Annotated in this window: 43 protein-coding genes; 7 read left to right on the top strand and 36 right to left on the bottom strand. The window is 48.2% G+C overall.

Annotated features, from left to right (window positions below):
- The coding region (locus tag BLW33_RS14240; protein WP_341456140.1) for a hypothetical protein at positions 1-183 on the top strand (183 nt) is incomplete at its 5' end.
- 200 nt (positions 184-383) lie between these two features.
- On the opposite strand, the gene glmM is transcribed toward BLW33_RS14240, so the two are convergent.
- From glmM to BLW33_RS10940, 3 genes are read right to left on the bottom strand one after another with little or no spacing between them, the layout of a single operon-like run.
- Complete coding sequence (gene glmM, locus BLW33_RS10930) at positions 384-1,721, bottom strand: phosphoglucosamine mutase (RefSeq protein ID WP_090308766.1); 1,338 nt, start codon at positions 1,719-1,721, stop codon at positions 384-386.
- A gap of 3 nt (positions 1,722-1,724) precedes the next feature.
- Positions 1,725-2,528, bottom strand: coding sequence for a type 1 glutamine amidotransferase (locus BLW33_RS10935; protein ID WP_090308769.1), 804 nt, complete (start codon positions 2,526-2,528; stop codon positions 1,725-1,727).
- Positions 2,528-3,880 (bottom strand): MurT ligase domain-containing protein, encoded by a 1,353-nt coding sequence (locus BLW33_RS10940; protein WP_090308771.1) that lies wholly within the window; start codon positions 3,878-3,880, stop codon positions 2,528-2,530. Before BLW33_RS10940 ends, BLW33_RS10935 begins: the two co-directional genes overlap by 1 nt.
- A gap of 196 nt (positions 3,881-4,076) precedes the next feature.
- Between BLW33_RS10940 and BLW33_RS10945 the strand changes: the two genes are divergently transcribed.
- Genes BLW33_RS10945 through BLW33_RS10955 form a run of 3 tightly spaced genes read left to right on the top strand, consistent with a single transcriptional unit; the run spans position 4,077 to position 7,521 of the window.
- Positions 4,077-5,750 carry a glutamine--tRNA ligase/YqeY domain fusion protein gene (locus tag BLW33_RS10945; RefSeq protein ID WP_090308774.1) on the top strand — a complete coding sequence of 558 codons (1,674 nt, stop codon included), beginning with the start codon at positions 4,077-4,079 and terminating at the stop codon, positions 5,748-5,750.
- Positions 5,751-5,783: 33 nt separating this feature from the next.
- Positions 5,784-7,082 (top strand): phenylacetate--CoA ligase family protein, encoded by a 1,299-nt coding sequence (locus tag BLW33_RS10950; protein WP_090308776.1) that lies wholly within the window; start codon positions 5,784-5,786, stop codon positions 7,080-7,082.
- A 10-nt stretch (positions 7,083-7,092) separates the two neighbouring features.
- A complete protein-coding gene (locus tag BLW33_RS10955) occupies positions 7,093-7,521 on the top strand; it encodes an ACT domain-containing protein (protein ID WP_090308779.1) in 429 nt (142 codons plus the stop codon).
- 96 nt (positions 7,522-7,617) lie between these two features.
- Here the strand turns inward: BLW33_RS10955 and ppdK are convergent, their stop codons facing one another.
- The 15 genes from ppdK to BLW33_RS11030 form a co-directional block, all read right to left on the bottom strand.
- Positions 7,618-10,239 carry a pyruvate, phosphate dikinase gene (gene ppdK, locus BLW33_RS10960; protein WP_090308782.1) on the bottom strand — a complete coding sequence of 874 codons (2,622 nt, stop codon included), beginning with the start codon at positions 10,237-10,239 and terminating at the stop codon, positions 7,618-7,620.
- Positions 10,240-10,312: 73 nt separating this feature from the next.
- Positions 10,313-10,951 carry a helix-turn-helix transcriptional regulator gene (locus BLW33_RS10965; protein WP_090308784.1) on the bottom strand — a complete coding sequence of 213 codons (639 nt, stop codon included), beginning with the start codon at positions 10,949-10,951 and terminating at the stop codon, positions 10,313-10,315.
- Positions 10,952-11,032: 81 nt separating this feature from the next.
- Positions 11,033-11,881 carry a histidinol-phosphatase gene (locus tag BLW33_RS10970; RefSeq protein WP_090308787.1) on the bottom strand — a complete coding sequence of 283 codons (849 nt, stop codon included), beginning with the start codon at positions 11,879-11,881 and terminating at the stop codon, positions 11,033-11,035.
- Between the two features lie 125 nt (positions 11,882-12,006).
- Positions 12,007-12,765, bottom strand: coding sequence for an amino acid ABC transporter ATP-binding protein (locus BLW33_RS10975; protein WP_090308863.1), 759 nt, complete (start codon positions 12,763-12,765; stop codon positions 12,007-12,009).
- A 9-nt stretch (positions 12,766-12,774) separates the two neighbouring features.
- Positions 12,775-13,440, bottom strand: coding sequence for an amino acid ABC transporter permease (locus BLW33_RS10980; RefSeq protein WP_090308789.1), 666 nt, complete (start codon positions 13,438-13,440; stop codon positions 12,775-12,777).
- A gap of 69 nt (positions 13,441-13,509) precedes the next feature.
- Positions 13,510-14,337 (bottom strand): substrate-binding periplasmic protein, encoded by an 828-nt coding sequence (locus tag BLW33_RS10985; protein WP_090308792.1) that lies wholly within the window; start codon positions 14,335-14,337, stop codon positions 13,510-13,512.
- A gap of 94 nt (positions 14,338-14,431) precedes the next feature.
- On the bottom strand, positions 14,432-15,607 hold the full coding sequence (locus BLW33_RS10990; RefSeq protein WP_090308795.1) for a TraB/GumN family protein: 1,176 nt from the start codon (positions 15,605-15,607) through the stop codon (positions 14,432-14,434).
- A 5-nt stretch (positions 15,608-15,612) separates the two neighbouring features.
- Positions 15,613-16,620 carry a LacI family DNA-binding transcriptional regulator gene (locus tag BLW33_RS10995; protein ID WP_090308797.1) on the bottom strand — a complete coding sequence of 336 codons (1,008 nt, stop codon included), beginning with the start codon at positions 16,618-16,620 and terminating at the stop codon, positions 15,613-15,615.
- 20 nt (positions 16,621-16,640) lie between these two features.
- Entirely contained in the window at positions 16,641-17,891 is a 1,251-nt protein-coding gene (locus BLW33_RS11000) for a pyridoxal phosphate-dependent aminotransferase (protein ID WP_090308799.1), read from the bottom strand.
- A gap of 12 nt (positions 17,892-17,903) precedes the next feature.
- A complete protein-coding gene (locus tag BLW33_RS11005) occupies positions 17,904-18,464 on the bottom strand; it encodes a Fe-S-containing hydro-lyase (RefSeq protein ID WP_410173278.1) in 561 nt (186 codons plus the stop codon).
- 9 nt (positions 18,465-18,473) lie between these two features.
- Positions 18,474-19,316 (bottom strand): fumarate hydratase, encoded by an 843-nt coding sequence (locus BLW33_RS11010; RefSeq protein ID WP_090308804.1) that lies wholly within the window; start codon positions 19,314-19,316, stop codon positions 18,474-18,476.
- Positions 19,285-20,394: a lysylphosphatidylglycerol synthase transmembrane domain-containing protein gene (locus BLW33_RS11015; RefSeq protein ID WP_090308807.1), complete on the bottom strand. Its 1,110-nt coding sequence runs from the start codon at positions 20,392-20,394 to the stop codon at positions 19,285-19,287. Before BLW33_RS11015 ends, BLW33_RS11010 begins: the two co-directional genes overlap by 32 nt.
- A 130-nt stretch (positions 20,395-20,524) precedes the next feature.
- On the bottom strand, positions 20,525-20,992 hold the full coding sequence (trmL, locus tag BLW33_RS11020; protein ID WP_207647830.1) for a tRNA (uridine(34)/cytosine(34)/5-carboxymethylaminomethyluridine(34)-2'-O)-methyltransferase TrmL: 468 nt from the start codon (positions 20,990-20,992) through the stop codon (positions 20,525-20,527).
- Between the two features lie 99 nt (positions 20,993-21,091).
- Complete coding sequence (locus BLW33_RS11025; protein ID WP_090308812.1) at positions 21,092-22,348, bottom strand: sensor histidine kinase; 1,257 nt, start codon at positions 22,346-22,348, stop codon at positions 21,092-21,094.
- A gap of 1 nt (position 22,349) precedes the next feature.
- Positions 22,350-23,018 (bottom strand): response regulator transcription factor, encoded by a 669-nt coding sequence (locus tag BLW33_RS11030; protein ID WP_090243003.1) that lies wholly within the window; start codon positions 23,016-23,018, stop codon positions 22,350-22,352.
- Positions 23,019-23,173: 155 nt separating this feature from the next.
- Between BLW33_RS11030 and BLW33_RS11035 the strand changes: the two genes are divergently transcribed.
- Both BLW33_RS11035 and BLW33_RS11040 read left to right on the top strand, forming a co-directional pair.
- The gene (locus tag BLW33_RS11035) at positions 23,174-23,851 is read left to right on the top strand and encodes a response regulator transcription factor (RefSeq protein WP_090308814.1); all 678 of its coding nucleotides are present in this window, start codon (positions 23,174-23,176) and stop codon (positions 23,849-23,851) included.
- Complete coding sequence (locus BLW33_RS11040; RefSeq protein WP_090308816.1) at positions 23,838-25,310, top strand: HAMP domain-containing sensor histidine kinase; 1,473 nt, start codon at positions 23,838-23,840, stop codon at positions 25,308-25,310. The genes BLW33_RS11035 and BLW33_RS11040 overlap by 14 nt, the downstream gene beginning before the upstream one ends.
- Here BLW33_RS11040 and BLW33_RS11045 read toward each other — a convergent pair.
- The 18 genes from BLW33_RS11045 to BLW33_RS11130 form a co-directional block, all read right to left on the bottom strand.
- Positions 25,307-26,989: a B12-binding domain-containing radical SAM protein gene (locus BLW33_RS11045; protein ID WP_090308819.1), complete on the bottom strand. Its 1,683-nt coding sequence runs from the start codon at positions 26,987-26,989 to the stop codon at positions 25,307-25,309. The genes BLW33_RS11040 and BLW33_RS11045 overlap by 4 nt on opposite strands.
- A 185-nt stretch (positions 26,990-27,174) precedes the next feature.
- On the bottom strand, positions 27,175-28,254 hold the full coding sequence (gene ychF, locus BLW33_RS11050; RefSeq protein ID WP_090308822.1) for a redox-regulated ATPase YchF: 1,080 nt from the start codon (positions 28,252-28,254) through the stop codon (positions 27,175-27,177).
- Positions 28,255-28,266: 12 nt separating this feature from the next.
- Complete coding sequence (gene rsfS, locus BLW33_RS11055; RefSeq protein WP_090308824.1) at positions 28,267-28,614, bottom strand: ribosome silencing factor; 348 nt, start codon at positions 28,612-28,614, stop codon at positions 28,267-28,269.
- Positions 28,615-28,627: 13 nt separating this feature from the next.
- Positions 28,628-29,209 (bottom strand): bis(5'-nucleosyl)-tetraphosphatase (symmetrical) YqeK, encoded by a 582-nt coding sequence (gene yqeK, locus BLW33_RS11060; RefSeq protein ID WP_090308827.1) that lies wholly within the window; start codon positions 29,207-29,209, stop codon positions 28,628-28,630.
- Positions 29,202-29,822, bottom strand: coding sequence for a nicotinate-nucleotide adenylyltransferase (gene nadD / locus BLW33_RS11065; protein WP_090308829.1), 621 nt, complete (start codon positions 29,820-29,822; stop codon positions 29,202-29,204). The genes yqeK and nadD overlap by 8 nt, the downstream gene beginning before the upstream one ends.
- Positions 29,823-29,838: 16 nt before the next feature.
- Positions 29,839-30,153 (bottom strand): YhbY family RNA-binding protein, encoded by a 315-nt coding sequence (locus tag BLW33_RS11070; protein ID WP_090308832.1) that lies wholly within the window; start codon positions 30,151-30,153, stop codon positions 29,839-29,841.
- Between the two features lie 20 nt (positions 30,154-30,173).
- On the bottom strand, positions 30,174-31,460 hold the full coding sequence (gene obgE / locus BLW33_RS11075; RefSeq protein WP_090308835.1) for a GTPase ObgE: 1,287 nt from the start codon (positions 31,458-31,460) through the stop codon (positions 30,174-30,176).
- Between the two features lie 76 nt (positions 31,461-31,536).
- A complete protein-coding gene (gene rpmA, locus BLW33_RS11080; RefSeq protein WP_090242982.1) occupies positions 31,537-31,824 on the bottom strand; it encodes a 50S ribosomal protein L27 in 288 nt (95 codons plus the stop codon).
- On the bottom strand, positions 31,817-32,167 hold the full coding sequence (locus BLW33_RS11085) for a ribosomal-processing cysteine protease Prp (RefSeq protein WP_090308837.1): 351 nt from the start codon (positions 32,165-32,167) through the stop codon (positions 31,817-31,819). Before BLW33_RS11085 ends, rpmA begins: the two co-directional genes overlap by 8 nt.
- Positions 32,167-32,475 (bottom strand): 50S ribosomal protein L21, encoded by a 309-nt coding sequence (gene rplU, locus BLW33_RS11090; protein ID WP_090242978.1) that lies wholly within the window; start codon positions 32,473-32,475, stop codon positions 32,167-32,169. The genes BLW33_RS11085 and rplU overlap by 1 nt, the downstream gene beginning before the upstream one ends.
- Positions 32,476-32,615: 140 nt before the next feature.
- Complete coding sequence (locus BLW33_RS11095) at positions 32,616-33,998, bottom strand: alanine/glycine:cation symporter family protein (RefSeq protein ID WP_176966707.1); 1,383 nt, start codon at positions 33,996-33,998, stop codon at positions 32,616-32,618.
- 123 nt (positions 33,999-34,121) lie between these two features.
- Positions 34,122-34,718, bottom strand: coding sequence for a thiamine phosphate synthase (locus BLW33_RS11100; protein WP_090308840.1), 597 nt, complete (start codon positions 34,716-34,718; stop codon positions 34,122-34,124).
- On the bottom strand, positions 34,705-35,889 hold the full coding sequence (gene thiH / locus BLW33_RS11105; RefSeq protein WP_338070053.1) for a 2-iminoacetate synthase ThiH: 1,185 nt from the start codon (positions 35,887-35,889) through the stop codon (positions 34,705-34,707). The genes BLW33_RS11100 and thiH overlap by 14 nt, the downstream gene beginning before the upstream one ends.
- A 25-nt stretch (positions 35,890-35,914) precedes the next feature.
- Positions 35,915-36,706: a thiazole synthase gene (locus BLW33_RS11110; protein WP_090308846.1), complete on the bottom strand. Its 792-nt coding sequence runs from the start codon at positions 36,704-36,706 to the stop codon at positions 35,915-35,917.
- Positions 36,707-36,726: 20 nt separating this feature from the next.
- Positions 36,727-37,365: a sulfur carrier protein ThiS adenylyltransferase ThiF gene (gene thiF / locus BLW33_RS11115; protein WP_090308849.1), complete on the bottom strand. Its 639-nt coding sequence runs from the start codon at positions 37,363-37,365 to the stop codon at positions 36,727-36,729.
- 1 nt (position 37,366) lies between these two features.
- Positions 37,367-37,564 (bottom strand): sulfur carrier protein ThiS, encoded by a 198-nt coding sequence (gene thiS / locus BLW33_RS11120; RefSeq protein ID WP_090308852.1) that lies wholly within the window; start codon positions 37,562-37,564, stop codon positions 37,367-37,369.
- A gap of 175 nt (positions 37,565-37,739) precedes the next feature.
- A complete protein-coding gene (gene eno / locus BLW33_RS11125) occupies positions 37,740-39,035 on the bottom strand; it encodes a phosphopyruvate hydratase (protein ID WP_090308855.1) in 1,296 nt (431 codons plus the stop codon).
- Positions 39,036-39,225: 190 nt separating this feature from the next.
- Positions 39,226-40,113, bottom strand: a complete 888-nt coding sequence (locus BLW33_RS11130; protein WP_090308857.1) for a DegV family protein — start codon at positions 40,111-40,113, stop codon at positions 39,226-39,228.
- Between the two features lie 523 nt (positions 40,114-40,636).
- Here BLW33_RS11130 and BLW33_RS11140 point away from each other — a divergent pair.
- Positions 40,637-40,878, top strand: a 242-nt coding sequence (locus BLW33_RS11140) for a transposase (RefSeq protein ID WP_143032628.1), incomplete at its 3' end; no start/stop codon positions are given.

Consider the following 40,878-nt stretch of genomic DNA (forward strand, 5'->3'; position numbering starts at 1 on the left):
AATGCCCTAAAAGTTTCAATCATACAGACAGCAGCTCCTATAAAGGAAAAAGTTCAATTCTGCTATTACCGATTAGCGAAAGGTATCTCTGGTATACTGTCGTATGCAAAAGAAGGTGTCAGGCTTTGGTTCAGAACAAAACGTCCTGCATACCGTCAACTTTGCTTTAAGCTGATCGCATAAATAGATAACATAATATTTCTCTTAAAGTCCGGTCCCCACGGGGCTTGTTTCGGTGACTCTATTCGAAGTATTGTCCTTTTATTTTTCAAAAAAAAGACAGATTGGTACTTTAGGAGAAGTTATATTTTTTAAAAATTACATTTTACGGAAACTCAAGCTAACCTTAAACTCTGGCTGAGACTTGGCCTGAATCGTTCTTGTTATACCAATCGTTCTTCGATAAGAGATGCTAAATTTCCAGCAATTTTTTCCAACTCCCGCTGATTGTTCCCTTCAATCATTACTCGGACTAATGGTTCGGTTCCCGAGGGACGAATGAGGACTCGACCTTGTCCTGCAAAATGGGATTCCACTTTTTGGATTTCATCTTGAATGACAGCATCACCGAGATAATCATGTTTTTTAGTATTTGCAACTTTGGCGTTCACTAAAACTTGGGGATACGATGTCATCAAAGCATTGAGCTCTGAAGCTTTTTGAGGGGAGTTTTTTATAATGGTTGCCAGGTATAGGGCCGTCAGCATTCCGTCACCGGTGGTATTGTGATCTAAGAGGATCACATGTCCAGATTGCTCACCACCAATATTGTAATCATTTGCCCGCATTTCTTCGAGGACATAACGGTCACCAACCTGGGTTTTAATACTTTTACATCCGACTTCCTTTAATGCAAGATCTAATCCAATATTGCTCATAACCGTTACAACGACGGTGTCCTTCTTTAGGCACCCTTGGGATTTCATGTGCCGGCCAATGAGATTTAAAATAGCATCGCCATCAATAATTTGTCCCTTTTCATCGACGGCCAGGCAGCGGTCGGCATCACCATCAAAGGCCAGACCCAGGTCAGCATCAGAGTCTGCCATCATTTCCTGGAGTGTCTTAAGACAGGTTGATCCACAGCCGCAGTTGATGTTTTGTCCATCGGGCTGGTCTCCAATAACGGACACCTGCGCACCAATACTCTCAAAGAAATCTTTGGCAATAGCTGCAGAAGCGCCGTTAGCACAGTCAAGCACCAGCTTAACTCCCGTTAAATCCTTGGAAATACCCTTCGTGATATGGTCAAAATAAATGGTTTCTGGGTGGTCGATGGTACTGACACTACCTTTAGCGGTTATGTCATCCAGGGCCGCGCATTCATTAATGAGTGCCTCAATTTGGTCTTCCAATGCATCTGGCAGCTTGTACCCCTGGGCATCAAAGAATTTGATGCCATTAAACTGATAAGGATTGTGGGATGCAGAGATGACAATACCCGCATCGGCACCGAGTTCCCGGGTGATAACGGCAATGGCTGGTGTAGGAATAACGCCGGCAAGCAAGACCTCGCCGCCCACTGAGGTAATTCCCTCCACAAGGGCCTGCTCCAGGGGCTTTCCGGATTCCCGGGTGTCCATCCCAATGACGATTTTAGGGTGATGGCTACCCTCGGCTAAGAGATAACTGCCATATCGTCCAAGGTTGTAGGCAAGATCAATGGTGAGTTCTTCTCCAAATACCCCTCTGACCCCATCTGTTCCAAATAATCGTGACATTTTCTATTCCTCCTCATTTTCAAACGCTCGATTTAACACCGGGCAATTACTTAAATTGGTCTGTTTTTCCTGGGTGAACCGCACCTTGGCCCGATATGATTTTTCCTCAATATCCATGTCTGGATGAAATGAAGGATCTAGTACGATGCCCTTCTTTTTTGCAATAATTTCCACAAAGGCCTGAGTTAACCATGGATTAAGGGCAAGAACAGGCCCCAGGGTGTTGGTAAAGACGGCATTGTCCACAAGGGCCCCTTCTAAGGTATTGCCGCCATGGTTTCCATATCCATAGTAAAGCTCTCCAAAGGCATCGACATCCTTACCCAGTAAAATGTCCATCATTTGAATTTGGCTGCCAAAAATAGGATGCTGACAGCCTTCTAAATTACAGGTAAAGTACAAGTCATCCCCATAGACGACGTCATTTTCAGATACCTCGATATTAATGATCTCCAGGCCTTCGATGGTGGTACCATCAGAGCGCAGAATAGACTTTCCCCATAACCCAATGCTGGTTCCAGTGACTAACATGGGATTGCTGAAATCGATGAAAGCTCGGAGTAAATCTTTTTTTGGCTTTAGGAATTCGATAATCTCGGAAAAGCTACTCATTTCCCCTGGTGGGCAGAAGATGAAATCATAATCCATAGGATTAAAGCCTACCGAATCAAAATTGATTTTATCGACCTGAACATCCATGCCTGCCAGCTGACACATTTTCTTTAAGGCAAGAACATTGCCGCGTTCGCCATGTAAATAAAGGGTATCTGGAAAGAGCCAGGCAATCCGTACTGCTTCTGCATTCATTATTTACCCTCCTGTATGATATGCTTCTTCATTTTCATAAAATCTTCCAGCCAGGTAATCAAATAAATATTATCCGTTTCAGCCTGGTCAATGGTATTGAAGATGGCTTGGACATCATTGGTATCTTCAATAAGAATGTTTTCCGGATTTACCCCTTCGTAGAGTAGTCGATTAGCGGTATCGTAGCAAACGGGGTTTGAGAAGCAGAAAAATCCTTCGACATCCGATTGAACCAGTGGTTTGAAATCACAGTCCCAGGCATAAAAGGTATTGGTATAGTTCGGCACAATATCCACTAATGGATATAACCCCAGACACACCAGCTTCCGACTAGAATCCGACGCGATGATATTCAAAGAGTTCTGAAGGGTTTCAGGATTTTCCTGCTTAATCCGAAGGTATTTAATGGTTTTTCCATGATACTCTAACACTTCGTACCGCCCGCCAACATTGACGAAGCTTGAGAAGGTCGATGCGATGTCTTCAGTGGGCAGTCCGGCAAAATGGGAAGCAATGGCCACCGCAGCGCTATAGTTATACAGCATGAAGGGAAGATCATAGGGCATGTTGAAGGCCTGTCCTTCCATCTCAAAGGTCTTAGCCGCAGTGTCAATCTTCTGCAGCAAATATCCCGGATCGTCATTGCTGGAAAAATGGCAATGGGAACAGGAGAATTTACCCACGCTGTCGGTATTATAGTACTCAAATTCTAATTTATGGTGGCAATGGGGGCAGGCAAAGGTTGGATAAGAGTCATCCTTCATAAAGGATTCATCATGCTTTTCCACTCCATAGTACACCACCTTATTGGACAAATCCTCAAAGGATTTTGACCGTGGTTCATCATTATTTAAATAGAGGGTCATATCGGAATTGATGAAGGAACGTAAAATACGATAGATAAAATCAGGATCTCCATTACGCTGAACTTGGTCTTTCTGTAAATTCGTGATAGCCAAGTGCTTAGCGGGGAGTTGGGCATAAATCTTTGGAAGATAGCGTTCGTCCGTTTCAAATACGAAATAATCCGCGGATATCTCCCCTTTCATATTGGATGCCTTGGCTAAGATGGTGGCAATCCCTGCAAGGAGGTTCGCCCCTTCCAGATTTGAAATCACGACATTTCCCTGTTCCGTTAGAATATGGCTCACCAGATTGGTTAAGCTCGATTTTCCATTGGTTCCCGTAATAAAAAGGACCTTATCCGGATCGATGCCTTTAAAATGAGAAACCATCTGGGGGTCAATCCGCAGTGCTTGTTCTCCAGACAAATTAGAACCTCTGCTTTTATCGACCAGATTAATCAACTTATTTATAAGCTTTGCATACCACAAAGCGAAGGTAAAGCGCATAGTGTGCCTCCTCAGTCAGCTTTTTTTACATACCGGGTTATTATATCCAATAGATATAACCAAGTCTACTTCATTAAGTAAATAATTCGTAAATAAAAATCGGTCCTTCTTTTTCTTCATTATACCGCAAGTCACACTGGGCAGCATCTGTTTTTTATGATATCATGAGAAGAGTTTATCAATGTAGGAGTAGATCATGGAAAAAAAGGAAAAAACAAATTTTATAATCAATGCCATTGAAGAGGATCTCCGAAATGATGTGTATGAAGATGCGCCCATTCATACGCGTTTTCCCCCGGAGCCCAATGGCTACTTGCATATTGGACATGCTAAGGCCGCACTTTTAAATTACCGCATTGCAAAGCGCTATAATGGTGAATTCAATCTTCGTTTTGATGATACGAACCCCATTAAAGAGGATATCGAATATGTGGATGCCATTAAAAAGGATTTAGAGTGGCTGGGGATTAATTGGGAAGACCGGATGTATTTTGCCTCTTCTTATTTCTCAAGAATGGCCGGCTATGCCGAAGAACTCATTGAAAAGGGCCTAGCCTATGTGGATGACCAGAGTGCCGATATCATTCGTGAAACCCGGGGAACACTGACAGAGCCTGGAGTAGAAAGTCCCTATCGCAACCGTTCTGTGGAAGAAAACCACGCCCTGTTCCAGGCCATGAAAAAGGGTGAGGTCAGCGAAGGCCAGAAGGTCCTCCGGGCCAAAATCGATATGGCCAGCCCCAATATGAACATGCGGGACCCCGTAATCTATCGGGTACTCCATACCACCCACCCCAATACCGGTGAGGAATGGTATGTGTACCCCATGTATGATTTCGCCCACCCGGTGGAGGATGCCATCGAAGGGATTACCCATTCCCTTTGTACCTTAGAGTTTGAAGATCATCGCCCCTTCTATAATTGGACCCTCGAGCATCTGGATGATTTTCAGGTAGCCCCGCCCCGCCAGATTGAATTTGCTAAACTAAACCTTACCCAAACCATCGTCGGGAAGCGCTATCTTAAGCAGCTAGTGGATAGTGGGATTGCCGATGGATGGGATGATCCGCGTCTGGCCACCATTTGCGGAATGCGCCGCCGGGGGTATACCCCGGAAGCCATCCAGGCTTTCTGTGAAGAAATCGGTGTGGCCAAGGCGAATTCAACGGTAGACTTCGCCATGCTGGAGCATTTCATCCGAGATGATTTGAAGCTGAAGGCCCCCCGTATGAATGCGGTTCTTGATCCCCTGAAGGTCACCATTACCAACTATCCAGAGGATACAATCGAATGGCTTGAAATCGAAACAAACCTAGATGTGCCAGAAATGGGAACCCATAAAATGCCCTTTGGTCGAGAAATTTACGTTGAACGCTCGGATTTCATGGAAGTTCCCGTTAAAAAATATTTCCGTTTATTCCCGGGCAACGAGGTTCGGCTCCGGGGAGCATACTTTATTACCTGCAACGAAGTGATTAAAGATGACAATGGTCAGGTCATTGAATTAAAATGTACCTATGACCCGGAAACCAAATCCGGCACCGGCTTTACCGGAAGAAAGGTTAAGGGGACCATCCACTGGGTTTCTGCTGTGGAGGGAAAAACCTGTGAAATCCACCAGTTTAAGCCCTTACTCGCGGAAGGGGTTTCCTTCTCCGCTGACGATTTTTTAGAAAAGATCGATCCCAATTCCCTGGAGATCATAACAGCCTGGGTGGAACCGGAAGTAATGAAAGCAGAGTCCTTTGATAAGGTACAATTTGTCAGAAATGGTTACTTTTCCGCGGACCCCAAATATTCAAAACCAGGCGCACCGGTGTTTAACCAGGTCGTGCCCTTAAAGAGCAGCTGGCGTCCCCCAAAGAATTAAGCAAGTGTTTCGTATAAAGGAGAGAGAATTAGAATGATTTGGTCATTAAAGGAAACGATGGATCGGGAACAGCTCCGAGAGCTGCAGTTTAAGCGTCTTAAAAAAACCATCAAGCACACCTATAAGAATGTTCCCTATTATCGCGATCTTTTTAAGGCAAACCGCATTAAGCCCGAGGATATTCGCAGCCTTGAGGACCTGCGCTTTCTGCCATTAACCACAAAGGAAGATTTGCGTAAAAACTATCCCTTTGGTATGTTTGCCGTACCCAAGGATAAAATCGTCCGATACCATGCGTCCTCAGGAACCACCGGGAATCCTACAGTGGTAGGCTATACCAAAAAAGATATGAAGATGTGGCGGGAGTGTATTGCCCGGCTGGTCACCATGGCTGGGGTAACCGCCAAGGATACCGCCCAGATTAGCTTTGGCTATGGCCTGTTCACCGGGGCCTTCGGGCTTCACCAGGGCCTTGAGAAGGTGGGCGCTGGCGTGGTTCCCATGTCCAGCGGGAATACCAAAAAGCAAATCAAAATCATGAAGGATTTTGAGGTTACCGCACTTATCGCTACCCCCTCTTACGCCCTGCATATGGCAGAGGTTGCCCAGGATATGGGTCTAAATCCCGCAAAAGACCTTAAACTGCGGGTTGGGCTTTTCGGCGGCGAAGGATCCACGGAAGCCATGCGGACCAAGCTCAATGAAGCCTGGGGTATCTTTGCCACTGAAAATTATGGGATGTCTGAGCTCATTGGACCGGGGGTGGCTGGTGAGTGCCAAATGCTCACGGGAATGCACCTCAATGAGGATCATTTTATTGCAGAAATTATCAACCCGGATACGGGTGAGGTTTTACCCGAAGGAGCCACTGGAGAATTAGTCATTACGCCAATTTCTAAGGAAGCCCTCCCCATCATCCGCTACCGGACCAAGGATATTAGCCGGATTGATACCACGCCCTGCAGCTGCGGACGGACCACCGCCCGAATTGCTAAAATTGGGGGGCGCACCGATGATATGCTCATCATCAGCGGCGTGAATGTCTTCCCCTCTCAGATTGAAGAGGTCCTCCTCTCCATTGATGGGATTGGGAGTAATTATCTCATCACCGTTTCTAAAAAAGGTTACCTGGACCGCATTGAAATTGATGTGGAAGTAATCGATGCCAGCCTGCTGGATTCCGTCACCCAGCTGGATGCCCTGTACTCCCGAATTAAAAATGCCCTGCACACCATTCTGGGGATTCACCCCACCATTCATCTGGTGGAGCCCAAAACCCTAGCCCGAAGTGAAGGGAAAGCCAAGCGTGTGGTTGATTTGAGAAATGAATAAGGAGAATACCATGCTAATTAAACAGATATCCGTTTTTATTGAAAACAAAAAAGGACATTTGGCAACGATCACCGGAGTGGTTTCCGGAGGTGGGGTCAATATCCGGGCGATTTCAGTTTTTGACAGCTCTGAATTTGGCATCCTCCGAATGGTGGTTGACGATCCCTATAAGGCCGTTGACCTCTTAAAAGAAGCGGGACATGTCACCCGGGTGGTGGATGTCCTCGCTGTGGAACCCGAGGATAAGCTCGGTGCCATGCATGAAATCTTTAGTGTTCTGGCCGATGCAAACATCAATGTCGAATATGTCTATTCCTTTGTGATGCGGGGACAGGGGGAAATGCCCCAAGTGATCATGAAGACCTCTGATCTTGAGCGTGCCGCATCGGTCTTAAAGGATGCGGGAGTCGTGGTGATTCCCAAGGAAATGCTCCAGTAGAAACTCTTGTTGAGAGTTCCCCTACCGCGCCACATCCCTTTGTCTTCAACCTAAAACCACCGCCCCGTTTCAGGGCGGTGGTTTCGTTTTTGCTTACTACTTACTTTCAATGGCGGCCTGGGCGGCAGCTAAACGGGCAATGGGCACTCTGAAGGGTGAACAGGAGACATAGCTGAGTCCCACATTGTGGAAAAACTTAACAGATTTGGGATCCCCGCCATGTTCGCCACAAACCCCACATTTTAAATCAGCTTTTGTCTTACGACCCAGCTCAACCCCCTTAGAAACCAGTTGGCCGACGCCTTCCTGATCGATGGAGGCAAAGGGATCGCCTGGGAGAATGCCTTTTTCCTTGTATTCAGGGATGAACTTCCCGGCATCATCACGACTGAAGCCAAAGGTCATTTGGGTGAGGTCATTGGTTCCAAAGCTAAAGAACTCAGCCTTTTCTGCAATCTGATCGGCAATTAAGGTGGCCCTTGGAATTTCCATCATGGTTCCGACCATATAGGTAATGTCACTCCCTTTTTCGGCCTTAACCTTTTCAGCGGTTTCCCGAATGATCCCTTCAACGTAGGACATTTCACCCAACATCCCAACGAGGGGAATCATGATTTCCGGTACGATGGTGATGCCCTCTCCCTGAGCGACCTCAATGGCCGCTTCCATGATGGCTCGGGTCTGCATTACGGCAATTTCCGGATAGGTCACGGCAAGACGACAGCCGCGGTGCCCCAGCATGGGGTTGAATTCTTTTAAGCCTTCAATATCCGCTTCCATTTCTTCAACGCTCATACCCATATCCTCAGCCAATGACTTAATATCTTCCGGCTCAGAGGGCAAAAATTCGTGAAGAGGTGGATCCAGGAGACGCACAGTAACCGGCAGCTCCTTCATGGCTTTATAAATCCCTATAAAGTCAGATTTTTGCATGGGCAGCAGCTCTTCAAGATATTTTTCCCGCTGCTCGACACTCTTGCTTAAAATCATGCGGCGCACACTGGGGATCCGGTCTTCATCAAAGAACATGTGCTCAGTACGACAAAGTCCGATACCTTCGGCTCCAAATTCGACGGCCTTTTCGGCATCTCTGGGGGTATCGGCATTGGTCCGAACCTTCATAGTTCTGAATTCATCGGCCCACTCCATAAGGGTTCCAAAGTTACCAGAAAGCTCGGGGTCCTGGGTCTTGATGGCACCACGGTACACCTTTCCGGTGCTTCCATTTAAGGAAATATAATCCCCTTCTTTAATATAGTCCGTACCGACCCGGAATTGTTTGTGTGCTTCATCGACTTTAACAAAGTCACAGCCAGCCACACAGCAGGTCCCCATTCCCCGGGCGACAACGGCAGCATGGGAGGTCATGCCACCACGGGCAGTTAAGATTCCTTTAGAGGCATACATCCCTTCAATATCCTCCGGTGAAGTTTCCTGACGGACAAGAATAACATCTTCCCCATTGTCCGCAGCAGCCTTGGCTTCTTCGGCGGTAAAATACACCCGTCCAGTGGCGGCCCCTGGTGATGCGGGCAGGCCCTCCGTCAGGACTTCAGCTTTCTTTTCTGCAGCTTCATCAAAGGTGGGATGGAGGAGTTGATCTAAGGCCTGAGGTTCGACACGGCTAACCGCTGTTTTCTTATCAATAAGGCCTTCGGTGACCATTTCAACGGCGCAGCGTACGGCGGCAGCAGCCGTTCGCTTCCCATTACGGGTTTGGAGCATATAGAGCTTGCCTTTTTCGATGGTGAACTCCATGTCCTGCATATCATGGTAGTGTTTTTCCAGTAATTCAGCGGTTTCTGCGAACTGGGTGTAAACCGTTGGCATGACGTTTTTAAGCTGATCGATGGAACGGGGTGTCCGGATCCCGGCGACGACATCTTCCCCCTGGGCGTTCACTAAGAATTCGCCAAAGAGATTCTTTTCTCCTGTGGCAGGGTCCCTTGTAAAGGCGACACCGGTACCCGAGTCATCCCCCATATTCCCAAAGACCATAGATTGGACGTTGACGGCGGTTCCGATATCGTGGGGAATGTCATTCATATCACGATAGACAAAAGCTCGGGGATTATTCCAGGAGCGGAACACAGCTTCCACTGCCATGTATAATTGGGCACTGGGGTCTTGGGGGAAGGGCTTCTCGGTTTCCGCCAAAACAATTTCCTTGTAGCGTTCAACAATTTCCTGAAGATTCTTAGTGGTGAGCTGGGTATCAATGGTGAATCCTTCCCGCTCTTTAATTTCATCTAAAACGGCTTCAAATTGATTCTTATCGATTTCCTGAACAACATCTCCAAACATTTGGATGAATCGACGATAGCTATCATAGGCAAATCGTTCATTTCCAGTATTTTGTGCGAGTCCCAAAACGGTTTGATCATTCAAACCCAGGTTCAAAATAGTATCCATCATCCCTGGCATGGAGACTCTAGCACCTGAACGCACGGAAACCAGTAATGGATTGGTTTCATCCCCAAACTTTTTCCCTGCAATTTCTTCAAGTTTCTGCATATGGGTATTGATTTGGCCAATCATTTCATAGGTTAGCTTATTCTCATTTAAGTACTCGATACAGGCTTCTGTCGTTACCGTGAACCCCTGTGGCACCGGTAGCCCAATACGTGTCATCTCGGCAAGATTTGCACCCTTGCCTCCCAGCAAATTGCGTTGTTCTGCATTACCTTCACTGAATAAATATACCCATTTCTTCGACATAATATTACCTCCTATGGATGTTCGAGAGAAACTTTATGATTTAGTAGGCGTGACTGCCTATTCAATCCAATGATTAATCATCTTCTTGCCCTAAATTGACAACATAACGTGTGATATTGGTTCGAGACACCTTGCCAATAAGCTGTAGCCGATTCCGACCTTTTTCATCCATTACTTTACGGACGATGGGTAGGGATTCCACCTCATATTTCATAGTTTTAACAGCAGCATCATACACCGTTTCATCCTCTTCAAGATATACAATATTTGGCATCCGCGTCATGATAATTGGAATGGGCAGGGACTCAATGTCCTTTCGTCCAATCATGCTTTTCATAAAATCTTTGCGGCTCACAATACCGGAGAGATATTCCCCATCTACGACGTAAATCGTTCCCGCATTTTTAGTAAACATGGTGATGATACCATCATAGATGGTTGTTTCCTCTGAAACCGTGGTAGGTTCCGACTGGATGTCCATGATATTAATGGTTTTAATGTAGCTGCCTGTCATATGCAGCAATGTTCTTCCGGTATATTGATAGCCAACCTTACGCTTTGCTTCCAAAATGCCGACCATGGTTAAAAGTTTTAAATCCGGGCGAATTGTGGCCCGATTTACCCCCAGTTCTTCAGCGATTTCGGTACTCTTCACTGGTTCATGTTTCTTCACAATGTCAATTATTCTATTTTGTCTTTTGGATAACTCCATCACAGCACCACCATTCGAGTGTCTTTTATAAGATAAAGTATAACACTATTATCTATTTTGTAAACCGTTATCAGGGATAAATTACGATAATATCTTGCCATTCCATTGAAAACCATCAAAAATACGATATTCATGAAAACCAATTTCTTTTAATAGTGCTTCGGTTTCCGGATATGCATAGCAAATCCCTTCAACCTGATGGCTATCCGCATTAATGGTAATGGGAATTCCCATTTTTAAAATTTCGATCAGCATTGGTATGGCCGGATACAGCATCCCTTTACCATAACGCATCATTCCCCCAGTATTGACTTCAACGATACAATCCGTCTTCTGAATCACTTTTAAGGCATCCATCCATGTTTCTCGGTACCATGAATCAGACTCATTAAAAAAGCGCCCATGGGCGTTGTTCTTTTTGATTAAGTCAAAGTGCCCGATGATGTCTGGTTTGTATTGTATTGCCATATCGGCGATTCCGCCGTAATAGTCTTTTACGAGTTTTTGGATATTGCCCCCATAGATCTTCTGAAGTCCTTGGGTAAAAATCTCCAGAGTATAATCAATGTCCGCACCAGTGCCATCGGAAAAACATCCCATGGTATGGATACTGCCAATAAAAAAATCCAATTTCGGCATTATTTCTTTGGCTAAATTTGAAACCCCTTTGGAATCGAGATAATAATCAATTTCCATTCCAGTAAAAATAGCCATGATACCCTCAAAGGCGTCTTGGGTGTTTTTAATCTCTAAAAGATAATTGGAGATGGCTTCGGTCGACATTGTCCAGTCGTTGGGATATTTAAGGGGAAGATGGCTGGTAAAACCAATACTTTTAAGCCCTGCCTTCTCAGCAGCTTGGGCCATTTCTAAAACGGATGCTTTACCATCGCAATATGTTGAATGAATATGATAATCTGATTGGATCATTTCTGTTCCCTCCTAAAGTATTGTAACATAAGGCTTTACGAAATCAAGCCTTTTTTTAAACTTAAAAAAATTTAAGTTTAAAAAAAGGTCCTTGCGCTGATTGGGCAAAGACCTTGGTGATTATTTTATAAAATTTTATTTAAAAAGCTTTTGGTCCGATCCTCTTTGGGATTTCCAAGGACTTCCTCTGGCGTTCCTTCTTCGCAAATCACCCCATCATCCATAAAGATAACTCGGTCTGCCACTTCCCGGGCAAAGCCAATTTCATGTGTGACGATTAGCATTGTCATCCCATCATTAGCCAGCTCCTTCATCGTGTTGAGTACTTCACCAACTAACTCTGGGTCCAGTGCGGATGTGGGCTCATCGAAAAGCATGATTTTAGGGTTCATGGCTAAGGCCCTCGCAATGGCCACACGTTGCTGCTGCCCTCCAGATAAACGGACGGGGTATTCATCCTTTTTATCGGCTAACCCAACCATATCCAGCAACTCCACAGCCCGTGCTTCAATTTCTTTTGCATCTTGTTTTCGAACAATACGAGGTGCAATGGTAATATTGTCGATGACGGTTAAATGTGGGAAAAGATTAAAGTTCTGAAAAACCATCCCTAAATCGCAGCAAAGATTCTGTAGCTTACTGGGATCAATATGTTCAATATCATGGTCATTTTTGCGTTTTTCCATGAGTTCATCTTCAATGTAGATTTCGCCATCTGAAATACGTTCCAGCCGATTCAGACAGCGCAACATTGTGCTTTTTCCAGATCCGCTGGGCCCAATGATACACACGACCTCCCCCTGGACAACTTCTAAATCGATGCCTTTGAGCACTTCCAAATCACCGAAGTGCTTTTTAATATTCTTTACTTTTACCATACTCATGACAATCACCTACCTTTTCTCATAAACGCCAAGCTTCTTTTCGATCTTATCAAAAATAACTTGCAGAATCGTTGTTAAGAAAAGATATATTACAGCTGCATAGACATAATATACCCAATTTCCCGTTGAACTCGCCATGGTCTTCACCGTTCTTAGAACATCAAATAATGCGATGGTGGAGACAAGGGATGTGTCCTTTAATAGCATGATGAGTTCATTCCCGACCGGTGCAACGAGCCGCTTATAGGTTTGGGGAATGATAATCCGCGTCATCGCCTGGCGATAGCTCATGCCAAGTGCTTTAGCAGCCTCCATCTGTCCGTGATCAATGGACTCTATGGCGGCTCGAATCATTTCCGCCAAATAAGCGGTTGAATTGAGTGAAAAAGTAATATATGCACAAATCATTGGATCAATTTCAAAGGTTAATCCCGTGATGTCTAAATATATGATCGGCACAGCATAAAAAATGATGAAAAGCTGTAACAGTAGCGGTGTCCCTCTGAAGAACCAGACATAAAACCAGGATAATCCGTTGGTAACTTTATTTTTAGAAATACGTCCCAGGGCAACAATCACTCCGAAGACTGCACCAAAAATAATGGCAACTAAGGCAATTTTCAATGTGACCAATGACCCATCAAAAATTGCCCACAATTGGGTCTCGTTTAACAAAATAATCGCTCCTTATTCAGTAATACAAGGAGCATGGTGAATCATACTCCTTGTCAGATTACTTTAATATTATTCTATGACATTCAGACTGGTATCGATGTCCTTCGTCATATCTTTCTTGAACCACTTCATTGAAATTTCTGTCATCTTTCCGTCGTCTTGAAGCTTTTTAATCGCATCATTTAAGGTCTTTGTGAAATCATCCTCTCCCTTACGAACGGTGATACCAATAGGCTCGTTGGTCAAGGTTGGCGAGGTCACAACAAAGGTTTCAGGATCGATGGCTGCGTAATACTCTGCAACGCCAATATCGGTGATAATATTATCGATCTGTTTTCCTTTTAAGGCAGAAAAGGCATCGAGCATCCCATCAAATTCCTTAATCTCGACATTAGTGCCCTTGTCCTCTTTTAATTTTTTAGCGGCAATATCCGCCGATGTTTCAATTTGAGCCCCTAAGGTTTTGCCGTCAAGGGCTTCAAAGCTGGTAATGGGTGTGGCATCTGTTCGTGATACAATGACGATACCGTTAGAGATATATGGATTGGTTTGATTAAATCCATTTTGACGCTCCGGTGTAATGCTGGTACTGGAAATAATGGCATCGTACTGGCTGGCGTTTAAGCCATTGAAGATTCCATCCCAGGCAACGGTGGTGAATTCCACTTCGACGCCTAATTCTTTAGAGAGTGCATTGGCAAAATCGATGTCGAAGCCCACTAAATTGTTTTGATCATCTCTGAACTCCATGGGTAAATAGGTGTCGTCCACTGCAATCGTCAGTTTCCCGTCAGCAATAGGATTCGCATTGGATTCTTTACTGGTCGAACCACATCCTGCGAATACCATGGCCGACAGTATGACAACCAGACCCAAGGCCATTATTTTCTTCTTCATTGGTTTCCTCCTAAATTAAATAAAGTTTAAGGGAATTATACCGCACGTTGTATACAATAACAAGTATATTTTTTCTATATCATGTTATAATATTTCAATTTAGAAAAGTGCCGAAAAAGACTTGAATGACATGCAGACTTCCAATGATATTTCCGAGGGCGCACCCCAAATTGGTTGTGATGACGACTAATAGAATCTTGGTTACCTTATTTTTCCAAAAGCCCTTTGGGGATGTTAGATCCGTTGCAAGGTGTTCAAAATCCTCCACCTTGGGTTTTCTCAAATGGGCTTCCATAAGCCCGGAAAACCACCCCGCTGCCAATACAGGGCTTAAGGCGGATATTGGGGCCACCACAATTGCCGTTAAGACGGTTAAGGGGTGTGGCAGGGAGATTAAGGCACCTAATCCTGCCCCGCCCATGGTCAGAACCAACCAATTGACGGTTTGGCTCCAGCCTGAATCCGGATTCACGGTAAAGGTCAAAATGACTAAGGCCACTAAAAGAAGGGGAATGCTCCACCCGATAATTTTTCCGGCCGCCGATTTTGGTGGGGTCTCTGATAATGAATTAATATTCACATCTGTCCCCATTTTCTCGCAAATGCCTGGAAGATGTGCGGCACCGACAACGGCAATGATTTTAGATCCCGGGGCATGGTCGATTTGATCGGCCAGGTATGCGTCCCGTTCATCCACTAAATAGGTTTTAACGCCATGGAAAGAATCCCCCAGTTCTGATAGTGCTGCAGTGAGCATATCCTCACCTTTAAGGGTTTCCAGATCTTCCTCGGTAATCTCTTCATTATCGATGATGCTCATCATAATGGTGACCATCAATTTGCATTTTTCCCACAGGCTGCAGCCCCGCCAAATCCGGATAAAAGTGGTTTGGATATCCCGGTCGGCTAAAACCAGTTCGGCATGGCAGTCCTTAGCTGATGCAATGGCCTGAAGCATTTCCTGACCAGATTGGATTCCAAATTGATCCGCCAGTTTTCTTTGATAGTTTGATAAAATGATATTTGCAAAAAGGAATCCTGCTTTCCCGGATTTGATGATCTTAACAATATCGGCATTTTTCCATTGATCTTTTTCTTCCAGGGCCTTATATCGCCCTGGATCGAGTTCAACACAAACCGAATCGGGCTGTTCCTCCTCAATAACCGCTTTAACTTCTGCCACACTGGATGGCGATACATGGGCGGTTCCCACAAGGATGATTTCTTTACCATCCCTGTGGAGACGCTGTATATTATTGCTCTCCCCCATGGAAATTAGCGACGGTCAGCCACAGATTTTCGGATTACCAGCTCGTAGGGAACATTCAGAGTTTTGGTTTCAGACTCTTCTTTTTCGCACATTTTGATGAGCATCCGAGTGGCCACTGCCCCAATATCGTACATGGGCTGTCCGATGGTGGTGATTTCTGGACGGGTCCATTCGGAAATCCAGAAATCATTGAAGCCACAAACACTGATTTCTTCTGGCACAGATTTCCCTTTATCCTCGGCTGCCCGAATGGCACCCAGGGCGATTTGGTCATTATAGCAAAATACATTGGTGAAGTCTTTACCAGAATCTAAGGCGTCTTCCATCATGTGGTAGCCCCCCAGTACACTAGCATTGCCATAAAAGACTAAGGATTCATCAAAGGGAATGCCGGAGTCGTCATAGGCACGTTTAATGCCCTCCATCCGCTTGACGTTGATATAACCTTCCTGGAACTCATCGCAGAACAGGGCATTTCTGGTGTGGCCCATTTCGATGCATTTTTTGGCCAGGTCATAGGCGGCGGTTTCGTTATCAATGAGCACCCCGGATAGCTTGCCGGATTCATCGGGGACACATCCCAGCACGATTTCTGAGGGCGCATCGATGAGTTCCTTGCGCATTTCTTCTGAAAGGTGCTTTCCAACGTAGATAATCCCATCGCATTGCTTTTCAACTAAAACATCCAAGCTTTTCTTCTCTTTTTCAAGGTCAAAGTCTGTGTTACTCAGAATGATATTGTAGTTATAGATGCCACAGACATCTTCAGCTCCACGTACAATTTCTGTATAAAATGGATTGGAAATATCTGGAATCATAATGCCCAAGGTGTTTGTTTTTTGAATTTTCAAGCTTCGGGCAATGGCATTTGGCTTATAGCCCGTTTTTTTAATGGCGGCAAGAACACGTTCCCGGGTCTCTTCATTGACCAGTGGAATGTTATTGACCACACGGGAAACCGTTGCAACTGAAACATTCGCTTCCCGAGCGACATCAACAATTTTAACCTTCATAACAAATCTCCTTTAAACTCTTACTTACCATTAACTTCTTTAATTGCTTCTAAAATCATTTTGGGAGCCTTGGCACATTTTTCTTCAGATACAGCACAAGGTGCAAAGCGTAACCCCTTCTTTAAAGCCACAATAAAGAAGTTTTCGTCCATTAAACGATCAGAAACCGCAACGGGATTGTCGCAAGGAATACTGAGGAAAAACCCATCATGATATGCACAGATTTCCAGTCCGATCTTTTCAGCATTTTCAAGAAAAGCCTTGGCACGATGCTGTAGAATGTTGCGATGGAAGGTCTGTTCTGCAAAAAAAGTATTTTGCAAATCATCATCAGAAAAAATCGTGGCCAGTGTCTGCATGGCTCCTCGGGTTCCATTGGACCAGGTCCCCCGGGTGGAGTAGGCGCAGGAAGCTTCAAATTCAGCCGCAATTTCTTCAGTAGGAGCTACACAAATCAGTGCCCCATTACGCAATCCGTACATAGTGAAGCTCTTGGATGCGCTAAAGGCATAAAGGATAAGTACATTTTCTGGGAGCCCGGTGAGCAATTCCATAAATGCCCGAGCATCATCCCCCTGACCAGCGAAATCAATATAGGCAATATCACAAACAATGATGAGGCGCTTCTCGGGGTTTGCGCTGGCTGTTTCGCTGTAAAAAGCCACTAATTCCTTCCACTGAGCATCTGAGATGCTGTACCCTGTAGGATTATGGGCAGGGGTGTTCATAATGGATAGGACACGCTCTTGCTTTTTCAGAAGATCCAAGATGTTTTCTTTGTAGGAGGGGATGTTGAAGTCCCCTTTTCCATCGAACATTTCGAATTCCTGGATGTCACGACGATTTTCATTGGCAATGGTGCGGTAGGGTGCCCAGAACCAATTGGGGACTAAGACCTTGTCACCATACTCCGTGTAATTGGCAATGGAGTGGCGAATTGCACCGGTTCCACCGGGGGTAGCAACTGCACGGATATGGCCTTCTGGCTTATGGGACTTAAAGCAGGCTTCCACCACCTTTTCCCGAAACTGTGGGGTTCCTGGCATGGGGGCATAATCCGCAATTTCATGGTTTGGCAGTGCTTTTAATGTATCGTAAACCGATTTGAAGCATACCAGATCCCCATCATCATCCATTAACGCACCGATGGTTGAGTTGACGACGGATTCCTTGCCGATTTCCGCAGCACGTTTTGCTGCAGCACCGGCTACTCTGAAGATTGGATCAGTCCCCGCCTCACGTACAGATGTTTCAATTACCATTCTACTCATTAAATCTTCCTCCTATTTAAAAGAATAATTTCTATATTTTAATTGTTCTGTTTCATAAAGGTTCTGCCCCTGGCTATCGATAACGACGATGGCTGGGAAATCCTCAACCACTAGCCGCCTGATGGCTTCTGTGCCTAAATCCTCATAGGCGATGATTTCAACTTCCTTGATGGCCTGGGCACACAGGGCACCGGTCCCTCCGACACAGCCAAAATACACGGCCCCCTTTTGAACAATGGATGCCATCACTTCCTTGGAACGGTTTCCCTTACCAATCATCCCCAGAAGTCCTTTCTCCAAAAGCTTCGGTGTATAAGCATCCATCCGATGGCTGGTTGTCGGACCCGCAGGACCGATAATCTTTCCGGGCTTAGCTGGGCAGGGACCCATATAGAAAATAATTTCATTGGTGATATCAAAGGGCAAGGTCCCTTTTTTTTCTAATTCATCAATCATCCGCTGATGGGCTGCATCCCGAGCGGTATAAATGGTGCCCGAAATACGGACGTGGTCGCCGGCACACAAGGATTTGGCCGTATGGGGTGTCAGTGGTGCTTTTATCGTTTTAATCATCGGCATCCCTCACAATTCTGTCTCAGCATGGCGGTTGACATAACAACAGATATTAACAGCCACCGGTAACCCGGCGATGTGCGTGGGATAGGTGTTAATGGCGACACCCAATACCGTGGCCAGTCCACCAAGGCCCATTGGCCCAATGCCGGTTTGATTCGCCGCCATTAAAAGCTGTTTCTCCATCTCGGCGTAGTCGGGATCGGGATGGTGCTCCTCCAGAGGACGGGATAGGGCTTCTTTGGCCATAAGGGCTGCTTTTTCAAAGGTTCCGCCAATGCCAACGCCGACGATGATGGGGGCGCAGGCATTGGGGGCCCCTTTTTCAATGATCTCTAGGATGAAATCCATCACTCCTTTTTTGCCATCCGATGGCTTGAGCATTTTAATGGCACTGGTATTTTCGGACCCAAATCCCTTCGGCATCACCTTGAGGGTGAGGGTGTCTCCGGGCACGATGTTATAGTGAATGACGGCGGGGGTGTTGTCCTCCGTATTCCTTCGATTTAAGGGATCGGCCACCACGGATTTCCTCAGGTACCCTTCGGTGTACCCCTGCCGGACACCTTCATTAATGGCGTCATCCAAGGACCCGCCCACAATGTGGACATCCTGACCCAAGGTGACGAAGACCACGGCCATCCCCGTATCCTGACAAATGGGCAGGGCTTCCTCATCCGCTAATTTTAAGTTGTCCATAATGGTTTTGAGAATCATTCGGCCATTGGGTGAGACTTCAGATGCGTCGGCTGTCTCAATTCCTTTAAGGACATCTTCTGTAAGATGGGTGTTAGCCTCGATGCAAAGCCGGGCAACAGTATTAGTGATTTGACTGACTGTAATTTCTTTCATCAATTTTTTCTTTCTCCTTCAGTGAACCCTCACTGATTTTTTTTAAGGGGAAGCGCTCCAATAGTATTGCCCGCAAGGATAAGAAAATTCCACCAAAGGCAATGATGAAGTAAAAGGTGATAATGCGCCACAAAATGAGGGCCACCGAGGTGTAGACACTTCCGTAAATGGGTCCGAAAATGAGGGCGAATCCCGCTTCGGCACCGCCGGCTGCCCCCGGAGTGGGAACAAAGGCCATGGCAACATAAAGAATAGCCTGCATGGTAATGACGGTGAAGGCCGTGGAACCATGAAGCCCCAGGGCACGATAAACCCAATAATTAATGCTGTAAAAAATCAAGATTTGAAGAACGGAGACTCCCAATAATTTTAAGGATTCCCATTTATAAATTCGGATATCATCAATGGCCTGACTATATTCGGCAACAAAGTGATCAATTTTCCCGTAGTACTTCTCTTTATCCTTTAAGATTCGGCAAAACAAAAGAAAATTGACCCCGCCGGTCATGATTCCCCGGGCAGTTTTAGGGCTGAAGGCCAGGATTAAAACCAGGACAACCCCTGCAACATTAACCACAAGCCCGATGGTAATGAACCACTTTGCCGCCACCAGACTGGTTGTCACGGTCCCAAAATTAATGCTCAGGGCCAAAAGTGCCAATACGGTTACCGTAATTTGATACAAGGCATACTTTTGGACTAGGATGGCGGTCCCGGTGCCCACGGGATATCCTCTGCGGCTCATTTCGAATAACTGGAGGGGCTGCCCTCCGGATGCCCCGGGGGTCACAAGATTGTAATATTGCCCGATGATAGTGATGACCATGGCGAAGCGAAAACCTTCTTCTGGAAACTTTCGGCGCATCATCTTTAGGAGCATATAGGCTTCGAGTATCCAATAGATGCCGACGCAGCACAGTCCAATGGCTAGGAACCAACCATTGGTCTGCATGAGTGTACCGACAAATTCCTTTCCATCAACCTGAGCGGCAATGACTGCGACAGTGATAGTAATGAGTACGATGAAAAAGATGAAATTTGCATGCTTTTTTATAAAAACGCCGATTTGGCCTTTCATTGAAACCTCCGATGCGTTGATCGTCATGGATTTGTTTACAATGCCATTATAACATAAGTTTAAAGGTATTCATCATTCTTTTTCATTTATTTACACACTGCTTAAGTTTTTCAGTAAACGTATCAATTTCCTATATCAGATCATAATAATGATGTTGTCGCAGGGCCTCATACAAGACGATATTCACAGAATTCGCCAGGTTGAGGGAGCGCGCATGGGGATGGTCTTTCATGGGGATTCTAAAACGATTTTCTGGGTAGCGGCTATGGATGGATTCAGGCAAGCCGGCGGTCTCCCGGCCAAACATAATGAAGGCATCGTCCGGATACTCAATGTCCGCATAGTGCTTCTCGCCATGGGTCGTCATCAGGTACAATTTAGCCTGGCTATTAGTCGTTATGAAATCCTCAAAGTTGTCATACACGGTCAAATCCACAAGGTCCCAATAGTCAAGGCCGGCACGTTTAACGGCTTTGTCTGAAATGGAAAAGCCCAGGGGTTTAATTAAATGGAGCTTTGTTTCTGTCAAAGCACAGGTTCTTGCAATATTACCAGTGTTTTGCGGAATTTCTGGTTGGAATAAAACAATGTTTATCATAATCTCTCCTCGCCTCTTTCTGTTTATCTATTATAAACGATTTTCATGTAAAAAAAAAGATGAATTTCATCATGAATTCATCTTTTACATTAATTTACACTATTTCAGGGAAACTTTAGGGAGTACGATAGTAAAGGTACTTCCAACATCGATGGTAGAGTCAATCTTAATCTTCCCATTGTGCTGCTTGACGATGACCGCCGCAATGTTGAGGCCCAAGCCAACACCGCCGGACTCCCGATGGCGGGCATTATCGACCCGGTAAAAGCGACTGAAGATTTTCTTTTGATCTTCCTCGGATAAACCGACGCCTGTGTCTTGCACTGAAATGCTGACACTACGCACCCCTTCAGATAGACCGATGGTCACGGACCCTTCTCCCGGCGTATATTTAATGGCATTGTCCACCAGAATCCGAATGGCCTGTTTTAGCCGTTCTTCATCGCCTTTATAACAAATTCCCCCTTGAAGGTTTCCCTTGAGGTGAATTTGGTGATCGGCGGCAACATCGTACATTAAATCCTGAATTTCTGCACACAGGGCACTGAGATCAAAGACCTCTTTCTTCATAGCAATTTTTTTATTGTCCGCTTGGGCAATGAGGAGCAATTCGGAAATCAACTTGGCCATGGTTTCCGTTTCAAGGCTAATATTATTGAGCCAGCGGATATTCTCGTTAAGGATTTCATCCTCTTTCATCTTAAGGACCTCGACATTGGTTTGAATCACCGTTAGGGGTGTCCGCAATTCATGGGAGGCATCTGCGATGAATTTCTTTTGGTTTTCAAAAGTTTCTTTGATGGGCTGCAGGGATTTTCCTGCCAAAAAATAGCTAATGGGGATGAGCACCAAGATACTGCCACAGCCAATGAAGAGCAGAAAGGAAATAATATACCGAATCACCGATTGTTCGGTGTTAATGATCTGAAAAACCTGAACGGTATAGTCCTTTCCTTGCTTGTTGTAAATCGAGCTATAGACACGGTATTGATCGGTATCCACATCGAAAATACGAAATTCCCCGTTGTTGCCCGCATCCAAATCCATTTCGTAGCCGTGCATAATCAGGCTGTTGTTTTCAACCTTCATATCCGCTACATTATGCTCCGAATCCCAGATAATATAGTCGTAGCCTAGTTTTTCATGAACCGCAGTACTAGCCGAGGATTCTTCTTTAATGGCACCATTTTGTTCCCTGTTTTCAATTTCCTCTGCGATTTTCTGGAGGTATACTTCTCCAGAAAGCCCAAGGCTCCATTGAACAAGAAATCCAAGGAGAAAAATAAAGATGAAGAGAAATGCAATGAGGATCAACGTATTAAATAATGTAATTTGACGTTTGATCTCTTTGAACATTCTAACGTTTGCCTAATGTGTAACCAACCCCTCGGATCGTATCGATTTTCACATCAGTCTCTTTCAATTTTTTTCTTAAATTATGCACATAGATTTCGATATTGTTTTCATTCACTTCTTTGTCAAATCCCCACACCCGGTCTAAAATCTGTTCCCGGGTAAAGACCTGATTGGGCCGTTTTAAAAGCATTTCTAAAATCTTTGCCTCTTTAACCGAAAGCTTAAATTCTTCATCTTTAGTGGCCAAAGTATTCTTTTGAGTGTTGAAGCTGACATCCTCGAAATCAATGGTTTCGCCTTTGATTTCATTGTCCGGACGACGGCTCAGTGCCCGAATCCGAGCGAATAGTTCTTTGGCGGAAAAGGGCTTAATGAGGTAATCATCCGCCCCCAGGTCAAGGCCTTTGACCTTGTCGTCCACGGTGCCCTTCGCCGTGAGCATCAGCACTGGTGTGGTGATTTCACGATCCCGTATTTCTTTAAGGATTTCTAAGCCGCTTTTTAAAGGCAGCATAATATCCAGGACAATCACATCATAAATTGGATTCAACGCAAAGAGAAGACCTTCCTCTCCATCGTTGGCGACATCGCAATCTATATTTTGTATTTTACAGAGTTCTTGAAGTGCATCCGTAATTTTAACTTCGTCTTCGATAAATAATATACGCATTTGGCATTCTCCTCTTTCGTTCGTTTGATACAATTTCAGACCTGAGTATATCGATTCTTTCTTAAGTCTGTATAAATCCTGCCAACCTCTCATGTTGATAAACCTGCTTACTTCTTATATAATTATACCACAAATTCACTGAAATTGGAGTCCCTATGAAAACAATTCTCATTGTGGAAGATGATCGCCAGATTTCCCGTATTATCGAGCTTCAGCTCCATCACGCCGGATTTAATACTCTAAAGGCCTATGATGGCCTGGAGGCACAGCAGGTTTTTTATGCCCATTCAGAGGAAATTGACTTAGTCCTTCTGGATGTGATGTTGCCCATTAAAGATGGCTTTACGGTGCTTGCGGCCATTCGAAAAAAAGAACCAACCCAACCCATTATTTTCCTGACGGCAAAGGATGCCACCGAGGATGTGGTTCGGGGTTTAAATAATGGTGCCAATGATTATATCAAGAAACCCTTTGATTTTGAGGAATTATTGGCACGAATTAATGCAAATATTCGGAAAAAGATAGACTTTTCCAAGGAAGATTCCTTGACCTATGAGGATCTCACCATGGATTTGACGGATTTTACGGTCCGCCGCTCAGATTTGGAGATCCACCTCTCCCGGACAGAGTTTGATTTACTCTATTATTTGATGCTTAATCACCACCTTGTCCAGACCCGGGAGCAAATCCTTAACCATGTCTGGGGCTATGATTATGACGGAAATGAGAATATCATCGATGTCTATATCAAATATTTAAGGGACAAGATTGACAAGCCCTTTGAGCGAAAGCTCATTCAAACCGTTCGGGGACGTGGTTATGTCATTAAATAAGAAAAAAGAAAAACAGCCCATGAAGCTGTACACCCGCATTGCCTTGACCTTTACCATCGCCTTTACGGTTTTACTGGTCATATCCTATCTACTGGTTTTTTATTTTTCCCAACAAATCATTTTCAATGAAAACAGGGCCAACCTCATTAAGTTCAGTAATTATATCATCAATGTGATTGATGAGAATAAACAGGAGGTCATGGGGCTACCTGAGGAGCAGCGTCTTGATTTTGTGGCACAAAAGGTATACCCCTACATGAAGGATAATGGGCTGATGGCCTACCAGCTCATGGATAGCAACGGGCAATTATACGCCTCCACCGATGCCTTTGATTCTGTTTTTTCCGAGGATAATATCCGCCGCTTCAACATTGATCTTTTTAAGCTCAAGGTAACCAATGCCGTGGACCTCCCTGAGGATGTCAACGTGGACTCCTTTTCCCTGGATGGGTCCGAGTACTACTATCTGGGCTCTTCCTATACGGTATCGGATGACTATACCATTTATATCCAGGTGGTCAAGAATTTGGACGACAGCATGATGTTTATGACCATATTATACGTCATCCAGGTGATTTTGATGTGCGTCTCTGTGGGGGGGATCATTCTTCTGGGAATTTACGGGACCAAGCGTTCCCTGAAGCCCCTGATTGACATTGCCGATACGGCGAAGAAAATTACAGAGAATAATTTAAATATTCGGATAAAGGAGACGGGGAATCGGGATGAACTGGACCAAATGATCCTTTCCCTGAATCAGATGATTAGCCAACTGGAGGGTGCCTTTGAGATGCAGAAACGCTTTGTTTCCGACGCTTCCCACGAGCTACGGGTGCCCCTCACCGTGATCCAGGGTTATACGGATATTTTGAAGACCTGGGGGCAGGATGATCCTGAGGTAACCGCCGAAGCCATCCATTCCATTAGCAATGAAGTCACGGGCATGAAGGTTTTAGTGGAGGATCTCCTCACCCTGAGCCGTTTGGAGAACCGCTATTATTCCGAGGGATTTGAATCCCTGGATATGCATTCCCTTTTGGTGAAGCAATATGAAGAGTGGCAAATGATTGATTCTGACCATGAGATTTGTTTAGGTGAAAATGTCCCCTGTCGGTTGCGTTGCAATAAGGGGCTCATGATCCAGGCCATCCGGGGTGTTATTGATAACAGCGTGAAGTACACCCCTGTGGGTGGGACCATTACCCTCTCCTGCACCACTACCCCAGGGGAATGTATCATTAAAATTGCCGATACGGGCATCGGCATCCCCGCAGATGCCCTCCAGAACGTCCGAAAGCGCTTTTTCCGGGTGGATAGTGACCGCTCCCGGATGACCGGTGGCAGCGGTTTGGGGCTCTCGATTATTGATAATATCCTGGCGCTCCACCATGGGACCCTCCGCATTGAAAGCACCCTGGGCCAGGGCACCACGGTCTCCCTGTGCCTGCCCTTCCTTTAAACCAGGGTAAACCGGTCCTTGTAGATGACTACGGTCTCCCCTTCCTGGTCGAGGTATTCCCTTAAATCGCTACTTGCCGGCATAAACAGCACCTGTTTGTGCCGGTTTTTTGGTGTGTGGGCCGTAAGCTCCGGAAGAAAAGCGCTTACAAAATCCTCGTCCTTTAGGATTTCAAAGGATTGTTCAGAATCCACCGGGCCTTCAAGTAGCCCATGGGGCAGTTTTCGAATCCCCTGTAACCGGGCATCCAGGGCCAGCAGTTCAACGGCCAGAGCCTCGGCCCTCTTCGCTTTGAAGTATTCAAAGAGAATGACGTATAATTGATCCCTAGACTGGGCACCCCTGTCATACCCAGCGGCGTACCAGTACCGGGATAGTGCCTCGAAAAAAGCAAAGGGTGAGGCCCAACGCCGGGACTTAAGCGCAAACCCCAGGGTATGGGTGAAGCGACCAGAATTATAGTACCGATCCACCATCTCTTCGATGTGCCTCAGATCCTGAAGCTCCATGGCGGAGAGTGCCTGGGTTGAAATCACCTCGTAGGGTGGGAAGCTGCGATAACGGCAGCCAAAGTCCCCGGCGGCCTCCCGAAGCCTTGTCCCTTTAAGGAGCTTTAAAAAGCCAACCTGGAGCATCTGGGGACCCAGAGCGATGACGGTATCGAAGGAGCGGCCAAAGGTGTGATAATCCTCATGGGGCAGTCCAGCGATGAGGTCGGCATGGATGTGGCAGTTCCCCAGGGCCACCAGACAACGGATATTGGCCTTGACCTGGGTGAGGTCTGTTTTCCGGGTGATGGCCTGAAGGGCTGGGTCATGGGTGCTTTGGACGCCAATTTCAAACTGGAACCGACCCACCGGAGCGGATGCAATAATTCGGAACATCTCGTCATCCATTAAATCTGCGGCGATTTCAAAATGAAAGTTGGTATCTCCGGGCTGGGCGGCCAGAAAGGCTAAAATTTGATTGGCCCGGGAGGGGTTGACATTGAAGGTCCGATCCACAAATTTGACCTGGCGCACCTGGTGTTTAATAAAGAAGTCCAGCTCCTTGAACACTCGGTCTAAGGGCTGGGTGCGAACCCCAGAAAGAGTGGAGGACAGACAATAGGCGCATCGGAAGGGGCACCCTCGCATGGTTTCATAATAGATGATCCGTCCTTTAAGGGCTTCTAGATCCCCAGGGGTATAGGCGAAGGGGGTGGCCTCCAGATGGGAAAGGCTTTGGAGGGTGGCCTGCCGGGGACGGTCTTTTACCACCAGGCCGGGAATGGTCATTTCTTTATAATCTGTCCCACTATCGATGGCCTGGATGATTTGGGTGAAGGCCTCTTCCCCTTCCCCACAGACAATGGCGTCAATAAAGGGATGGGCCCCAAGAATTTGGCTGGCATCGTAGGAGACTTCCGGTCCCCCGAGGATGATCTGGCACTTGGGACTACTGGCCTTTAGGATTTCCGCCAGCTCTAAAACGTACCGGATATTCCAGATGTAGCAAGAGAACCCATAAACCAGGGGCTCCTGCGATAAGAGACGGTCCACACAATGGGTGATAGTGTCGTTAATGGTGAGCTCCACCAGGCCAACGGGTCGAGGGACCACGGCCTGGCGCAGGCAGCGAATGGCTAAATTCGAATGAATATATTTGGCGTTGATTCCCACCAGGGTAACAGATGTCATGGGTTTTCCTCCTTTAAAAAAGCCCCTTGCGGGGCTGGGTTGCGGGGCGGTTCGTCCGCTGAGATTTGTGGCGGGGGGACGGAAGAAACGGTATATGTCCACCTGCCCGTCCCCTACTGGGAGCTATCCCTACCGCCTTCACAAAAGCCACCGCCCTGTTTCAGGGCAGCGGTTTGCCTCCCCCCTTAGACGTTAAACCGGAAGAAGGTGACGTCACCGTCTTGCATGACGTAGTCCTTGCCTTCGATCCGGGTGACCCCTTGTTCCTTAGCCTTGACATCGGAGCCCGCGGCGATGAGCTGGTCGTAAGTGGTGATTTCGGCGCGGATAAATCCCCGCTCGATATCGGTGTGGATCTTTCCCGCCGCCTGAGGGGCTTTGGTCCCGGCCTTCACCGTCCAGGCCCGGCATTCGTCCGGTCCGGCGGTCAGGAAAGAAATCAGGCCAAGGAGCCGGTAGGAGGCGTGGATCACCAGATCCAGACCCGAAGATGGCAGTCCCAGCTCTTCTAAGAACAGGGCCTTTTCCTCATCATCCAATGTGGCAATTTCTTCTTCGATTTTAGCAGAAATCTTAATGACCTCAGCAGGAGCCACCGCCGCCTTCAGAGCCACCACGGCCGGGTTATCCTCGGCGATTTCATCCTCAGCCACATTGGCAATGTACAAGGTGGGTTTGGTGCAGATCAGCTGCAGGCTCGAAATAAAAGCCCAGCCATCCTTGGTAAAGGCATCCTCCCTTGGCATCTGCCCTGCCTCCAGGACCTCCTGCAAGGTCAGGAGCACCTCCAGGTTCGCCCGTTCTTCCTTATTGGCCTTGGCCGCCTTTCGGGTTTTTTCAACCCGGCGTTCCACCATTTCCAGATCCGCAAGGATGAGTTCCATAGTGATGATTTCCAGATCATCCAGAGGATCGATTTTCCCACTCACATGGACCACATTATCATCCGAAAAGCACCGGACCACATGGGCGATGGCGTCCACCTCCCGAATATTGGCCAGGAACTTATTCCCGAGGCCCTCCCCTTTGCTGGCCCCTTTGACCAGCCCGGCGATATCCACGAATTCGATGGTAGTGGGCACCACTTTTTTGGTAGTGTACATCTTCCCTAAGACATCCAGACGGGTGTCTGGCACGGTAACGATGCCAATATTGGGATCAATAGTGCAAAAAGGATAATTAGCCGATTCAGCACCGGCCTTGGTCAAAGCATTAAAGATTGTGGATTTTCCCACATTTGGTAAACCGACAATTCCGATTTTCAAAGAGCATCCTCCTTAATCCGTTTTCTGATTTGGTCGGATTCCATCCTTCCAAAGGCGTTCTAAGTCGTAAAACTCGCGTTCCTTGGCATGAAAGATATGGACGATGACGTCGTAATAATCCATTAAAATCCAGCGGGCTTCCCGTTCGCCTTCGATGTTCTTAGGGGTTACCCCACATTTTTTAGCTTCAAACTCCACATTATCGGCAATGGCCTGGACCTGCCGTTCTGAATTCCCACTGGCGATGATAAAATAATCGGCCAATGAGGATATTCCCTGGATATCGATGATTTCAATATCCGTTGCGTTCTTAGCGTCCATCCATTCCTTGATGGATGAAACAAGTTCTTTTGTTTCCATTGTGTCCTCCACTTTATTCAATTTTTTCTTGTATTTGTCCTAAAATCAGGCTGTTTCGGGCGTCCACTGTACTGGGATGAATCAGTCCACCAATGGACGCAATATAGCGAATGGTATTGGAAAAAGCTAAGATCATGGCGCGATCCAGATCCTCCATGGCACAGGCCCGCAGCTGCTCCACCCCGGGATAATTCCGGTCCTCTTCAATGAAATCCGCCAGATAAATGATTTTTTCCAGGGTCGACATCCCCACCCGTCCGGTGGTGTGATAATGGATGGCATCGAGGATGGCATCTTCTGTGATGCCATAGGCCTCCCGGGCCACAACCGCCCCAACGGGACCGTGGAGCAGCTGGGGTTCGATCCGCGTGATATCGTCAATGTCCAGATGGGCCGATGCCGACACTGAAAGTAGTTTTTCTCCTGAGTAATTTTTCGCGCAATCGTGGAGCAAAGCCCCTAACCGCGCCTGTTCTAAATCACAGGAGTACCGGGTGGCCAGGTGCTCGGCGCTTTTAACCACGTTTAGGGTATGCTGATAGCGCTTGGGCTTTAGTTCCCCCTTCAGCTTTTTTTTCATTTGCTTTTCAGTCAATGGAGACCTCCTCCTGGTACAGACGGTGGTCCAGAATATAATGCTCCACCGCCTCGGGGATCAGATATTTAATGGACTGCCCTTTTTTAATCCGGCTGCGGATATTGGAGGAAGCAATGTCCATCTCCGAGGAAAGCAGTTTGAGAATCCGTGTGTTATAATCGGCCTTCAGCTGGGCAATCCGGCGATCCAGCTTTTTATGGGAATACCCCGGCCGGCAGCTGGTCACAAAGGTCACCCGGCGCAGAAGGGCTTCCGCCTCCCGCCAACGGGTGATTTCAAACATGATGTCTGCCCCGGTGATGAAGTAAAATTCCACATCCCCATAAATGGCCTCAAGGGCGTTAATGGTGTCGATGGTGTAGCTTTTCCCCTCACGGTTCATCTCGATATCCGATGCCTCAAAATAAGGATTGCTGGCAATGGCAAGAGCCACCATGTCCATCCGGGCCTGGCGGCTGATTTCCTGATTGCTGCGCTTAAAGGGGTTGTTTCCGGTGGGAATGAAAAGCACCTTGTCCAGCTGATATTCCCATCGGGCAGATTCTGCCAAGAGCAGATGCCCTGTATGGATGGGATTGAAGCTCCCACCCAAAAGCCCGATTTTTTCCATCTTATTCCCCGTCCTGTTATTTTTTCTTTTTGTCTGACTTTTTAGGCAGCTCAATTTTGGGTTTGAGGTTGTGGTGCTTGTACAGTACGAATTTACTGCCCATGGTACAGACCACATCGCACTTGATGGCTTCGGATAAGGCCTGGGCCACGGCGCTGGGCTCTTCCATAGAATTCTTCTGGACCTTACCCTTAATGAGCTCCCGGGCGGCAATGGCCTCCCGAGCCTGGGTGATGACCTCTTCGGTAAGGCCATCCTTTCCCACGAAGACGATATCCGGTTCATTCACCGAAAGTTTTCGTAAATAACTGATTTGTTTACTGGTTAGCATAATCTCTCTTTCTGTGTTTCTTATTTATAATACTCAAATTCAATGGTATCTAGGCGGACCAAGTCCTCATCCTTAATCCCCATGGCTTCCAGTTCCTTAAAGACGCCCTTATCCGTGAGTCTTTTCTGGAAATACCCCACAGAATCTAGGTCATCGAAGTTGACGGAATTGATGAGCCGTTCCAGGAAATCTCCTTGGACGACATAAACCCCGTCATCATCTAAGGTGATGGTAAATTTATCCTCGTCCATGGTGGGCCGATAAATGACGTCCAAATCGGTTTCCACTTCGAAGATGGGTTCCACTTCTCCAATTTCAGCCAGAAGGGTGATTATCCGGTCTAGGAGGGCATCGATGCCTTCCCCGGTGGCGGCAGAAATCAAGAAGACCTCGTAGCCCTCGGCCTCGAACTCAGATTGAATCAGAGCCCGTTCTTCGGGGTCCGGCAGTAAATCGATTTTATTGAGGGCGATGATCTGCTTGCGCTCAGAAAACCGAGGGTTGTAGTGGCGCATCTCCGACTGGATATCCTGGAAATCCTTTAAGGGGTCCCGGCCCTCAGAGCCGGAAATATCGATGATGTGCAGCAGCAGCCGGTTCCGCTCCACATGGCGCAGGAACTGGATGCCCAGCCCCACCCCCTGATGGGCGCCTTCAATAATCCCCGGAATATCGGAGATGACAAAGGGATCACTGTTCTTCCACTGGACCACCCCTAAGTTCGGGGATAAGGTGGTAAAATGATAGTTGGCAATCTTCGGTCTGGCCGCAGTGACGCTGGATAAGAAGGTGGATTTTCCCACGTTGGGAAAGCCAACCAGCCCCACATCGGCAATGAGCTTTAATTCCAGCATCAGGGTCCGTTCTTCTCCCCGGACCCCCCCTTGGGCAAAGCGTGGGGCCTGGCGGGTGGCACTTGAAAAATTCATATTCCCCAGTCCGCCCCGTCCTCCCCGAGCGACGATGGCCGATTCTCCGTCCTCGTTTAAATCGAAGAGGATGTTCCCGGTTTCTTTGTCCTTAATGACCGTTCCCAGGGGGACCTTGATGATCAAATCCTCACCAGATTTACCGCTTGAGCGTCCACCGGTCCCATTTTTACCACTATCCGCTTTGTATTTTTTCTTATATTTAAAGGGAAGCAGGGTTCGAAGGCCGGCATCTGCCATGAACACGACATTGCCACCCCTTCCGCCATTACCTCCGTCGGGTCCACCATTGGGGACATATTTTTCCCGACGAAAACTCATCCCGCCATGGCCGCCGTTTCCAGCCGTCACATAGACTTGGGCACTATCAATAAACATCCCATACCTCCTGTTGTATTTCTAAAAAAAGCCCCTTATTCAAGAAAGCGAATAAGGGGCTTTATGGTCTGATTTACTATACGGTTTGACGGGGATAAACACTACATTGTTTATGATCCCGGCCTTTGCGTTCAAAAGCGACCACGCCGTCACACATCGCAAAGAGGGTATCATCACCACCACGACCGACATTCACGCCAGGATGAATCTTTGTACCTCTTTGTCTTACCAGAATATTTCCGGCTAAAACAAACTGACCATCCGCACGTTTGACACCCAATCTCTTGGATTCGGAGTCACGACCATTTCGAGAACTACCTACCCCTTTCTTATGGGCAAATAATTGCAGGTCCATTTTAATCATCGAGTTCACCTCCAATTTCATCTTTTACCGTGATATAGTCGCCATAGGCGCTTTCTGTGGCCCGGACACCCAGTTCAAAGGTATCCATCAAAGCCGTCATCTGGACGTTTTTGACGAAATCCTCCACCCGAGGGAGCCAGAAGGAGGTATAACCTGCCTTGACTTCCCGGAGGATGCCCTCAATCCCTACGATTTCCTCAAGTCCGTTGAGGATGGAAATCGTCAGGATGGAAATACCGGAACATACGATATCCTCACCATCATCGCCATAACTGGCATGACCTTCGACTATCACTTTTCGAATGCTGTCATCAGCATCTTTTCGGAACGTTACCTTAATCATTATGCATTGATTGAAGTAATTTTAACTTTCATAAACGGCTGTCTGTGGCCTTGTTTACGTCGGTAGTCCTTTTTGGACTTATACTTATACACGATGACCTTGTCGGCTTTTGCAACTTCTAAGACTTCAGCCTTGACGGTTGCACCGGCTACAATGGGTTCACCAAGGGTTAAACCATCGTCCGTTTTAATGGCCAAAACCTGATCGAATACCACTTCAGTATCCGCGCCTTTGACTTTTTCGATTTCGATGACATCATCCTGGGCAACACGATATTGCTTGCCACCAGTTTTAATAATTGCGTACATTTCCTACACCTCCTCATACCAGTCTCGCCACGTTGGGTGCCTTTCGGACTTACAACCCTGAGTGAGCGGCTTACAACTTGTTTATGTTAGCACAATTTTTTCAAAACTGCAAGGCCTTTTGCAAATTAATTTGAGGTGGTCTATTTTAGCAACACATTCTTCTGATAATCGAAGCATTCTTCGGCGATGACCTTGTTTAAAACCAGGAGACAGATGAGGTTTGGGATGGCCATCAGGCCGTTCATGGTATCTGAGAAATCCCAAACGGTTTGAAGGGTCATGGTGGCCCCAACAAAGGCGATGAGGGCAAAGACGAATCGATAGATTTTTGTGACAACCTGATGGTTCACCAGGTATTCCAGGGATTTTTCGCCATAGTATTCCCAGCCCAAAATGGTGGAAAAAGCAAAGAGGGCGATGCCGATGGTCACCAGCCAGGAACCGGCCACGCCAAGCCCACTGGAAAAGGCGGCAATGGTCAGATTCACCCCAGTCAATACTGCCCCGCTGGCATCGGTGGTTCCCAGAGCCCCGGAAGAGGCAATGACCAGACCCGTCACACTACACACAATGATGGTATCGAAGAAGGTACCGGTCATGTTGATATAGCCCTGGCGAGAGGGATGATCGGTTTTGGCGGCGGCAGCAGCAATGGGAGCCGAGCCGAGGCCAGCTTCATTGGAAAAGACCCCCCGGGCAACCCCATAACGCAGTGCACTGGCAATGACCGTTCCCCCAACTCCGCCGGCCATGGCTTGGGCGGAGAAGGCCATGGAGAAAATTTGTGCTAAACCATCGGGGACATTCTGGAAATTGATGCCAATGACGATGATGCCGCCGATGAAATAGAAAACCGCCATAAAGGGAACCAGGGTGGCACAGACCTTCCCGATGCTTTTAATGCCGCCGAGTAAGACCACCAGAGCCAGCACGGTGATGACGATCCCCGTGATCCAGGTAGGCACACCAAAGGTGCTGTTAATGGCGCCGGAAATGGAGTTGGCCTGGGTCATGTTTCCAATGCCGAAGGAGGCGATGACCGCAAAGAGGGAAAAGAGGAAGGCCAGTATTTTCCCGATGGTTTTGTTTTTAAACCCATTTTTCAGGGCGTACATGGGGCCGCCGCACATCTCCCCTTTTTCGTTGGTTTCCCGATATTTAACAGCTAAAACACTCTCGCCATATTTGGTGGATAGGCCAAAGAGGGCGGAAATCCACATCCAGACCAGGGCCCCGGGGCCGCCGAGGACCATGGCAGTGGCGACCCCGACGATATTCCCGGTACCGATGGTGGCCGCCAGGGCGGTCATCAGGGATTGAAAGGGCGAAATATCCCCTTTGTCCCGGGCCTCTGCGGCTTTATCCTGTTTGGCAAAAACTGATTTGAGGGCATAGCCTAAATTCCGCCAGGGTAAGAATTTCAAGCGAATGGTCAGGAACACGCCCGTCCCTACCAAAAGGGCCAGCATGATGGGACCCCAGACGAAATCATTGACGGATGCGATGATAGATGAAAATGACATAAAAAAAACCTCCCCTGTAAATTGGTTACAGTTTACCATACATTGGCGGTTTTGTCTATTAAAAAACACAAAGGTCTTTGTTCTATGGACAATCTGTGGACAACCGCCCCACCGCCACAAACTTTAGCGGACGAACCGCCTCAGTTCCTCCACCCCATCCCCATCCACCCCCATGGCGGCAGACATCAGGCAGACCCCGGTGGCCCCGGCATCCAGGGCCTCCTGGGCATTGTGGAGGTCAATGCCCCCGAGGGCGTAGATGGGCAGGCCCGTCAGGCGGACCAGCTCTCCAATAAAGGCAGTACCCTTGGGGAGTACCCCGGGTTTACACGCCGTCTCAAAGATGGGGCTGGCCATTAAATAGGTGGCCCCCAGGTCCTGGGCCTCCCGGGCCTCTGAAACCGAATGGACCGAGGCCCCCCGAATCTCAAAATCCAGCCAGTCCCCCCAGATGCGTCGCAGGTCCGGCAGGGGCAGGTGGATGGCCGGATGGTGCAAGTCCCGGGCCACATCGATATGGTGGTGGAGGATACAGTCCCCGGGGACTGACATCAAGGGGATGACGGCCCTCGCCAGGTCCGCGTATTCCTCCTGGGACAAATCCTTCTCCCGGAGCAGAATAGAGGGGATGCCCCCGGCTACCAAAAGACGAATCTGGTCCGTGAGGCGGCCCCTCACCAGATGGCGATTGGTGAGGGCCACACACCTAGACATAGACATAATCACTCATCACGGGCTGGAGATTCTGATTCAGGATCGCCTGGTACACCGCATCCACCGACCGCCCGTCAGAAATTTCAAATTGCTCATCCCCCTGCTCGAAGTTCGCCTCCTGATGGGCACCGATGCCCACACAGACCCCGGCAGAGATTTTCGTCGCCCCCACCCCAATGACATGGTCTCTAAAATCCGCGCATTCCCGGGTGGAGATGGTAATGCTGGCAAAGGGCAAAAACAATCGGTAGGCCGTGATGACCTGGAACAGCTCCCGTTGGTGGACATCCATGGGATTGATCTGATCGTTATTGATGATGGGCCGGAGCCGGGGGCAGGAAATGGCAATCTCTGCCTGGGGATATTTCCGTTGGATGAGGGCCGCGTGGTACCCCGTCGCCAGAGCATCCTTACGAAAATCATCCAGCCCCAGCAAAGCGGCGAAGCCCACCCCTCGAATCCCCCCCATGAGGGCCCGCTCCTGGGCATTGAAGCGATAGGGGAAAATCCGCTTATGTCCCGCCAAATGCAGGGTTTCATACTTATCCGAGTTATAGGTTTCCTGGAAAACCGTCACATAATCCGCCCCACAGGCGTGAAGGTAGGCGTACTCATCGGAATTCATGGGGTACACCTCCAGGCCCACCACCTTAAAATACTCCCGGGCGATTTTACAGGCCTCCGCGATATAGGGAACATCGGACTTCTTCCGGCTTTCCCCGGTGAGGAGCAGAATCTCCTGAAGGCCTGTCTCGGCGATGGCCGCCATCTCCGTCCGAATCTGATCTCCACTCAGGCAGGCCCGAGTAATGGCATTATGGCAGTTAAACCCGCAGTAGATACAGTAATTTTCACAATAATTGGCGATGTAAAGGGGGGTGAACAGATTGACCGAATTTCCAAAGTAGCGCCGGGTTTCTGCCTGGGCGGCCTGGGCCATTTCCTCCAGGAGGGGGGCCGCGGCCGGAGAAAGGAGGGCCTTGAAATCCTCCAGACTCCGCCGGCTGTGGCTGAGGGCCCGGCGGACATCCGCCGGGGTGTAGGCCGTGTAATCATAATCTTCCATGGTGGCGATGACTTCATCCATAATGCCAGAGTCGATGGCCTCCATGCCCTCCACATAGGCCATGTGGTCGGTTTTGACCTGGTCGTGGAAGCGTTTTGCCTGATGGTCCATAATGCTGGTATTGATCTTTTCCATTTTACGCCTCCGAGCCTTCCCCTAAAAAGCCGGTTAGGGGCGAGGACGCCTCTCCCCCATGGGCCTTCACCCGGCCGGAACGGGCTAAAAAGGCGGACCGACCAGCCTGGATGGCCCCTTTAAAGGCTTCGGCCATCTGGGGGATATCCCCGGCGGTAGCGATGGCGGTGTTGGCCATCACTGCGGCACAGCCCATTTCCATGGCTTCACAGGCCTGGGAGGGGCGGCCGATGCCCGCATCCACAATCACCGGTAAATCCATTTCGTCCACCAGAATCTGGATGAAGGCCTTGGTGAGGAGCCCCTGATTGGAGCCGATAGGGGCACCCAGGGGCATGATAGCCACGGCCCCGGCGTCGGCTAAATCCCGGGCGGTATTCAAATCCGGGTACATGTAGGGCATAACCTTAAACCCCTCTTGGGATAAGGCCGCGGTGGCTGTGACGGTGGCGGCATTGTCCGGAAGCAGGTACCGGCTGTCCCGGATGATTTCCAGCTTCACAAAATCCCCACAGCCCAGCTCCCGGCAGAGCCTGGCGATACGGATTGCCTCCTCGGCGTTTCGGGCCCCAGAGGTGTTGGGCAGCAGAGTGATGCCCTTTGGGATATAGTCTAAGATGTTGGCCAGCCCCCCTTGGTTGGCCCGTCTGAGGGCCAGGGTGACCATCTGGACCCCACCCCTCTTAATGGCGGCCTGGATTAAGTCCAGGGAGAATTTCCCAGAGCCTAAAATAAAGCGGGAGTCGAAGGCTTCCCCGCCAATGTACAGTGTGTCGTTATTTTCAGTATACATCATGATCCTCTTTCTTTAAGTTAAACGCTGGGTTCATCCAGCAGTAATCGGATGACCATATTGGCCTGGTGGGCGGCGCAGATCCCCACCCGGGGGGCCATGAGGCCGCCGGGGGCGATGAGATCGGTGTGGCCGTCGCCGCAGAGATAGTAGTGGCTGGCCACCTGCCTGGTGACGATGGTATTGCTGCTTCCATACCCCGCCATCCCCGATGCCCCCACCAGCCATTTTTCGGGGTAGTGATCAAAGAGACCGTTCACCAGCATGGCTTTTTCCTCGGGGAGATCAAAGGCCTCGCAGATGATCTCATCCTCAGAAAAGAGTTTGGGGATGATCTCATCGGTGATACGCAGGCTGTGATTTGTGATGTGGAGGTAGGGATTGATGGCCTGTATATGAGCCGTGAGGGCCTCGGTTTTCAGCTGGCCTAAATCGTCGATGCCGTACTGCTGGCGGTTTAAGTTGGTTAAATCCACCCGGTCAAAATCGATGAGGTGGAGATGCCCCACCCCGGCTCGGGCCAGGGAAATGGCGATGGTGGAGCCCAGCCCCCCCAGACCGGCAATGGCCACACGCCCCCGGTCAAGCTTCTCCTGGACCGCCCTTCCGTGACGGGCGGTGAGCACCTCGGCCATTTCCTGCTTGGAGGGAACGCCCATCTCAGCCACCCCCCACGAAGGTCACCACCTCCAGATGGTCCCCATCCGAAACACCCTGCTCCAGGTGTTTTCGTCTGGGGATGATCTGGCCGTTTAATTCCACTGCTATCCGGCTTTCAGCGTAGCCGAGCTTGGTCAGCACCGCACTCAGGGAAAGGCCCTCACAGCCCTCCTGGGGGACGCCGTTAACGTTAATCATAAAATCCTCCTTAAAACGCGAAGAGGGCTCACAAAGAACTACACCCGTGGTGGTGTACCCCTTTGTGAGCCCTCGCTGCACAATATTCTGCGTTTATTTAATTCTTACTTAGTGTAACTAAAAATGGAGGGGCTGTCAAGGCCCCCCCTGACACTAATTTCAGCAGACGAACCGCCTATCCCTTAATATTAAAGGTATCCATCCCCGGATAGGTGCTGCCTTCCCCCAGTTCCTTTTCGATGCGCAGGAGCTGGTTGTACTTGGCCACCCGTTCACTGCGGCTGGGGGCACCGGTCTTGATTTGCCCGGTGTTTAGGGCCACGGCAAGATCGGCGATGGTGGTGTCCTCGGTTTCCCCGGAGCGATGGGAGACAATGGCGGTATATCCCGCCTTGTGGGCCATTTTAATGGCATCCAGAGTCTCGGAGACCGAGCCAATCTGGTTGAGCTTGATGAGGATGGAATTCCCGCAGCCCAGGGTAATCCCCCGGGATAAGCGCTGGGTATTGGTCACAAAGAGATCATCCCCCACCAGCTGGATGGTATCCCCCAGCTTATCGGTCAGCAGACGCCAGCCCTCCCAATCCTCTTCATCCAGGCCATCCTCAATGGAGGCGATGGGGTATTTATCACTGAGATCCTTCCAATAATCCACCAGCTTTTCCGAGGTAAAGTGCTTTCCGGATTTGGGCATCCGGTACTCCCCAGCCTTGTCTCCCTTCCATTCGCTGGCTGCAGCATCCATGGCCAGCACGAAGTCCGACCCCGGGGTGTACCCTGCCTGGGTAATGGCCTGTAAAATCAGCTCGATGGCCTCCTCATCACTGGCAAGGTTGGGGGCGAAGCCGCCTTCATCACCGACAGCGGTGGCCAGGCCCTTGGCCTTGAGGATGGATGCCAGGGTATGGAAAACCTCTGTACACTGACGCAGGCCTTCTGAAAAATCAGGGGCCCCCACAGGCATAATCATAAATTCCTGGATGTCCACATTATTATCGGCGTGGGCTCCCCCGTTTAAGATATTCATCATGGGAACGGGCAGGGTGTTGCCGTTAATGCCGCCCAGGAAACGGTAAAGGGGAATCCAGAGGGATTCGGCAGCCGCACGGGCACAGGCGATGGATACGGCCAGAATGGCATTAGCCCCGAACTTGGACTTATCCGGAGTCCCGTCCGCGACAATCATAGCCCGGTCGATGGCGTAAATATCTGAGGCATCCATCCCCATGAGCTGGTCATTAATCTTTTTATTGATGTGCTCCACCGCTTCGGTGACACCCTTTCCGCCGTAGCGGCTGGGATCACCATCCCGCAGTTCCAGGGCTTCGAATTCGCCAGTGGAGGCGCCGCTGGGCACACTTCCCCGACCTTCGGTGCCATCCTCCAGATAAACCACCGCCTCCACGGTGGGGTTCCCCCTGGAATCCAAAATTTCACGACCGATTATTTTTTCAATAGATTGAGCATTCATTCTTGTAGCTCCTTTCGTCTAAGGGATTTCAGTAAAACTACCTTCATGTTAGCAACATCTAACTGCATTGTCAAGGGTCTTCCACTTTTTTTTGATGTTAAATTTAAATTAAGCCCGAACCCCCGTATTTAAAGGGTTTTGGGCTTAACGATTGCTGAATGATTCTTAGGTTTTGCCTAAGGGACCCCCGCTAATCCATGCGTAGATCCCCAAAGAAGAACAGTGCCACCGTGCCGGGGCCGGTGTGGCTGCCGATGGTGGTCCCAATGTTATTGATTTCGACCGGGCCCTCCAATTGGGGGAAACGGGCTTCAATGAAGTCCGCCACGGCCCGGGCATCCTCGTAACAGGCGGATTGGGAAATATAGCATTTCCCCCCATAACCCAGGCCATCCTGGGCATGCTCCTCCATGCGTTCGATGATGGCTTTAATGACCTTGCGCTTGGTCCGGATTTTTTGTCTTGGGATCAGACGGCCGAGGTGATCCATATTGAGGAGGGGACAGATGTTTAACATCCCCCCGATGAAGCCAGCGGTTTTGGAGACCCGCCCCCCCTTGATGTAAAAGGTGAGATCCGTGGAAAAGAACCAGTGGTGGACATCAAGTTTATGGGCTTCTGCCCAGTCGTATACGTCGGTCATGGCCATACCCTCATCCCGGAGATCCGCCAGACGGTCCATGAGCAGGCCGTAGCCCGAGGAAGCCCCCAGGGAGTCCACCAGGAGAATCCGGGCATCGGGATACTTCTTTTCCAGGTTCCCCTTGGCGATGGTGGCGGAATTAATGGCCCCAGACAGCCCCGAGGACAGGGAGACGTGGAGAATATCCTTCCCCTGTTTTAAAAACCCTTCGAAATAGGCTTCAAATTCCTCGGCATTGACCTGGGAGGTTTTGGTTTCAGCCCCATCGGCCATGGCCTGGTAAAAGGTTTCAAAGGGCATGCTGGCCCCTAAATCGTCAGCATACTCCACCCCGTCGAGTTCGTAGTGAAAGCAAATATAATGAATATCCCGGGCTTTAAAGTGTGCTTCTGATAAGTCAGCAGTGGAACAACAGCTTAATATATAGTCCTGCATGATGTTCTCCTTTCAGTTCCTTAAGAAATGTTGTGTTTTAGTATATCATTTCTTAGGGTTTTGTGCACATATTATTGTGATCCCCGAACTGAGACAAATAAGAATATTTTCGAAAGTACAACACGCGTTCGGTAACACCTTTGCGCTGTTTCATCTTCGATTTTGTCAACAGCACCCATTCAAATTTTGTCCAAGAGTTAAAGATAAAGTGGCATATCCTCGCACTGACCGGGATACGCCACCTTATTTTTGCTGGCCCCTTTTACTTCCTTGCTGATTTTTTAACCTCTTCATGATAAAAGAAGTTGACAATAACAGGCGGAGCGTCAAAGGGTTTTTTCATGCTATCATCATTACGCACATAGTCCAATCCCTTTTCACTTGCATAAGAACGGATCCTGGTGTCCAGGGCTTCCCAATACAAGCGGCTACCATGGTGATAGATTTTGATATTGTATAGTTTTAGTTGACAACTGATTCACAAGGATTTAAGCTAATCAAAGAGTCAGGAGGAGACGAAAAAATGGCAAAGAATAGACAATATGATCCAGAATATAAGATACAGGCCGTGAAGCTGGGAAAAGAAATTGGTCAGTCTAAGGCAGCTAAGGAACTCGGCATTCCCAAGAATACATTGTATTCTTGGATGAGATCCTGCCGACTCGGTAAGTTAGACCTGGGGCCAGGTTCACAGACGCCAACAAGCGCCATGTCACTGACCGAGGAGCTTATCACCTTACGCCAGCACGTTAAGGCACAGAACAA

The sequence above is a fragment of the Eubacterium aggregans genome (assembly GCF_900107815.1).
Taxonomy (GTDB): domain Bacteria; phylum Bacillota; class Clostridia; order Eubacteriales; family Eubacteriaceae; genus Eubacterium_O; species Eubacterium_O aggregans.

Coding starts and splice junctions, on each gene's coding strand:
- BLW33_RS10965 (WP_090308784.1), bottom strand. CDS start 10,951: ATGGAGTTATCCAAAAGACAAAATAGAATAATTGACATTGTGAAGAAA.
- glmM (WP_090308766.1), bottom strand. CDS start 1,721: ATGTCACGATTATTTGGAACAGATGGGGTCAGAGGGGTATTTGGAGAA.
- BLW33_RS10990 (WP_090308795.1), bottom strand. CDS start 15,607: ATGGGGGAGAGCAATAATATACAGCGTCTCCACAGGGATGGTAAAGAA.
- BLW33_RS11005 (WP_410173278.1), bottom strand. CDS start 18,464: ATGATTAAAACGATAAAAGCACCACTGACACCCCATACGGCCAAATCC.
- BLW33_RS10950 (WP_090308776.1), top strand. CDS start 5,784: ATGATTTGGTCATTAAAGGAAACGATGGATCGGGAACAGCTCCGAGAG.
- BLW33_RS11035 (WP_090308814.1), top strand. CDS start 23,174: ATGAAAACAATTCTCATTGTGGAAGATGATCGCCAGATTTCCCGTATT.
- BLW33_RS10935 (WP_090308769.1), bottom strand. CDS start 2,528: ATGAATGCAGAAGCAGTACGGATTGCCTGGCTCTTTCCAGATACCCTT.
- BLW33_RS11110 (WP_090308846.1), bottom strand. CDS start 36,706: ATGTATACTGAAAATAACGACACACTGTACATTGGCGGGGAAGCCTTC.
- BLW33_RS10975 (WP_090308863.1), bottom strand. CDS start 12,765: ATGAGTATGGTAAAAGTAAAGAATATTAAAAAGCACTTCGGTGATTTG.
- BLW33_RS10985 (WP_090308792.1), bottom strand. CDS start 14,337: ATGAAGAAGAAAATAATGGCCTTGGGTCTGGTTGTCATACTGTCGGCC.
- thiS (WP_090308852.1), bottom strand. CDS start 37,564: ATGATTAACGTTAACGGCGTCCCCCAGGAGGGCTGTGAGGGCCTTTCC.
- BLW33_RS11070 (WP_090308832.1), bottom strand. CDS start 30,153: ATGCTAACCAGTAAACAAATCAGTTATTTACGAAAACTTTCGGTGAAT.
- nadD (WP_090308829.1), bottom strand. CDS start 29,822: ATGGAAAAAATCGGGCTTTTGGGTGGGAGCTTCAATCCCATCCATACA.
- BLW33_RS10955 (WP_090308779.1), top strand. CDS start 7,093: ATGCTAATTAAACAGATATCCGTTTTTATTGAAAACAAAAAAGGACAT.
- BLW33_RS10970 (WP_090308787.1), bottom strand. CDS start 11,881: ATGATCCAATCAGATTATCATATTCATTCAACATATTGCGATGGTAAA.
- trmL (WP_207647830.1), bottom strand. CDS start 20,992: ATGATAAACATTGTTTTATTCCAACCAGAAATTCCGCAAAACACTGGT.
- BLW33_RS11040 (WP_090308816.1), top strand. CDS start 23,838: ATGTCATTAAATAAGAAAAAAGAAAAACAGCCCATGAAGCTGTACACC.
- rplU (WP_090242978.1), bottom strand. CDS start 32,475: ATGTACGCAATTATTAAAACTGGTGGCAAGCAATATCGTGTTGCCCAG.
- rpmA (WP_090242982.1), bottom strand. CDS start 31,824: ATGATTAAAATGGACCTGCAATTATTTGCCCATAAGAAAGGGGTAGGT.
- rsfS (WP_090308824.1), bottom strand. CDS start 28,614: ATGGAAACAAAAGAACTTGTTTCATCCATCAAGGAATGGATGGACGCT.
- BLW33_RS11015 (WP_090308807.1), bottom strand. CDS start 20,394: ATGAAAGGCCAAATCGGCGTTTTTATAAAAAAGCATGCAAATTTCATC.
- thiF (WP_090308849.1), bottom strand. CDS start 37,365: ATGGGCGTTCCCTCCAAGCAGGAAATGGCCGAGGTGCTCACCGCCCGT.
- BLW33_RS11010 (WP_090308804.1), bottom strand. CDS start 19,316: ATGAAAGAAATTACAGTCAGTCAAATCACTAATACTGTTGCCCGGCTT.
- ppdK (WP_090308782.1), bottom strand. CDS start 10,239: ATGTCGAAGAAATGGGTATATTTATTCAGTGAAGGTAATGCAGAACAA.
- BLW33_RS10945 (WP_090308774.1), top strand. CDS start 4,077: ATGGAAAAAAAGGAAAAAACAAATTTTATAATCAATGCCATTGAAGAG.
- obgE (WP_090308835.1), bottom strand. CDS start 31,460: ATGTTTATTGATAGTGCCCAAGTCTATGTGACGGCTGGAAACGGCGGC.
- BLW33_RS11030 (WP_090243003.1), bottom strand. CDS start 23,018: ATGCGTATATTATTTATCGAAGACGAAGTTAAAATTACGGATGCACTT.
- BLW33_RS10995 (WP_090308797.1), bottom strand. CDS start 16,620: ATGAAGGTTAAAATTGTTGATGTCGCTCGGGAAGCGAATGTTTCAGTT.
- thiH (WP_338070053.1), bottom strand. CDS start 35,889: ATGGACCATCAGGCAAAACGCTTCCACGACCAGGTCAAAACCGACCAC.
- BLW33_RS11000 (WP_090308799.1), bottom strand. CDS start 17,891: ATGAGTAGAATGGTAATTGAAACATCTGTACGTGAGGCGGGGACTGAT.
- BLW33_RS11045 (WP_090308819.1), bottom strand. CDS start 26,989: ATGACATCTGTTACCCTGGTGGGAATCAACGCCAAATATATTCATTCG.
- BLW33_RS10940 (WP_090308771.1), bottom strand. CDS start 3,880: ATGCGCTTTACCTTCGCTTTGTGGTATGCAAAGCTTATAAATAAGTTG.
- eno (WP_090308855.1), bottom strand. CDS start 39,035: ATGAATGCTCAATCTATTGAAAAAATAATCGGTCGTGAAATTTTGGAT.
- BLW33_RS11095 (WP_176966707.1), bottom strand. CDS start 33,998: ATGTCATTTTCATCTATCATCGCATCCGTCAATGATTTCGTCTGGGGT.
- BLW33_RS11100 (WP_090308840.1), bottom strand. CDS start 34,718: ATGTCTATGTCTAGGTGTGTGGCCCTCACCAATCGCCATCTGGTGAGG.
- BLW33_RS11025 (WP_090308812.1), bottom strand. CDS start 22,348: ATGTTCAAAGAGATCAAACGTCAAATTACATTATTTAATACGTTGATC.
- BLW33_RS11085 (WP_090308837.1), bottom strand. CDS start 32,167: ATGATTAAGGTAACGTTCCGAAAAGATGCTGATGACAGCATTCGAAAA.
- BLW33_RS11130 (WP_090308857.1), bottom strand. CDS start 40,113: ATGCAGGACTATATATTAAGCTGTTGTTCCACTGCTGACTTATCAGAA.